General features: G+C 58.0%; 37 protein-coding genes. 7 read left to right on the top strand and 30 right to left on the bottom strand.

Annotation, left to right across the window (positions count from 1 at the left end; all coding sequences use genetic code 11):
* The first annotated feature begins 138 nt into the window (after nucleotides 1–138).
* Nucleotides 139–1,362, top strand: coding sequence for a peptidase U32 family protein (locus tag H8709_RS10180; RefSeq protein WP_262398272.1), 1,224 nt, complete (start codon nucleotides 139–141; stop codon nucleotides 1,360–1,362).
* Between the two features lie 53 nt (nucleotides 1,363–1,415).
* Here the strand turns inward: H8709_RS10180 and H8709_RS10175 are convergent, their stop codons facing one another.
* From H8709_RS10175 to H8709_RS10160, 4 genes are all read right to left on the bottom strand, one after another.
* Nucleotides 1,416–1,808 carry a hypothetical protein gene (locus H8709_RS10175; RefSeq protein ID WP_262398271.1) on the bottom strand — a complete coding sequence of 131 codons (393 nt, stop codon included), beginning with the start codon at nucleotides 1,806–1,808 and terminating at the stop codon, nucleotides 1,416–1,418.
* 25 nt (nucleotides 1,809–1,833) lie between these two features.
* On the bottom strand, nucleotides 1,834–3,246 hold the full coding sequence (locus tag H8709_RS10170) for an MATE family efflux transporter (protein WP_262398270.1): 1,413 nt from the start codon (nucleotides 3,244–3,246) through the stop codon (nucleotides 1,834–1,836).
* A gap of 101 nt (nucleotides 3,247–3,347) precedes the next feature.
* Complete coding sequence (gene ftsH, locus H8709_RS10165) at nucleotides 3,348–5,165, bottom strand: ATP-dependent zinc metalloprotease FtsH (protein WP_262398269.1); 1,818 nt, start codon at nucleotides 5,163–5,165, stop codon at nucleotides 3,348–3,350.
* A 63-nt stretch (nucleotides 5,166–5,228) separates the two neighbouring features.
* A complete protein-coding gene (locus H8709_RS10160) occupies nucleotides 5,229–5,672 on the bottom strand; it encodes a MarR family winged helix-turn-helix transcriptional regulator (RefSeq protein WP_262398268.1) in 444 nt (147 codons plus the stop codon).
* Between the two features lie 339 nt (nucleotides 5,673–6,011).
* On the opposite strand from H8709_RS10160, the gene H8709_RS10155 reads away from it, so the two are divergent.
* Entirely contained in the window at nucleotides 6,012–7,403 is a 1,392-nt protein-coding gene (locus tag H8709_RS10155) for an MATE family efflux transporter (protein ID WP_262398267.1), read from the top strand.
* A gap of 51 nt (nucleotides 7,404–7,454) precedes the next feature.
* Here the strand turns inward: H8709_RS10155 and H8709_RS10150 are convergent, their stop codons facing one another.
* The gene (locus H8709_RS10150) at nucleotides 7,455–8,402 is read right to left on the bottom strand and encodes a 2-hydroxyacid dehydrogenase (RefSeq protein ID WP_262398266.1); all 948 of its coding nucleotides are present in this window, start codon (nucleotides 8,400–8,402) and stop codon (nucleotides 7,455–7,457) included.
* Nucleotides 8,403–8,612: 210 nt separating this feature from the next.
* Here H8709_RS10150 and H8709_RS10145 point away from each other — a divergent pair, with 210 nt between their 5' ends.
* Entirely contained in the window at nucleotides 8,613–9,029 is a 417-nt protein-coding gene (locus tag H8709_RS10145; RefSeq protein ID WP_262398265.1) for a DUF2871 domain-containing protein, read from the top strand.
* A gap of 245 nt (nucleotides 9,030–9,274) precedes the next feature.
* On the opposite strand, the gene H8709_RS10140 is transcribed toward H8709_RS10145, so the two are convergent.
* From H8709_RS10140 to H8709_RS10130, 3 genes are all read right to left on the bottom strand, one after another.
* The gene (locus tag H8709_RS10140) at nucleotides 9,275–10,525 is read right to left on the bottom strand and encodes a cation:proton antiporter (protein ID WP_262398264.1); all 1,251 of its coding nucleotides are present in this window, start codon (nucleotides 10,523–10,525) and stop codon (nucleotides 9,275–9,277) included.
* A 219-nt stretch (nucleotides 10,526–10,744) separates the two neighbouring features.
* Nucleotides 10,745–11,296, bottom strand: coding sequence for a ferritin-like domain-containing protein (locus tag H8709_RS10135; protein ID WP_262398263.1), 552 nt, complete (start codon nucleotides 11,294–11,296; stop codon nucleotides 10,745–10,747).
* Between the two features lie 256 nt (nucleotides 11,297–11,552).
* The gene (locus H8709_RS10130; protein ID WP_262398262.1) at nucleotides 11,553–12,140 is read right to left on the bottom strand and encodes a TetR/AcrR family transcriptional regulator; all 588 of its coding nucleotides are present in this window, start codon (nucleotides 12,138–12,140) and stop codon (nucleotides 11,553–11,555) included.
* A gap of 275 nt (nucleotides 12,141–12,415) precedes the next feature.
* Between H8709_RS10130 and H8709_RS10125 the strand changes: the two genes are divergently transcribed.
* From H8709_RS10125 to H8709_RS10115, 3 genes are all read left to right on the top strand, one after another.
* Entirely contained in the window at nucleotides 12,416–14,515 is a 2,100-nt protein-coding gene (locus H8709_RS10125; protein WP_262398261.1) for an efflux RND transporter permease subunit, read from the top strand.
* Between the two features lie 20 nt (nucleotides 14,516–14,535).
* On the top strand, nucleotides 14,536–16,512 hold the full coding sequence (locus H8709_RS10120) for a hypothetical protein (protein ID WP_262398260.1): 1,977 nt from the start codon (nucleotides 14,536–14,538) through the stop codon (nucleotides 16,510–16,512).
* Between the two features lie 350 nt (nucleotides 16,513–16,862).
* Nucleotides 16,863–17,045, top strand: coding sequence for a hypothetical protein (locus H8709_RS10115; RefSeq protein WP_262398259.1), 183 nt, complete (start codon nucleotides 16,863–16,865; stop codon nucleotides 17,043–17,045).
* 115 nt (nucleotides 17,046–17,160) lie between these two features.
* Here the strand turns inward: H8709_RS10115 and H8709_RS10110 are convergent, their stop codons facing one another.
* The gene (locus tag H8709_RS10110) at nucleotides 17,161–17,697 is read right to left on the bottom strand and encodes an HD domain-containing protein (protein WP_262398258.1); all 537 of its coding nucleotides are present in this window, start codon (nucleotides 17,695–17,697) and stop codon (nucleotides 17,161–17,163) included.
* A 306-nt stretch (nucleotides 17,698–18,003) separates the two neighbouring features.
* Between H8709_RS10110 and H8709_RS10105 the strand changes: the two genes are divergently transcribed.
* A complete protein-coding gene (locus H8709_RS10105) occupies nucleotides 18,004–19,326 on the top strand; it encodes a hemolysin family protein (protein ID WP_262398257.1) in 1,323 nt (440 codons plus the stop codon).
* 97 nt (nucleotides 19,327–19,423) lie between these two features.
* On the opposite strand, the gene H8709_RS10100 is transcribed toward H8709_RS10105, so the two are convergent.
* The 21 genes from H8709_RS10100 to H8709_RS10000 form a co-directional block, all read right to left on the bottom strand.
* On the bottom strand, nucleotides 19,424–19,750 hold the full coding sequence (locus H8709_RS10100; protein ID WP_262398256.1) for an AzlD domain-containing protein: 327 nt from the start codon (nucleotides 19,748–19,750) through the stop codon (nucleotides 19,424–19,426).
* The gene (locus H8709_RS10095) at nucleotides 19,750–20,463 is read right to left on the bottom strand and encodes an AzlC family ABC transporter permease (protein WP_262398255.1); all 714 of its coding nucleotides are present in this window, start codon (nucleotides 20,461–20,463) and stop codon (nucleotides 19,750–19,752) included. Before H8709_RS10095 ends, H8709_RS10100 begins: the two co-directional genes overlap by 1 nt.
* Before the next feature lie 93 nt (nucleotides 20,464–20,556).
* The gene (mutY, locus tag H8709_RS10090; RefSeq protein ID WP_262398254.1) at nucleotides 20,557–21,654 is read right to left on the bottom strand and encodes an A/G-specific adenine glycosylase; all 1,098 of its coding nucleotides are present in this window, start codon (nucleotides 21,652–21,654) and stop codon (nucleotides 20,557–20,559) included.
* An 11-nt stretch (nucleotides 21,655–21,665) separates the two neighbouring features.
* Nucleotides 21,666–22,226 (bottom strand): NUDIX hydrolase, encoded by a 561-nt coding sequence (locus H8709_RS10085; protein WP_262398253.1) that lies wholly within the window; start codon nucleotides 22,224–22,226, stop codon nucleotides 21,666–21,668.
* Nucleotides 22,213–25,200: an EAL domain-containing protein gene (locus H8709_RS10080; protein ID WP_262398252.1), complete on the bottom strand. Its 2,988-nt coding sequence runs from the start codon at nucleotides 25,198–25,200 to the stop codon at nucleotides 22,213–22,215. Before H8709_RS10080 ends, H8709_RS10085 begins: the two co-directional genes overlap by 14 nt.
* Nucleotides 25,201–25,275: 75 nt before the next feature.
* Nucleotides 25,276–26,703 carry an extracellular solute-binding protein gene (locus H8709_RS10075; RefSeq protein WP_262398251.1) on the bottom strand — a complete coding sequence of 476 codons (1,428 nt, stop codon included), beginning with the start codon at nucleotides 26,701–26,703 and terminating at the stop codon, nucleotides 25,276–25,278.
* A 267-nt stretch (nucleotides 26,704–26,970) separates the two neighbouring features.
* Complete coding sequence (locus H8709_RS10070) at nucleotides 26,971–27,636, bottom strand: DUF6320 domain-containing protein (protein WP_262398250.1); 666 nt, start codon at nucleotides 27,634–27,636, stop codon at nucleotides 26,971–26,973.
* Complete coding sequence (locus H8709_RS10065; RefSeq protein WP_262398249.1) at nucleotides 27,633–28,925, bottom strand: hypothetical protein; 1,293 nt, start codon at nucleotides 28,923–28,925, stop codon at nucleotides 27,633–27,635. The genes H8709_RS10070 and H8709_RS10065 overlap by 4 nt, the downstream gene beginning before the upstream one ends.
* A complete protein-coding gene (locus H8709_RS10060; protein ID WP_262398248.1) occupies nucleotides 28,922–29,854 on the bottom strand; it encodes an alpha/beta hydrolase in 933 nt (310 codons plus the stop codon). Before H8709_RS10060 ends, H8709_RS10065 begins: the two co-directional genes overlap by 4 nt.
* A 570-nt stretch (nucleotides 29,855–30,424) precedes the next feature.
* Nucleotides 30,425–31,660 carry a phenylacetate--CoA ligase family protein gene (locus H8709_RS10055; RefSeq protein WP_262398247.1) on the bottom strand — a complete coding sequence of 412 codons (1,236 nt, stop codon included), beginning with the start codon at nucleotides 31,658–31,660 and terminating at the stop codon, nucleotides 30,425–30,427.
* Nucleotides 31,661–31,664: 4 nt separating this feature from the next.
* On the bottom strand, nucleotides 31,665–32,255 hold the full coding sequence (locus H8709_RS10050) for an indolepyruvate oxidoreductase subunit beta (protein ID WP_262398246.1): 591 nt from the start codon (nucleotides 32,253–32,255) through the stop codon (nucleotides 31,665–31,667).
* Entirely contained in the window at nucleotides 32,252–34,066 is a 1,815-nt protein-coding gene (gene iorA, locus H8709_RS10045; protein ID WP_262398245.1) for an indolepyruvate ferredoxin oxidoreductase subunit alpha, read from the bottom strand. The genes H8709_RS10050 and iorA overlap by 4 nt, the downstream gene beginning before the upstream one ends.
* Before the next feature lie 711 nt (nucleotides 34,067–34,777).
* Nucleotides 34,778–35,629: a DMT family transporter gene (locus H8709_RS10040; RefSeq protein WP_262398244.1), complete on the bottom strand. Its 852-nt coding sequence runs from the start codon at nucleotides 35,627–35,629 to the stop codon at nucleotides 34,778–34,780.
* A gap of 91 nt (nucleotides 35,630–35,720) precedes the next feature.
* On the bottom strand, nucleotides 35,721–36,626 hold the full coding sequence (locus tag H8709_RS10035; RefSeq protein ID WP_262398243.1) for a DMT family transporter: 906 nt from the start codon (nucleotides 36,624–36,626) through the stop codon (nucleotides 35,721–35,723).
* Nucleotides 36,627–36,840: 214 nt separating this feature from the next.
* The gene (locus H8709_RS10030; protein ID WP_262398242.1) at nucleotides 36,841–37,983 is read right to left on the bottom strand and encodes a bifunctional chorismate mutase/prephenate dehydratase; all 1,143 of its coding nucleotides are present in this window, start codon (nucleotides 37,981–37,983) and stop codon (nucleotides 36,841–36,843) included.
* A gap of 5 nt (nucleotides 37,984–37,988) precedes the next feature.
* Nucleotides 37,989–39,098: a chorismate synthase gene (aroC, locus tag H8709_RS10025; protein WP_262398241.1), complete on the bottom strand. Its 1,110-nt coding sequence runs from the start codon at nucleotides 39,096–39,098 to the stop codon at nucleotides 37,989–37,991.
* Nucleotides 39,082–40,350, bottom strand: a complete 1,269-nt coding sequence (aroA, locus tag H8709_RS10020) for a 3-phosphoshikimate 1-carboxyvinyltransferase (protein ID WP_262398240.1) — start codon at nucleotides 40,348–40,350, stop codon at nucleotides 39,082–39,084. The genes aroC and aroA overlap by 17 nt, the downstream gene beginning before the upstream one ends.
* A gap of 4 nt (nucleotides 40,351–40,354) precedes the next feature.
* Nucleotides 40,355–41,410, bottom strand: a complete 1,056-nt coding sequence (gene aroB, locus H8709_RS10015) for a 3-dehydroquinate synthase (RefSeq protein WP_262398239.1) — start codon at nucleotides 41,408–41,410, stop codon at nucleotides 40,355–40,357.
* Complete coding sequence (locus H8709_RS10010) at nucleotides 41,407–42,234, bottom strand: prephenate dehydrogenase (RefSeq protein ID WP_262398238.1); 828 nt, start codon at nucleotides 42,232–42,234, stop codon at nucleotides 41,407–41,409. The genes aroB and H8709_RS10010 overlap by 4 nt, the downstream gene beginning before the upstream one ends.
* 3 nt (nucleotides 42,235–42,237) lie before the next feature.
* Complete coding sequence (gene aroF / locus H8709_RS10005; protein WP_262398237.1) at nucleotides 42,238–43,251, bottom strand: 3-deoxy-7-phosphoheptulonate synthase; 1,014 nt, start codon at nucleotides 43,249–43,251, stop codon at nucleotides 42,238–42,240.
* 638 nt (nucleotides 43,252–43,889) lie between these two features.
* Nucleotides 43,890–44,570, bottom strand: a complete 681-nt coding sequence (locus tag H8709_RS10000; protein WP_262398236.1) for a transaldolase family protein — start codon at nucleotides 44,568–44,570, stop codon at nucleotides 43,890–43,892.
* Nucleotides 44,571–44,830 lie beyond the last annotated feature (260 nt).

Below are 44,830 nucleotides of genomic sequence, written 5' to 3'. Positions count from 1 at the left end.
CATAGAAGCCCAAGGAGTGAATGGTCAGCCAGTTGCTCCTCTCATTGTAGCTTAGGCACGAGATGGAAGGGAAACCGGACTGGCTGCCCGGCTTCCCTGTCCAAATTTATTGTAATAGGAGTGAAAAAACAAGTGGCAATGCTAAAGAAATATCCAGAGGTGCTCGCGCCGGCTGGGGATAGGGAGCGCCTCACCGCCGCAGTGACTTTCGGGGCGGACGCCGTCTATCTGGGCGGTAAGGAGTTCGGTATGCGGGCCACACCCCAGAATTTTGACCGGGACCAGATGAAGGAAGCGGTGGACTTTGCCCACCAAAGAGGGGTGCCGGTTTATGTCACCTGCAACACCCTGCCCTCCAATGAGGAAATCGAGCGCCTACCCGATTATCTGCGCTTTTTGCAGGCGTGCGGGGTGGACGCGGTCATTGTGGCGGACATCGGCGTCCTCATGCTCTGCAAGCGGGTCATTCCCGAGATGGAGATTCACATGTCCACCCAGACGGGAATTGTTAACTACCTAACAGCCACGGAGCTCTACCAAATGGGCGTCAAGCGAGTGGTGCTGGCCCGTGAGCTCTCCCTGGACGCCATCCGGGAAATCAGGGAGAAGACGCCCCCGGACCTGGAGATAGAGGCCTTTGTCCACGGCGCCATGTGCATGTCCTTTTCGGGGCGCTGCCTCCTTTCCAGCTATATGGCCCACCGGGACGCCAACCGGGGGGCGTGCGCCCAGCCCTGCCGCTGGGGCTATTATCTGATGGAGGAAAAGCGGCCCGGCGAGTATTACAAATTGGAGGAGGATGAGCGGGGCAGCTACATCCTCAACGCCAAGGACCTGTGCATGATCGAGCACATCGACAAGCTGGTGCAAGCGGGGGTCACGTCCCTCAAGATCGAGGGCCGGGCCAAATCCGCCTATTATGTGTCGGTGGTCACCAACGCTTACCGGCTGGCGGTGGACGCATATCTGCGGGATCCGGAGCACTTCCTGCTGGAGGACTGGCTTTATGAGGAAGTGACGAAGGTCAGCCACCGCCAGTACTCCACCGGCTTCTATTTCGGCCGCCCGGAGCAGGGACAGTTTTACGAAAACGGTGGCTATATCCGCCGGTATGACGTAGTCGGCGTGGTCCGCGCCTATGAGGCGGGAGTGCTCTATGGGGAGCAGCGCAACAAATTCTTAGATGGGGACGAACTGGAGGTGCTGCCTCCCCGTGGCCGCCCGGAGAGCGTCAAGGTACGGGATCTGCGGGATGGGGAAGGAACGCCCATCGAGGCGGCTCCCCACGCGGCCATGGCGTTTTCCTTTGCCTGTGAGACGCCGTTTCCGGCGGGCTCCATCCTCCGCAAGCGGATGGAATGAGCAAGTGAGCAAAAGAACGGGCCGGACATCCACTGGATGTCCGGCCCGTTCTTTTATGTCTTTTTGACAAAGGTGGTCCCGCATTTGGGACAGTGGATTTCAATTTTTCCCTTGCCCCGGGGGACCCGTAGGGTCTGCTTGCACTGGGGGCAGTGGAAAAAGCGGTGGGTTTTGTTGTCCTGGGCTCGGTGGAACCGGACGCTGCACCAGTGGCCGATGGGTCGCCAAAAACCGAGAAAGGCTTCATTTTCCCGCCAGCGTTTTTCATGGTTGCGGGAAAGCATCCGGTAAAAGCAGAGGATGAGGGGCAGATAAGCGAGCAGCACCAGGATGGGCCAGCGGAGGAGCTGTCCTAGGAAGGACAACAGCAGAAACAGGATCATCAGCGCCACCGAAAGCGCGTCGGTGCCGTGACGTCCGGCGAAAGAATTGCGCAGCCAGTTCATGGATAAGCCTCCTTCAAAGGGTTGGTTACTCCTCCCCCTGGATGAGCACTTCATGGCCTGAAACGGGGGAATGTGCCGGAGTAGGTTCGTTATTTTTGAGTATCTTTTTAAACTGGAAGGCGAAGAGCAGAATGGTGGTTGTGGTGGCCAGGATGTCCGATATCGGCTCGGCCAGGAAAACGGCGAAGACCTTGTCTTCCAAGAAAAGGGGCAGCAGATAGATCAGTGGGATCAGTAGGATGATCTTGCGAAGCACCGCTAAGAAGAGGGAAGACTTGGCCTGTCCTACGGCGATGAAGGTCTGCTGGCAGGCGATCTGCGCGCCCATGATGAAACCGGCGCCTAAATAAATGCGGATGGACCATTCTGTAAAGCGTAAGAGCTCCGGATCGTTATTGAACAGCCGAATAAAGATCTGGGGGAAGAACATCATGCTTAGCCAAAAGAGAGAAGTGAAGGCGACGCAGGCGATCATCAGCAAGCGGAAGGCCTTTTTGACCCGGTCGTTTTTCTTTGCGCCAAAGTTATAGCCTACAATGGGCTGGGCACCCTGGGTCAGCCCCATCAGCGGCATCATCAGCACCTGCATCAGGCTGCCCATGATGGTCATGGCGCCAACGGCCAGGTCGCCGCCGTAGCGCTGCAGGGAGGAGTTAAAGCAGATATTGAGCAGGCTCTCGGTGCTCTGCATGATGAAGGGGGAGACGCCCAGCGCCAGCACCGGCAGGAGGACGGACAACTTGACCCGCAGATTTTTCCGCCGGATTTTGAGCTTAGTGCTCTTACCAAAGAGAAAACACAGCACCCATGCGGCGGAAATGGCCTGGGAGATGATGGTGGCCAGCGCCGCGCCCTGGACGCCCATGTGGAAGACGAAGATGAAGATGGGGTCCAAGACGATGTTGATCACCGCGCCGATGAGGACGGTGAGCATGCTTTGTGTGGCAAAGCCCTGGGAGGAGATGAAGGTGTTAAGCCCCAGGGCCAGTTGGACGAAGAGGGTGCCGCAGACATAGATGTTCATGTAGTCGGTGGCGTAGCCGATGGTATCGCTGCTGGCGCCGAAAACCATGAGAAGGGGCTTCCCCGCCCAGAGCAAAGCCACCGTCAGCACCACTGAGATGGCGATGAGGGAGGTAAAACAGTTGCCCAAAGTCTGCTCGGCCTTATCGTATCGCTGTTGGCCCATGTAGATAGAAGCTCTCGGCGCGCCCCCCATGCCGATGAGGGAGGAGAAGGCGGAAATGAGCATGATGATGGGAAAGGTGACGCCGACGCCGGTGAGGGCCAGAGAGCCCACGCCGTTGCCGATGTAGATGCGGTCGACGATGTTATAAAGCATGTTGACGAGCTGGGCCACGATGGCGGGGACCGCCAGGCGTACAAGAAGTTTTCCGATGCTGTCGTTGCCAAGATCAGCGGGTTGCTGCGGTTTCATAAAAGTTCTCCATTCTCCGGCAGTAGTGAAAACGCTTTCCGCCGCCGGAAGCGGGAAAGCATAAGGCGCTATGTATTCCCAGGTATAGCGCCAAAGGTATACTAGCGGTGCAAAATCTCCATGAATTCCTCCCCGGTGATGGTTTCCTTTTCTAACAAATACCGGGCCAGCTCATGAAGTTTATCCTCATGTTCTTTGAGAATATTGGCCGCTTTTTCATGGGCTTTTTTGATGATGGCGAGCACCTCGTCGTCAATCTTCGCGGCGGTCTGGGAGGAACAGGCCAGGGAAGTGTCCCCGCCCAGATACTGGTTACTCACCGTCTCCAGGGCCATCATATCGAAGTCCTTGCTCATGCCAAGGCGGGTGACCATGGCCCGAGCCAGCTTGGTGGCCTGCTCAATGTCGTTGGAGGCGCCGGAAGTAAAGGTGCCGAAGATGAGCTCCTCCGCCGCCCGGCCGCCGGTGAAGGTAGCAATTTTGTTGAAGGCCTCCTCCTTGGAGAGGAGGGCGTGCTCGGTGTCTTCCACCTGCATGGTGTAGCCAAGGGCCCCCGAGGTGCGGGGCACGATGGTGATTTTATGCACCGGCGCGGAGTCGGTTTGCAGGGCGGCTACCAGGGCGTGGCCGATTTCGTGATAGGAGACAATCTCCTTCTCCCTGGCCGAGATGACCGCGTTTTTGCGCTGGTAGCCGGCGATGACCACCTCCACGCTCTCCTCCAAATCGCTCTGGCTCACGGCGTTTCGTCCGCATTTGACGGCCCGCAGGGCCGCCTCGTTGACGATGTTGGCAAGCTCCGCCCCCGACGCGCCCGAGGTGGCCCTAGCGATAGCGCTAAAGTCGATGGCATCCGCCACCTTCACCTTGGCCGCGTGGACCCGCAAAATGGCCTCCCTGCCCTGCAAATCGGGCAGCTCCACCGGAATGCGCCGGTCGAAGCGGCCGGGGCGCAGGAGGGCCTTGTCCAGCGTTTCGGGGCGGTTGGTGGCCGCCAGGATGACGACGCCCTTTTTACCATCGAAGCCGTCCATCTCGGTCAGGAGCTGGTTGAGGGTCTGCTCCCGCTCATCGTTGCCGCCCATGCCCACGGCGCTGTCCCGCTTCTTGCCGATGGTGTCGATCTCGTCGATGAAGACGATGCAGGGGGCCTTCTCCTGGGCCTGCTTAAACAGATCCCGGACTTTGGCGGCCCCCATGCCCACGAACATCTCCACAAATTCTGAGCCGGAAATGGAGAAGAAGGGCACTTTGGCCTCCCCGGCCACCGCCTGAGCCAAGAGGGTCTTGCCGGTTCCCGGAGGGCCCACCAATAGGGCGCCTTTGGGCATATTGGCGCCGATGGCGGTATATTTCTGGGGATTGTGGAGAAAGTCCACAATTTCGGTGAGGGCTTCCTTTGCCTCCTCCTGGCCGGCCACATCGGCAAAGGTCTTGCCAGTTTGGGCCTCCACATAAATTTTGGCGTTACTCTTGCCAAAGGTCATGGCATTCTGGCCGCCCATCTTTTTCTGCATGGAGCGCATGAAGAGGGCCCCGATGCCAAAGAGGACGAAGGTGGGCAGAATCCAGGTCAGGAGAAAGGTGAGGAGGGGAGAGCTTTCGGTGGGAATCACCTTGCCGAAGCTGACGCCCGCATCGTAGAGGCGCTGGGTGAGCGCCGGATCGTCCATGACGCCGGTGACATAGTAGGCGTCCTTGCCCTCCCCATTCACGCCAATGAAGGCGATTTGTTTATCGGTGACCTCCGCCTTTTTCACCTCGTGGTTTTCCACCTGTTTAAGAAAGGTGCCGTAATCCACTTCGGTCACTTGGGGAGTAAGGAGGGGGAAGACAAAGGCGTTGAGAAACACAAGCACTAAGATGGCGATACAACAGTAGTAAATCAGTGGCTTTTTCGGGGTTTTCTTTTCCTGCATACTCATATCCTCCCTGAGAGCGTGCCGATATGGGCGCGGCAAACCCTCGTGGTTTTTCTCTTACTAGTTCTCACTGAGCTTTTGCAGCAGGGCGTCCAGATTTTCAAGCCCCGCCACGATGGATTTCATGGTTTCTTCCGATTGGCTGTCCATGGTGGGGGAAAAACGGGCGCGCAGGCTGTCCTCCACTTCCTGGACGGCGGCGATACCCCGCGCGGTCAGCCGCAGGTTGACCACCCGCTCGTCGGAAAGGTCCCGCACCCGTTCGAGAAGGCCGTCCTGTTCCAGACGTTTGCACATGGAGGAGGCGTTGGCGCTGGCGACGCACAGCGCCCGCCCCAAACTGCCCACGCTGTGTCCGCCGTGCTCTTTGATTTCTAACAGCGCGCGGAATTGGAGCAGGGTGAGGCCCTGGGCTACGCTTGCGGGGAGGAAGGAGTCGTTGAGATGTTCGTTGATGCTGCGCAAAAGATCCCACACGGTATTTTTAAAGACCAGGACATCCAAAACAGGACACCCCCTATCTCAATTATTTATAACGTATATATATTATAGCGGATAATAGTTTCAGTCAATGGATATTTTATGAACATTGCCGCCCCTTGACCGAGGGGAAAAACGGACGTAAAATAAGAAAAGAACGAGGAAGAAACAAAGAGGCGTCTTTTTACCCCGCACAAAAAAGCCGGATAGCGGCTCTTTTTTTGCGTTTTGTTTCCGAAAGATCCCCGCTAGGAGGGGCACCGGCTGGGACATCCTGCCGCCTTGTCTGCGGGACGAATCGTCCCGCAGAGTAGTCCGGCATGAGAGCCCGGATGAGAAGAAAAAAGAAAGGAAGGGAATACTGTGCGGCTTTTTCGCGTCGACAAGATGCTGGGAGGACAGGAACCTTTGGGTCCCCTGCCCACCGACCGGGAGGCGGTTTTGTCCACCATCCAAATCGCTTGGCCCTCCACCCTGGAATCCTTTCTGGTGGCGCTGGTGGGGCTCATCGACACGGTGATGGTCAGCAGCCTCGGGCACTACGCCATCGCGGCGGTGGGCCTCACCACCCAGCCCAAATTTATCGGGCTAGCAGTCTTCCTCTCGCTGAATGTGGCGGTGTCCGCCATCGTGGCCCGCAGGCGGGGGGAGGAGGACCGGCGCAGCGCCAACCAGGTGCTGATGCAGTCGCTGCTTTTGACCGTGATGCTCACTGTGGTGGTCAGCGCCGTCTGTGTAATCTTTGCCGACCCCATCATCCGCTTTGCCGGATCCCAGCCCGATACCCACCGGGACGCGGTGATCTATTTTCAGATCATCATGGGAGGCATGGCGTTTAATACGGTCTCCATGGTGATTAACGCCGCCCAGCGGGGCGCCGGTAACACCAAAATCGCCATGCGCACCAATATCGTCTCCAACCTGGTCAATATCCTCTTTAACTATCTGCTCATCGGCGGGAACTTGGGCTTCCCTAAGCTGGGTGTCATGGGCGCCGCCATCGCCACGGTGTTGGGCACCATCTGCGCCCTCATCATGAGCGTGCGCTCCATCCTCTTTAGCGAGCAGTTTATCTGCATCAAGGTGGTCCACGGCGTCCGGTTTGACAAGACCACCCTCAAGGCCATCGCCAACATCGGCTCCAGCACCTTGGCCGAGCAGACATTCCTGCGCATCGGCTTTCTCATCTACGCCATCATTGTGGCAAAGCTGGGCACGGTGGCCTTCGCCGCCCACCAGATCGGTATGAACCTGCTCACCGTCTCCTTCTCCTTCGGGGACGGGCTGTCGGTGGCGGCCATCGCCCTGGTGGGGCGCAACCTGGGCGCCAAGCGGCCGGATTTAGCCCGGCTCTACGGCAAGGTGTGCCAGCGTATCGGACTGCTCTTTTCCTGCGGCCTGGCGGCGGTCTTCCTCTCGGTGGGGCGGTATATCTTCCGGCTCTTCACCAGCGAGGAAGAGATTCTCGGCTATGGGACCATGATCATGGCTTTACTCACCGTGGTCGTCTTCCTGCAAATTTCCCAGGTGGTCTACTCCGGATGCCTCCGGGGCGCGGGGGATACCCGGTATACGGCCCTCGTCTCCCTCATCAGCGTGGCCATCATCCGGCCGGGGGGCGGTTGGCTCTTCTGTTACCCCCTCCAATTGGGCCTCTTCGGCGCTTGGCTGGGGCTGGCCGTGGACCAGTTCATGCGCTTCTTCCTGACCTGGACACGCTTTAAAAGCGGGCGGTGGACGCGCTACAAAATTTAAGGACGCAAAGAAAGCGGCGCGGAAGATTCCGCGCCGCTTTGGCCGTATCCTTTAGAGGACGATATTCTGCTGATGGCCGTCGAGCCACCGGGTGATGTTCTCAAAGACGATCTTGGCCCGGGCCGCCATGGATTCCTGGGAGGCAAAGGCCACATGGGGCGTCACCAGGGTGTTTTTGCTGTGGAGCAGCGGATGGTCGACGGGGAGGGGCGACTCGTTTTCAAAGACGTCGATGCCCGCTCCGGCGATGATACCGGCATTGAGGGCGTCGGCCAGGGCTTGGGAATCTACCACAGGGCCCCGGGCCACATTGATGAGGAGGGCCGAAGGTTTCATCAGGGCCAGCCGCTCTCGGCTGATCATATGGCGGGAGCTGTCATTGATGGGACAGTGAAGGGAGACGATGTCCGACTGGGTTAAGAGCTCTTCCAGCGATACATAGGTGAGGATGCCTTCGGCGGCCTCCTTGGGCCGGGGGGCGTAGCCGATGACCTTGCAGCCGAAAGCTTTGCACAATTGGGCGGTGCGCAGCCCGATGGCGCCGGTTCCGATGATGCCCACCGTCTTGCCCGCGAGCTCGCAGCCCACGAGCCCCTCCTTGGTCATCCCCGCCCGGCAGCGCTCCTCCACCTGGGGCACATGGCGCAGAAGAGAGAGCATCATGCACAGGGTCAGTTCCGCCACCGCTTGGGTGGAGTACCCGGCGGCATTGCTCACCGCCACCCCCTTTTCCTTGGCGGCGGCCAGATCCACATGGTCCACGCCGGTGAAGGCGATGTCGATGAATTTGAGGCTTTCGCAGGCGCGGATGACTTCCCCCGAAAGCGGCATGTTGGCCACCATAATGATATCCGCGTCCTTGGCCCGCTCGATCTGCACAGCGGGGTCGGTGTCCTTGGGATAGGCGGTGAAGGTGTGGCCCGCGTCTAAGAGGGGCTGGGCGCACGCGTCCAAAACTTGCTGGGAAACGCCCAGCGGTTCGAGCAATACAATCTTCATGCTACTACTTCCTTTGTGTCAAAATGTTCTATGCGGCCCGCCGTTGCCGCGGGCGGTGGGCGTCGCGAAAATGCGCGGCTTTCCTAGCTTTAGTGTAGCACAGGGGAAGAAAAGTGGCAACGGATTTTATAAAAAACACCAAAACGGTAGACATTTTAGGCGCACTGCGGTACAATGGAAGCAAGAAAATGGCTTTGGGGAGGTTTGGCGATGAAAAAGCTTATCAATACCGCGTTTATCTACGCCATCGCGGCGATGGCGGGCGGCGTCTTTTATCGGGAATTTACGAAACTGAATGGCTTTACCGGGAAGACCACCCTGTCGGTGGTCCATACCCACCTGTTTTTGCTGGGGATGCTCTTCTTTTTGGTGGTGCTGCTCCTAAGCAAGCAGTTTTCCCTGACGACCCACCGCAGTTTCAATAAGTTTTTCTGGCTCTACAATGTTGGGGTCGTAATCACCACCGGCGCGTTCGTGTGGCGGGGCGTGACCCAGACCCTGTCCATCTCCCTATCGAGCGGCATGGACGCGGCGATCTCGGGGGTGGCGGGCATCGGCCACATCCTGACAGGGGCGGGCATGATCTGGTTTTTCCTCATACTAAGGAAACGGGCGCTCAAAAAGTAGCGAGTGCCGGTACATCAAAACAGCCCGCGGACCCTAATGGGTCCGCGGGCTGTTTTTCGGACACTCCTGCGCGGGTCGCGACCGCTGAAAGCGGACGTCCGCGCTTTCGGGCTTTTGGATTTCCATGCGTTCCCGTTTCTTTGAGCGCACAGTGGAAAAGACCAATGCGCGAGGCTGCCCGCGCATTTCACGCGTTCGAAACACAAAAAACAGCCGCTTTCGCGGCTGTTTTTTTGGCGGTGAAGTTATTTTCCCGGGGTCTCGTTTTGGAGCAGCTCATAGCTTTTGAGCGGGGAATCGGGTGGCTCGTCCCCGGGGGAGGGGACGTCGTGGCGGAAGGCCAGCTTTAACAGGATGGGGGCGGCAATGGTGGTGATGACCACCATGATGATGATGGGCCCGAAGAAGACCGAGCTCATCAGCCCCAGCGCCGCGCCCTTGGTGGCTACGATCAGCGCCACCTCGCCGCGGGAGACCATGCCGGTGCCGATCTGGACCGATTCCTGGGTGGAGAAGCGGCAGAGTTTGGCGCCCAAGCCGCAACCCACGATCTTGGTCAGGATGGCAATGACCACCAGTAGCACCGAGAAGAGGATGATGGAGGGGGTCATGTCGGGCAGGACCACCTTGATGCCGATGCTGGCAAAAAAGATGGGGGAAAGCAAGGTGTAAGAGAGGGTTTCAAACCGGGCGGCGATGTAGGGGGTGCGCTCGGTGTTGGAGATGATGAGCCCCGCGATGAAAGCGCCGGTGATGTCCGCCACGCCAAAGAAGCGCTCGGCGCCGTAGGAAAGGAGCAGGCAGAACACAAAAGAGAGGATGACGAATCGGCGCATATCCTTGTGATACTTGGCCTGGAACTTGTTAAACAGCAGGTAGATAAAGTAGCCGGAACCGCCGGCAATGACAAAGAAGAGGACGATTTTGAGCAGTACGATGCCGATGTTGACCGAGGTGTCGGCAAGGCTGGTGATGACCGTCAGCGCCACGATGCCCAGGATGTCGTCGATGATGGCGGCGCCTAGGATGGTGTTGCCCGAGCGGGTGTTGAGCTTGCCCATCTCTTTGAGGGTTTCCACCGTGATACTCACCGAGGTGGCGGTGAGGATGACGCCGATAAAGACGTTTTGGAGCACAATGGAGGCGGTGGCGTCGGAGATACCCTCGTGGTTAAAGAAGTAGGCCACGGCAAAGCCGCCGATGAGGGGCACGATGACGCCGATGAGGGCCACAACAAAGGAGGCTTTGCCGGTGCGTTTGAGTTCCCGGATATCCGTCTCCAAACCGGCGGTGAACATGAGGATGATGACGCCCACCTCGGAGAGCTTGGTAATGAAATCCGTTTCGGTGAGCAATCCCAGACAGGCCGGGCCGAGGACCAGGCCGGCCACCAGAGCGCCCACCACCTGCGGCATCTTGAATTTTTTAGTAAGCAGTCCGAAAAGCTTGGTGCTCAGCAGTATGAGGGCCAGATCGAGCAGAAAGTCGTAGCTCATATGGTTTGTCCCCTTCCTATTTAAATATGTACTGGTAAAAAATGCGAATGGACTTATTATAGGATCTTTTGCAGCACTTGGCAATGGATAAACTCCACTAATTTCGCCCAAAGTTGATGAAATACTTGTGTAGGATGGGGAAGAAATCGATTCGTTTCCTTTTGTAAACAACGAATATAAAAAAGACAAAGGCAATTGCCTTTGTCTTTTTTATATCGCCTATCCGCTGTACTCTTCAAGCAGGGAGCGGAAGATTTTCAAATGAATGAGCTCATCTTGGATGATACGTCGGATGATGGTGGAAACATAGGGGTCTAGGATAGCGGCGGCCTGCCGGGTATAGAGGTCAATGGCGGCCTGTTCCAGCGCAATGTCGTCCTGGATGGCCTGGGTAAAGCGCTTGCGGTAGGTGACCATGGCGCCGTTCCAGACGATGCGCCGGTTCTGCCGGGTGCTCTGATAGACCGGGTCGCCGCCGAGAAGCACGATGAGCTGGCCAAGAATGTCCAAGTGGCGCATTTCCACCATAGCGATGCGGTCCAGAGTGTGGGCGGCCTCCCCGTAAGTCCCATGCAGCACCCAACTGTGATAGACATACTGGGTGATAGAGGTCATTTCACTTTTTGCCGATGCCATATCCACGCTGAGCATCTGAGCATAGCGCCGGTTGGGCTTTTCCACCCGGATAGGTGGATAGGGCTCGGGGGCCGATACCGGCTCTACCGGACGCGGTGCCTCCACCGGCATGTTTTTCTGATTCTTTTCATCCATAGATAAACGCCTCCCGCATTGTTTCCATCGGCTCCCCATGGCCGCCGCAAAACAGGGCCGGGAGCAAATGATGGGCGCCAGCCGCGAAAAAGGCGCGCCCTTTCTTTCCAGTATATGCGGCCGCCACGGACATTTAGTAGAAAAATTGGTAACGACCGGCGGGAGGGATGTCGGCTATCACCCGCAAAAAAGCAAGCGGGACAGCTTTCACTGTCCCGCTTGCAGACGCATAGGCGGCCATGGGGGAATGGAGGGCCTATGCAGGTTCTTTCCGGAGGATTTTCCGGATGATGTCGTAGAGGAAGGGCTTCATATTTTCGATGGTATCGGGTTGGTTCATGATGATGGAGGTGTAGGATATGGAACCGCACAGCTCGATGATCACAAACAATAGCTTATAAATCTCGTCTTGGGAGTGCCCTTCCAGGTATGGGTGGGAAAAACAGCTGGCAAGGATGTCGTTGAGGACGGAAAATTGTTCGTCATCCAGCTTCTCCCGGATGAGGGGCCAGGAGAAGTTGCGCTCCACCATCTGTAATACCAGCTTGTTCTTGGTGAAGTAGTTGATGATGAAGTCCGCGATCAGGATGATGTTTTCCACAAAGTCGCCGGTGTCGTTGGCCATCATGTTGTCGTAGGCGTCTTTAAGTACCCGGCAGCTGATGTGGAGCACAATGTGCTGCATAATATCCGATTTATCCCGGAAATAGAGATAAAAGGTTCCCTTCGCAACCTTGGCATTTTTGACAATTTCGTCGATGGAGGTCTTTTGAAAGCCCTTGTGAAGAAACAACTCATAGGCGGATTCTACAAGGCTCTGTTTTTTCTCCTGTTTTTGCTGCATCATATCAAACGCCATGCAAGTCATCTCCTTTGCCCCAAACGTTGGGTTACCCTTATTATAAGGCGGAAATGACTAATAGTCAATACACAAAAAACCAGGAAATCTACGACTGACTTTTGGTCAATTCATATATTGACGAACAGTCATTCCAGTGTTATTATACAAATGACCAATGGTCAATGGCGATTTGCCACTGACCGGCATTGCAGAAAACGCTGCAGCCTTTCATCAAATCAGGGCCGGGGGGAATTGGCCCAACTAGGAGATGAAGTATTTTGGAAAGAATCGCACGATTCATTGTCCGGCACAGGGTGGCGGTCATCATTGTGGCGGTGCTGCTGCTCATCCCGTCGGTACTGGGGTACATCGCCACCTACGTCAACTACGACATCCTCAGCTACCTGCCGCCGGAACTGGAATCCATGATGGGCCAGAAGTATTTGGAAAATGACTTTAATTTGGCCAGCATGGGGCTCATCACAGTGGAGAACATGCCGACGAGCGAGCTGTTAAAGCTCAAGGAGGACATCTTGCAGGTGCCGGGCGTCAGCGATGTGCTCTGGCAGGACGACGTCCTGGACCCGTCCATACCGCCGGAAATCCTGCCCGAGGAGATCAGCTCCATCTACTACAAGGAGAACGCGACCCTCATGATGGTCAAGTTTAAGGATGCGGCCGCCGCGGCCAGCACCATCGACGCTGTCCACCAAATCGAAGGCATCCTCCGCAAGGACTGCTTTATCGGCGGGCTGTCGGCCATTGTATCCGACACCAAATACCTAGTCGACAGCGAAATGCCGCTCTATGTCCTGACCGCCGTCATCCTCTCCGTCCTCATCCTGACGCTGGGGATGGAATCTTACCTGGTGCCCTTTATCTTTCTCTTGGGCATCGTCTTTCCCATCGTTTACAATCTGGGAAGCAACATCTTTTTGGGACAGATTTCCTACATCACCAAAGCGCTGGCCGCGGTGCTCCAATTGGGTGTCACCATGGACTTTTCCATCTTCCTGCTCCACCGCTATGACGAGGAGCTGGCAAATGGGCTCAAAAGCGACGACGCCATGGTAAACGCCATCCAAAAGACCTTCGCATCCATCACCGGAAGCAGTCTGACCACCATCGCCGGGTTCTTGGCCATGTGCACCATGAGCCTGAGCTTGGGCGTGGATATCGGCATCGTCATGGCCAAGGGCGTGCTGCTGGGGGTTCTCTCCACCATCATCATCCTGCCCGCCCTGATCCTCTTCTTCGATAAGCCCATCCACAAATATAAGCACAAGGTGCTCATCCCCAAGCTCCACAAGGCCACCCAGTTCATCATCCGCCACTACAAGGCCACGCTGGCGCTGTTCCTCGTGCTGTTTGTGCCCTTCACCATCGCCCAGTCCAAAGCGGATGTCTACTATAACCTGGTGGACACACTCCCCAAGGACATGACCGCCGTGATGGGGACCAACGAACTCAAGGAGCAGTTTAACATGACCACCACCCACTTTGTCATGGTAAGCGACCAGCTCTCTTCCAGCAAGACCCGGGAAATGATCGGCGAAATCGAGAAGCTGCCCGGTATCGAAAGCGTGGTGGGCTACGAAAAGTTCCTGGGCGCCGGCATCCCGGAAGAATTTATCCCCGACGACGTCAAGGAGATCTTCGAGGCTGGCGGCAAGAAAATGATTCTCGTCAATTCCAGCTTTAAATCGGCCTCCGCCGAGCAAAACGATCAGCTCGACCAGATGGAAACCATCGTCAAAAGCTACGATTCCGGCGGCCTTATCACCGGCGAGGGCGCCATGACCAAGGACCTCATCAAGGTGGCGGATGAAGACTTTAAAAACGTCAACATCACCTCCATCCTAGCGGTGTTCCTGATTATCGCCATCGTCTTCCGGTCGGGTTCCATCCCGGTACTGCTGGTGGCGGCTATCGAGTTTGCCATCATGATCAACATGGGCCTGCCCTACTTCACCGGCACCACCATCCCCTTTGTGGCGAGCATCGTCATCGGTACCATTCAGCTCGGCGCCACGGTGGACTACGCCATCCTCATGACCACCCGGTTCAGGGAGGAGCGGAAAAACGGCTTACCCACCCTGGAAGCGGTCAAGGTGTCAGTGGAAAACTGCTCCCAATCCATCATCACCAGCGGACTTACCTTCTTCGGGGCCAACGTGGGGGTGGCGGTCATCTCCAAGATCGCCCTCATCAAGAGCCTGTGCGAGATGATTTCCCGCGGCGCCCTCATCAGTATGCTGGTCATCCTCTTTGTGCTGCCCTCCATCCTGATTGTTTGCTCCAAGATCATTGAGAAGACGACCTATCAGTGGCTGGGCCCCAAGAAAAAGGCAGAAAAACAGCCCGTTTCCGTACAATAACCAGAAAAGGAGAAACCACGATGAAAAAGATGTTGACCCGGTTGGGGGCCGGGATAATCGCCCTCTCGCTGGCATTTTCGCAGACCGCTTTCGCACTTACGTCTCCCGAGGAAGAGGAGCCTGTCACCAAGGATGAGAGCGTGTTCGTCATCCTCAACAGCGACGGCAGCGTGAACAAGCAGATCGTCAGCAACTGGCTCCACAGCGACGACGGAGTAAAGAATGTCGAGGACAAAAGCGTGGTCCAGGGCATTGAGAATATCAAGAGCGACACGAAGCCTCAGATCAAGGACAACAAGGTCAAGTGGAACAGCGACGAAAAAGACATCTACTACCGGGGCACCACCGACCAAAAGCTGCCGGTGTCCGCCTCCATCCGCTACCTCCTGGACGGCAAGGAGATCACGGCCAAGGACCTGGCCGGCAAGAGCGGGCAGGTGGAAATCCGCATCAGTCTCAAGAATAACTATGCCGAACAGCGGCAGATCGACGGGGAAGTCCGCACGGTAGCGCCGCTCTTCGCCTGCGCCGTAGTGGTGGATTTGCCGGCCGACAACTTTACCAACATCAAGGCCGAGGACGGCATTGTCCTCTCCGAGTCGGTCAATCAGATGGTAGCCTTTGTGGGGCTGCCGGGACTCAAGGAGAGCTTTAAAGGGATGCTCGACGACGAGTTTTCCGAACTCAAGGACAAGATGAAGGATGAATTCGTCATCACCGCCCAGGCGGAGAATTTCGAACTGCCCCCCATCATGGTGGGAGCCGCCAAGATCGACAGCGACCTGTTAGACAGTGAGGATCTGGACGGCGACTTGGATGAACTGAAAGATGGGCTCCATGACTTAGAAGACGCCGCCCAGGAAATTCTGGACGGCACGGTGAAGCTGGCCGACGCCTGCGTGGAGTTCGACGATAAAATGGGTGAGTTTCAGGATAAATACGTGGAGTTCGACGACGGTATCAACGACGCCTTGGACGGTAGCCAGAAGCTCCACGACGGGGCTGGGAAGCTCAAGGACGGCGCCAAGGAGCTTTATGACGGTACATCGGAACTGAGCGCCAAGGTGGCGGGTCTCACCGGGAAGATCACCCCGGAGAAAATCCAGGCCATCGGCAAGCTGGCACAGCTTCTGCCCAGCATCAGCATCAGCCAGGAGGACTTACAGACCATCCAGTCCCTCCCCACCGTGATTTCCTCCATCCCCGGCCAGATGGCCGACGGCATTCTGGAAACCCTAAAAAACTACACCGCGTCCGGGGAGGGGGAGGACGGGGAGTCAAATCCCCAGATGCTGAGTCCCGCCCAGTACGCGCTGGTGGAGCAGGTCGTGAGCGGCGCCAAACAGCAGACCCAGGCGAGCATTGAGAGCCAGCTCTCCACCGTTATGCCCAAGATCGAGAACATGCTCGGCGCTTATCAGCAGTTCCAGGGCCTGCTCGCCCAGCTCGGCGATCCCCAGGAGCTCATCGCATTGCTCGAGAACATGCCGGATGCGCTCGGCCAGCTGCAGACGGGCGTTGCCAAGCTAAACGATGGCGCTAAACAGCTCAAGGACGGCACCCAGGAACTCTATGACGGCAGCAGCGACTTGCTCGCGGGCATGCAGAAGCTCGATGAAGCCTCCGATGAGATCACCGACGCCATCAGCCAGTTTAAAGATGCCACGACGGAACTCAAAGATAAGACCCAGGAGCTCTCCGACGGGGTCAAGAAGTTTAAGGAAGAGGGCATCGACGAGCTCTACGACAAGATTATGGATTTGACCGATACCATCGGCAAGGCCATGGATATCAGCGACCAGGTGGCGGACGTGACCGACAGCTTTGGCTCTTATACGGGTGCGCCGGAAGGGGCCAAGACGGATGTGAAATTCCTCATGCGCACCCCCCAGATCAAGGCCGACACCAAAGAGGATGAGAGCCAGCCCCAGAACACCGAAGTGCAAAAGGAGAGCTTCTGGGACCGCATCAAAAACCTATTTAGTTTCGGCAAATAAGAAAATGGAAAAGACCGGCCGCATGCATGCGGCCGGTCTTTTTGCAGCGTATATGGCGTGAGGGACCGTAGACAGCCGTCTAAGAAAGGCCATGGCGCAAGACCTGGCAGGGGCGTGGGGTTTGGCGCGCCGCGGGCTCCCGCCTGGCGCAGAAAAAGCACGGCGCAAAAGCGGCCCGCTTTGTGGTATACTATCATTAGTTGGTGTTTTTTGGCGCGGGGGCGAAGTGCGGAGTCAGGACGCTCCGGCGCATGAAGTGGATGTTTGTTTTTCACATTGAGGGGCGAAGCGCCAAGCGCGGAAGTCCCCGCGCATCAGTGGCATCCATAAAAAGGGGAGGCGGGGAAAACGTGAGCAAGTGTAAGGACTGCGTCTATTTCTATGCCGACGACCGGGGGAGCGCCTACCGCCGGCCGCCCTGCTATTTCTGCCGGCGCAAGGGCGTCTTTTTTAGCCGCAACTACCGTGTCGGGGAGGGCACCCGCATCGGGAGAGAGGACGACGCCTGTGAGCATTTCCGTCTCAAGAAATGACACCGCCCAGCGGCGGCCGGGCTTTCGTCATGGGGGTTTCCCGGTGACGGCGGTGGGTTCAGCGGATGTTAAAAGCCTCCGGAGTTTTCTCCGGAGGCTTCGCTATTTTGATTTTTTAGGCCTCTGTGGGTTCGGGGTCTGTTTCTTTGGGCTCCGGCGGGAAGAGATCGTCCAGGAGACGCTTTCCGGTCTTTGTCCGGAAGTATTTGGAACGGACAGTGGCGATCTGCTCGGGGGTCATCTGCTCCTCGTCGCAGTTGACTAAGAAGTCGGCCTCCACCAGAATCTGATAATCCATCCCCTCAATGGCCGAATAGGTGTGATGATGGCCGATAAGGTAGCACACCCGGTGAATCAGGGAATCGGAAGCGCCCAGCTTTTTGAGCATTTCCTTGGCAATGGGCGGGCCCTCCAGCTCCTGATAGTGTCCGGCGCTGGAATCATATTTCTCCTTGGACACATTGATGCCGATATCGTGGAGCACGGCGGCGGTCTCCAAAATGAGCATGTTTTTCTTGTCGAGCCCCTCGAGAATCCCAATGGTCCGTGCATAGGAGAATACCTTGAGAAAGTGATTGATGTGTTTGGGTGAGCCCTTGTCATAGTCCGCCATCTGTTTGATGATGGTCGCAATAAAAACAGAACGTTTCATGGAAACATCCTCCCATATTCTGGTTGTCATAACCATTCCTTCTGCCCGGGACCTCCGGACAATCTTTTACTGATCTTTCATTACTTCCATTATAGCGGTTTCATGATGCAGGCGCAAGGGGAATTTCTTCGTCCGGACGCGCGCGGATGCAATCGGGCCTAAAAAAGAAGAAGCGGCTGCCGCCTTCCAGCGCCAGGGGCAAAAGAGGGCAAAACTTCACCCATTTGCCCTCAGCCCGCCTTTGACGTCTCATTCAAAACCGGTTATAGTATAAAACAAAATATAGATGATAAGAGGAGATGACTTATGGAACCCGACGGCAGTTTGTGGCTTTACATCCTATTGCTCGTCATTCTCATTGGTGTCAACGCGTTTTTTGCCATGGGGGAGATTGCGATTATTTCCCTCAACGACAATAAGCTCAAAAAGCAGGCGGGAGAAGGCAATAAAAAAGCGGGGATTTTGTTGAGGCTCACTGCAGAGCCCTCCCGGTTTCTGGCCGCCATCCAGGTGGGTGTGACCCTCTCGGGGTTTTTGGCCTCGGCAGTGGCGGCGGATACCTTCGCTGAATATATCGTCTACGCTTTTCGCAACGTACCGGTGTCTCCGGCCGTGGTACAGATGGTCTCTTTGATCGCCATCACCATACTGCTTTCCTATATCACCCTAATCTTCGGAGAACTGGTCCCCAAGCGCCTGGCGATGGCCAACAGCGAGAAGATCTCCTTTGCCATCGCCCGTCCTCTGGCGGTCATTTACAAGGTGGAGGGGCCCTTTGTTGCCCTTCTCTCCGCTTCCACCAATGGAGTGCTTCGGCTTTTGGGTATCGACCCCCACAAAAAGCCGGAGGAGGCCACGGAGGAGGAAATCCGGATGATGGTGGACGCGGGCCAGGAAAACGGCACCATCGAGGAGAGCGAGAAAGAGATGATCGACAACGTCTTCGAGTTTGACGACCGTACGGCGGGCGACATCATGACTCACCGCACCGAGATGACAGCGGTGGAAGTCCACAGCGCCTTTGCCGAGGTGGCGCAGGCGGCTACCTCGTCGGGTCACTCCCGCCTCCCGGTTTATGAGGAGGACTTGGACAGCATCGTGGGCATTGTCTACCTGAAGGACCTGTTCGGGCGCATCGGCAGCGGCGAGCCCTTCCTGTTAGAAAAGTTGATGCGTAAGCCCCTCTTTGTGCCCGAAACCATTAGCTGTGCCGCCCTCTTCGGACAGCTCAAAGCGGGCCGGGTCCAGATCGCCGTGGTGGTGGATGAATATGGCGGCACGGCGGGCATCGTCACTATGGAGGACGTGGTGGAAGCGGTGATGGGCCGCATCGACGACGAGTTTGACGGGGAGGATGAGGAAATCACCCAAGTTGGTGAGGGCGTCTTCCTCATCGACGGCACCGCCGATATGGAACAGGTGGAGCGCCTCTTCGGAATCAAGATCGACGACGAGAACGATTATGACACCATCGGCGGCTATATCACCGGGCGTCTGGGGCGGATTCCCGGCGAGGCGGAGCACCCCACCGTCTCGGTGGGCGGCGTCGAGTTCACGGTGCTCGGCATGACCGACCGCCGGGTGGATCGCGTCCAGGCGCGGCGCATCCCCGTGTCAGTTTCATCATAACCAGAAAACCGCTGGGAAACTTTCGTTTCCCAGCGGTTTTTTCTTGATACGGCATATCGAGCCTTATGCACTAGCCCGCGCTTTGCATCAGGCTTTTTTATTGGCCCAGGCAGAATCTGAGGATGAGCTCCGCCACAAAGACGGTGCCGCAGGCCGACATGGCCACGGTCAGAAGCCCCTTTTCCTTCATGGCAAGCGCCACGGCCACTGCGAGCCCAGCAATGGCCGACCAGACGGAGCTGGTGGAGGAGAGGATGGCCGGAAAGGTCATGGCGCCCAGGACGGCGTAGGGGACATAGAAGAGAAAGGATTTGACAAACCGGCTCTCGATCTTTTTCTGGAAGATGGCCAGGGGCAGCATGCGGATGAGATAGGTGACCCCGGCCATGACCAACACATAGCACAAAAACTTGGGAATATCCATCATTCGGCCTCCTCAATGGGGAAGAATTTTGCTCCGAAAGCGGCGGCGAGAATGGTGCAGATGATGATAACAAAGCCGCTGGACACGCTCCGCAGCAGCGGCGCCCAGGCAAACAGGCAGCTCAGCCCCACCGAGAAGAGAAGCACAATCCGCACTGATTTGAGATGCTTGGCGGGGGGGATGATGATGGCGATGAACATGCCGTAGATGGCGATGCCAAGCGCGGAACGGATGGAGGCGGGCAGGATGGTGCTGGCCGCGGCGCCGATGAGGGTGCCCAGCGCCCAACCGAAATAGGGGGCGGTGATGAGCCCCGCCATATAGCGCTTTCCCACCGCCCCCTTTTGTCCCGAGGAGACGGCGAAAATTTCGTCGGTGTTGCCAAAGGCGATGAGGCACCGCTCAAAGGTGTTGACCGACTTGTCCAGCTTTTGGGAGAGGGAGAGGGACATGAGCGCATAGCGCAGATTGATGATGAGCTGGGTCAAGGCCATCTCTACCATGGGCGCGCCGGATACGATGAGGGAGAGACCGGCGAACTGTCCGGCGGAGGTGAGGTTGGTCATGGAGATCAGTACGGCCCCCCAGACGGGAAGACCCAGGGACACCGCCATCATGCCGAAGGTGAAGGAGACGGACAGATACCCCAGCGCGATGGGGACCCCGTCTCGAAAGCCTTTGGTGTAACTGTTGACAATTGGTGTTTGCTCCATATATCCATGCCCTTTCCTATTTGATGTACCCGCCGCAAAACGGTTGGAGAAGCGCCCCCACAGTTTCCGACAAAAACAGCAGCTCTTATTTTATCACAAAGAGGTCAGCTTCGGCAACTGTTTTGCAAAGGCCGAAAAGGCCCCCGGCAGGGCGTATCCTTCCCGCAGTTCGGAGAGGGTCACCCAGACCCAGCCCTCGGGCAGGGGGGAGCTTTCGCAATAGACGGCGTATCCCCGCATCTCCCAGATGCGGTGGGTGAAGACGTGGCGGGCGTCGGGCATTTGGGAGATGCGGACCACATTGATGCCACAATCCCCGAGGCACTCTTGGAGCGCCTCAGGGGATAGATGCCCCTCCCAGTTGGGAAGCTCCCAGAGCCCGGCCAGCAGTCCGGTGTCCGGGCGCTTGCGCAGTGCCACCTTCCCCTCCGCGAGGAGGAGGACCACCGTCTTTTCCTCCGCTTTGGGCGGCTTTTTGGCCGCTTTGACGGGCAGCTCCTCCGCCACCGATTGGCGGTGTCCCTCGCAGATGGCGGCGAGCGGACAGCTTTCGCACCGGGGCGCGGCACCCGGCAGGCAGACCATGGCCCCCAGTTCCATCAGGGCTTGATTAAAGTCCCCCACCCGGTCCTTGGGGAGGATGGCGGCGAGGGCTTGGGCCATGGCCTTTTTGACCGCCTCCTTGGAGATGTCTTCCCGGCTGCACAGCACCCTGGAAGCAACCCGGAGCACATTCCCGTCCACGGCGGGCACGGGGAGGCCGAAGGCGATGGAGGCGATGGCTCCGGCGGTGTAGACGCCGATGCCCGGCAGGGAACACAGCGCCTCAAAGTCGGCGGGCAGCTGCCCGCTATAGCGCTCCACCACCTGGATGGCCGCTTTTTTGAGGTTGCGCACCCGGTTATAGTAGCCCAGCCCCTCCCACAGTTTGAGAATCTGTTCTTCGGAAGCGCCCGCCAGGCTTTCGATGGTGGGCAGAGCAGAAAGAAAGCGGTCAAAGTAAGGTTTGACCGCTTCCACACGCGTTTGTTGGAGCATGATTTCCGAAACCCAAACGTGGTAGGGCACCGGATTCGAGCGCCAGGGGAGGACCCGGGCGCTTTTGTCGTACCAGGCGAGCAGGGGCGCCGGCACCAGGGTCAGACGCTCCTGCCACTCGGGAATTTGGCTTGCGAGATTGTTTTTATTCATGGAGAACCTTCCTATCGGTAACGTTTGGCGCGGGCAATGAGCTTTTCATAGATGGGATACATCCATGCTTCCCCCGAGGCCTCTCGAATGTCCGCCAGGTTAAACCACTGAGCCCCCGAGTTTTCACTGGGGAGCGCCCGGGGCGGCACCTCCTCCTTCGCTATCAACACAAAGGAGGGGCACAGGTGCAGATGGGCGCTGACATATGTTCCATTCTTTCTATGCCCATAGACGGGCAGGATGTCCAGCGCCGCGATGGCCGGGGAGAGAAGCTTCACCGGCACCCCGGTTTCCTCTTCGGCCTCCCGCACCGCCACCGCGCCAAGGTCCGGATCGCCGTCGGCATGGCCGCCGGTCCAACACCAAGCGCCGTAAAGGTTGTGGCGGACCAGGAGCACCCGGCTGCCATCGGGGTTAAAAATAAGTCCAGACGGCGTCAAGTGGGCGGTGAGAGACCGTCGGGTCAGAATGCCTAAGGGATCGGCGTGGGCAAGGGAGAGGATCAGTTCCAAATCCCGCTCCTCCTGTTCACAGCCGGGACGGAAGGCTTCCAGTAGGTCAATGTGTTTCATGGGAAGCCTCCTCTAGGGCGTCCTTTCCGCTCGCTTCCAGAATCTCCTGGCGGACCGACGGGTCGATGTCGCAGGGGTCCATCGAGGGGTGCCCGATATAGAAGCCCTGAAGGTAATCCACGCCGTTTGCAATCAGGCAGTCCATTTCGCCCCTCGTTTCCACACCCTCCGCGATGGTTTTGATGGAGCGCTCTTTGGTGTAGGAAATGAGGTTTTGTAGAATTTTCCGCCGGTTGTCGTCGGTATCGATGCCGCGGATGATGGACATATCGATCTTCACATAATCCGGGCGGAGGCTCAGAAGGGTTGCGTCCCCGTTATAGCCGGTGCCGAAGTCATCCAGCGCTAAGGAACCGTTCCAGCGCCGCAGACAGACCTCTTTCTTGACGGTAAACTCCTCGCTGAGCTTTTCATCCTCGGTCAGTTCCACCACCATCCGGTCCAGATATTTCCCGTACATCCGCTCGAAGCTGTCCATATCCTGGTCGGTCAAAGCCTGATTGGGGATGGAATTGATAAAGATTTTGCAGCCGCTGTCGGCGGGGATTTTGTTGGCAAAGTTCTCCATGCTCTTAAACCAGGTCAGGTGCTCGATTTGATAGAGCTTGGACTGGGACCGGGCCAGCCGCAGAATATCCAGCGGGGACTGGAGGGTTGACAGCTTGGAACGCATGAGGGCCTCGTAGGCGAAGACCCGCCCGGTGTGGGTGTCCACAATGGGCTGGAAGTGATAGTCCACCAACTCCTCGTCGATGAGCCGGTTGAGTTCCTCCCGGCTGTGGAGCAGATAGGAATCCTTGTTATAACTGCCGATGTCAAAGTCGGTAAATTCGCCTTTGGTGGTGTTTTTGACCTTGTACATGGCAAAGTCAGCGTATTTGACCAGAGTTTCGTAATCGGTGGAATCGTCGGGATACCAGGCCACGCCCGCCGACGCACGGATACGGAAGGAGTGGTTGTCGGGGAGGGGGAATTCCGTTTTGCGGATGGTATCCTTCATTTCCTCGATGATTTTGCGGATTTCCTCCCTGGTGTCGTAACCGTAGATGAAGATGTGGAACTCATCCCCCGACATGCGGGAGAGCAGCACTTGATAGGGGGAGAAAAGTTTGAGGACGCTGGCGGTGCAACGGATATATTCGTCGCCGAAGTCATGGCCGTAATTGTCGTTGATGTACTTGAGGTTATCCAGGTCCATCATGATGAGCGCCGCGTTTTTGAGCATCTCCGGCTTGCGGAAGCTTTGCACCATCATCCGATGGAAAGCCCGCCGGTTGAGGAGATTGGTCAGCAGATCGTAGTCCCGCTCATATTCCAACTTTTTCTTTTCCAGTATTTCCTGGGTGATGTCCACGAGAACCCCCAGCACATGTTTACCCTCATAGTAGAGCTTTAGCCGCACATACCGGGGCTTGCCCAACTGTTTGGTCAGATTATAAATGGTGGTATTCTGATCCTCACGTTCAAGCTGGGTCCCTTCCAGCGCGTGGCAGAGCATCTCTTCAAAGAGATCGGGGGAGATATAGCCGCTTTGCTGCCCCATTTCCTCGCTGCCCAGGATGCGGAAGACGCCGGAAGCATAGAAAACTTGGTCGGAATCATCCAGATACTCAAAGGCGGCGATGGGATAGTTGGCCATCTCCAGGATTTGGGAGAGCTTGGAGGAAGACTCGGCCACACTGTGGCTGAGCTGTTCCACAGCGTCGGTCAGCTCGTCGATTTCCGCGATGCCGATTTTCTCCAGAGCCACGGGGTTCATGGGGTTGGAGGCCTTGACCTTTTTGACCAGGGAAGTGATGGGCTTGGAGAGACGGGAGGTGATGAGGGAGATGCCCACCAAACCGATGAGCAGGGAGAGGACAAGGATGACGATGAGCGTCGTGGTCAGCTGGTAGGAGAAGGAAAACAGCTCCTGCCGCTCAATGATGCCCATGAGGGCCCACTGCTCCTGTTCAAAGGGGGTATTGGTGTTATAAATATTAAAGTACTGGACGCATCCATATGCTTTTGGCCGCCCTTGGAGCACGTTTTCCAGCAGATATGTATTCTTCCCCTCCACCTTACCCAGGCTGGTTTGGCCGCTGTCGCCGAGCAACTGCTTGTAGAGAGAACCGCTGGTGATCACGTTTTTAAAATCAGAACTGCCCTCCATGGCCACGCCGATGGCGTAGGCGCCGTTTTTTGCCGAAGTGATCTCATCATAGGGCAGTAGGGTGTGCAGGTAGTCGGTGGTGATTTCCACCCCCATGACGCCATAGGGGACGCCATCGGCGGAAATGAGGGGCACCGAATAGGTAATGATGCTCACATCGTCTTCGCTGAGCTTAAACGGAGGACACCAATAGCCCAAATCCTCAAAATCGCTGTCCGGATACTGGACGGCGGCCAAGAAAGGCTTGTAATAGTAGTCCCATGCCTCTTTTTCTTCGGGGGAGAAGGTAAAGGTAGGGGTCCAGTTGGTATCCATAGGGATGCCGATATGGCGGGTGATACTGATGGGCGCAAATTCCCATAGCAGGTCGGAGTTGTCGTTGGGGTTGGTGACAGGGTCTAAGTCTCGCAGATAGATTCCGGCTTTGTGGACTTCCTTTGTGGAAGCGGTCAAATCGTCCTGGCCGTGAAAAATCAAGAAGGCGCCGGTGACAGAGTTTTTCCGCAGCAGATAGACCATTTTGTTGGTGACGGATTTGAGAATTTCGTCGGTCAAATCCGCGTTGGGGTTGATGTCGGAGTAGCTCTTGCCGCTGGTGTCGAGAATATCGGCGACGGTGCTCTGGACCGATTCCACATCGCTGGAAATGTTGGACCAGCGCTGAATCATCTCGTTTTCTAGATAGTTTTTGCGGTTGATGACCCGCTCGTTGAGAATGTCGATGGCGTTATTGCCCAGCTGTTGGAGGACGCCTCCCGACATGATGGCAGCACAAAAGATACCGGCCTGAATGAGCATGACAATCATGATAGGCACCAGCATCTTTTTAAGGATTGAATTTTTCTTTCGCGTCCTCTTTTGCATAACCGACTCTAGAACCCCTTCCGTTGGGAACCGTTATTTGATAGCGCCTTCCAGCGCCTTCTGAAACTCGGCAAACCAGGCGTCAAAGTTGGCGTCGGTGTCAAACTGGGCGACCGCTTCGTCGTGGCTCATGCCCTGTTCCATTAGCGCCTTGATCTGATCAAGATCAGCATTGGCCTTGTCCTGCAGGGAGTTTTCCAGTACATTGCGAGCCTCGGTGCCGCCGGCAAAGGCCTTGTTGGTGTACATTTCATGGGTGGTAACCGTGTCGATGGCCACCTGCAGCGTCTCCTGCATGATATCGGTCATCTCCACGTCGCTTTTTTCAATCATTGCCATATCGTTGGCATCCACCTTGACCGGTAGATATCCGGTGCCCACCGAGAAGTCGATGTTTCTTTGGGACTCGGTGAACCATTTGAGGAAGAGGGTGGCGGCATATTCTTTGCGCTCATCGGATTTGGTGACCACCAGTCCCGCGCCCTGCTGTACGGCATAGGGCTCGCCACCCTCGAAGACGGGCGCCGGCAAGGTCATGACCTCGATGGGATAGCTCTCCGTATCGCTGACGGTGACCTCCTGTGGGAAGTAGATGGCGCCGGTGGTGGAGCCGACCAGAGCGATAATTTGACCAGTTTTCGCGTCATCGGAACGGAATTTTCCATAGGCACCGAAATAGCCGTTTACATAGGGGACATAGTAGTTGTCCCACAGCTTCCGGATCACCTTTTTATCCACGTTGAGGGAAACCTCTCCATTGTTCACTGAAAAAATCTCTACCCCCAGCTCCTTGCAGCCGATGATAAAATAGTTGGCCATGGCGTCCCGGCCAAAGAAGGCCTTGGTGCCGCCGCTCCATTCATAGTAGGCTTTGGCGGTTTGAACCACGCCCTCCATGGTGGAGAGGTCCTCCACCTTGGCGCCGGTAGCCGAGGCAAAATTGTCCCAGTCGGTTTTATTGAGCATCATAACCTCGGTGGATTTGGCCGTGGGGAAGATCTTGAGATTTTGGTCCTTGTCAAAACGTCCCTCTTCCAGATAGGAGGGAAGGTAGGTTTTCAGCTCTTCCTCGGTGAGATAAGCATCCAACGGGGCCACCAGGCCCAACTGATCCACCTGATAGGCGGTGTCGGAATAGCCGGCGAAGATGTCGGGCATTTCACTGGAGCCCACCTTTTTGTTGGCGGAATCGAGGACTTTTTGGATGAGTTCGTTGATGCTGCCATAGTTAAAGGCCTCGACGACGATGCCTTGTTCAGCGCCTACTGTCTCGTTAAACTCCGAGACCAGCGCGTCGAAAGCCACCTTCTGGGGGCCGTTGTAGTAGTGCCAAATCTCCAGAGACACCGGGTCTTTGGGACTGAGCTTATATTTATTTGCGCCGCCCGACTGGCAGCCGGTGAGAAACAGTAGAACCAAAGCCATTACCAAAGCAAGTTTCCGCAGAACAGAGAATTTCATAAAAATTCCTCCCGTCGTCATCGGCTTTCTCCATGTGCTGCCTTCGCACGGCTATGCAGGGAACCCCCCTGTGCGTTAAATGGAACTAGTGGCGGTGTAATGGCAGGATGAAGAGATCCATATTGACTTATTATATCTCAATTTTGCTGAGGCTTCCATCGTTTTTACCAAATTTCCCATGTTTCTAGCCATTTCAACAGAAATATGCGAAAACCGGGACGATTCCAAAGGAATGTCCCGGTAAAAAAACGAAAAAAGGGGCTATTTTTACAAGTGAAGCCGGCGCTTGAGCTCGGTGAGCATGTTGTGCCCTTCAAAGATGAGCAGCGCTGCCAGGGAAATGACGCTTCCCGCCGCGCAGATAATGGAGGGATAGGGCACGCCCACCAGCCCAGTCCAGACAAAGATGACTGGAAGGATGCCGAAAAAGGCGTCGAGGACGAAATAGATCATCTGATCGACGATGGGCAGATGCATCACCCGGGCAATGGCTGCCATGGCAATCATGGCGGCGACACAGACAATGGGAAAGACATAATCTAACGACCAGCCGTGCCACCCGGTCCCCAGATCCCAAAGGATAGCCAGAATGCTGATGATGACCACCTGATAGAGGATATTCTTGGAGATGTTGCTGCGCTTGTGCAGGGCGATGGCGAAGCTCACCCAAAAGCACAGGATGCCCGCGGCCACAAAGAGAGACCAGTAGCCGCTGTGGGGAATCAGGAGATTGACCGTGACCGAGATGACCACCGCCACAATGGAGCCGAAGATGAGCAATTGGAAAAAGAGGCTGTTTTGACGGAAGAGGGTGGGAACGGCGGGAAAGACCGGCACGTTTTCACTTCCCAAATCCCGCAGCTGGTTTTGACAAAGAGGGCAGTGGGTTTGGACCCCCTCCACCTGGAGCTTGCATTTATCGCAGTACTTCATCCCTTCACCTCCCCGCTGTCGTCCGGATCCACTTCGTTTGCCGCAATAGTCACCGGGATGCCCATCCCAGTGAGGGTGCGGAAGAATCGGCGCTGTACGTCGGTACTGACAAAGGCGGAGGAAAAGCTCATGGTCAGGTTTTCCTCAAAGGAGCAGACACAAATCTGCAAGATATCGGTGCTGGCAAAGACGTCGAAAAGCCGGATATAGGGGGTAAGTTCCCGAGGCATGGTGACCCGGCCGATATTGGAGAGGGAGGCGGTGATCTCCTTGGCCGCAAAGTCGTCGGCGATACGCAGCACCACGTCTTTGAGGGCCAAGGGCACCAGACGCACCAGAAAATTGTGTTCAATGGCGGCTAGCATGTTGATGCGCTCGCTCAGCTTTTCGTGGGTGAGCATCTGGGCAAAGCCGCGCTCGAGATGCTCCACCACGTCGGCAAATTCACCGCTGCCGCTGCGAAAGTCGTAGCCGACGTTAATGACGCTGAAGAAATTCCGGGCCGACTGGGAGTCGAAGTATTTGCGGAGGTTGACAGGCACCGTCAGGACGGCCGGGCGCTTTTTGTCCCGGACCGCCATCTCCTCCCCGATGGCGCAAAGAAGGACCGCTCCCAGAAAGACGGTCAGGGTAGCGTGATTTTCGTGGGCTTTGCGGAGGACGTCCTTAACCGGGGCCACCCCTTCGATGATGCGCAACCGGTTTTCCGAGAGCCGGGGTCCCCGCAGCTGGTGGGCCCATTGGGTCCGGTGGCGCTCCTGCCGTCCCTCCCGGTTATAGTATTTGGCGAAACTGTCCGCCGACTGCTGGGAGGCCGAGGCGTCGTAGTCCATGGCGGGCACGGCGGCGCCCAGGGTGTCCCCGTGTTTATGGATGAGATAATGGTAGACGAGCACCCGCAAAAATTCCATGGCACCCGTGCCGTCGGAGAGGGCGTGAAATACCTCCAAGGAGATGCGGTTGCGATAATAGGTCACTTCAAAGAGAAGGCCCTTCCGGTTGGCGTCATAGAGGGGGCCCAAAGGCGGCTTTGCCTCCAGCTTGACCAGCGGCTTTTGAGAACAGGGCTCCAGATAATACCAAAAGAGCCCCCGGGTCATCATGGACTGGTAGAGGGGAAAGTGGGTCATGGTTTCGTCCAGCGCTTGTTGCAGGACGATGGGGTCCACCAGTTCATAGAGCTCACAGGCAAAGCGGAACACTTTGGTGTCCCGCTTGGTAGTGGTGGAAGGGAAAATTTTGGCCGCGTTATCCAGGCGGCTCCAAGTGTTGGACTTTCGTTGCTTCACTTTTTCGGCACCTCGCTTAAAAAGCGGTTGATATATTCGTAGACCTGCCGCACCTGGGGAAATGCGGGGGGCAGGGAGAAAAAGCCGTGGAGAGCGTCTTCAATGCGGTGGAGCTCCACCCGGTTGCCGTTTTCCCACAGCCGCTGGCCATAGGTTTCCCCCTCGTCACGCAGCGGGTCATATTCCGCCGTGATGATGAGGGTGCGGGGCTGGCGGGAGAAGTCCTCGGCCATCAGCGGCGCGAAGTAGGGGTTCTGCCGGTCGTCGGGGGAGCTTTGGTAAAGCTCCACATAGTCGCAGATGCGCTTGGCGGTGAGAAGATAGTCATTCCCGTTTTCATGCACCGAGAGGAAAGGGGAGGTCTCGCTGTGGTCGTAGTAGGTGGCCGGGTAGATGAGAATCTGCCGCTGGGGAAAGAATTCTCCCCGGTCCCGTGCCATTAGGGAGACGGCCGCCGCCAGGTTGGCACCGGCACTGTCCCCAATGAGGGTGATTTGGTCGGCACGGGTGCAGAGCAGCCCCTCATTTAAAAACAGCTCCCTGGCCACCTGGTAGCAGTCGTGAAGCCCACAGGGGAACTTGTGTTCCGGAGCCAGACGGTAGTTGACCGAAACCACGGTGTGGCCGGTGATTCTGGCCATGTTGGCGCAGACCTTGTTGTAGCTGTCGATGTTGCCGATGACCCAGCCGCCGCCGTGGAAGAAGAGGAGGATGGGATGGTCCAGGTCGTCCTCGGGGGAGAAAATCCGCACCGGTATGGCGTGATCGTCCAGCATCACCTTGTGGTCCCAGGATTTGTACAGGGGCTTTAACACGTGATAGTGGGTTAGATTCTCCACCTGCCGGGCGATCTTATAGTTCTTTTTCAGGTTGATGTCCGGATAGGACAGGGCCTTGAGCGCGGCCAGCATCACCTTGTTGATGGCCATAGGGGCATCCTCCTCCCTGGCGGCACTATGAAAAGCGCCGCGGTTGGCCGCCGCGATGGGCGGCGGGCAGACGGAGTTCCCCATCCTGCCCGTAAAAGGAGCATGGACGGAAAAGGGTGGGAAACATGCAAAGTATTAGAAATATTGTAGCATTATTCCCTTCCCGCCGCAACCGGGAGGGGGAGGAAAGATAAAAGTTCACAAAGGCGGGGATTCGTCTTTTTTTAGCCCCTTCGGGATAAAAAATGTTGGAATCGAGCGGATAGCGGTCTTCTGCGTACAGCTTCTGTCCCCCTTTGTGCTTTCCTCGATGGGCTCGGGGAGAAAAAAGCCAAGGACGATTTTGGTCCGCTTTGTGTCTGGTGCGTCGCTTCCCCCCGCTGGCCCCCGCCCTCCGAAGCGTTCACATTGGGGGTGTACGCAAAAAGCCGGTAAGACGGTTTCGGTCCTCCCGATTCCGGCGCGGCGGGCTCCGCCCGTGGGCTCGGATCATGTCCTGTAAAGCGCCGACGCGGATAATGGCGCAAAAAAAGGAGCCGGAAAATCCGGCTCCTCTCAGACAAAGGAAAATTAATATCGGTTATCAAAGATGCGGGTGGACTTTTTCTCACTGCGGGGAAGGTCGCCGATTTCCACCGGCTTGCAGGCGATGGAGATGCCGATTTTTTCCTTGAAGCGGAACTTGATGCCCCGTTCCAGCTCCCCCTTGTCCACGCCGGGATTCGTTTCCACAAACAAGGTCAGGATGTCCCGGCCGCCCAGGTGGTCGATCATCACCTGATACTCGCTGGAAGCGCCCTCCACCGTGCCCAGCAGCTCGTCGATCTGGCTGGGGAAGATGTTGACGCCCTTGACCTTGATCATGTCGTCGGTGCGCCCGATGAGGGTGTCGATGCGGGGATAGGAGAGTCCGCAGGGGCAGTCGCCGGAGAGGAAGCGGGTCAGGTCGTGGGTGCGGTACCGGATGAGGGGGGCCCCCTCCTTGCGCAGGGTGGTGATCACTAATTCACCGATCTCCCCGTCGGGGACGATCTCACCGGTTTTAGGGTCGACGATCTCGCAATAGATGTAGTCGTTCCAGTAGTGCATGCCGCACTCGTAGTCACAGCTCATGCCGATGCCAGGGCCGTAGACCTCGGTCAGACCATAGATGTCGTAGAGCTGCACACCCAGCTCCGCCGCGATGCGCTTGCGCATCTTTTCGCCCCAGCGCTCCGAGCCGATAATGCCCTTTTTCAGATGAATTTGGTCGGTGATGCCCCGCTTGGCGATTTCCTCTGCCAACAGCAGCGCGTAGGAGGAGGTGGCGCATAGGACGGTGGCTTTGAGGTCCTGCATCATCCGCAACTGCTTGTCGGTGTTGCCGGGGCCCATGGGGATGACCATGCATCCGAGGAGCTCCGCGCCGGTCTGAAAGCCGATGCCCGCCGTCCACAGTCCGTAGCCCGGGGTGATCTGGACCCGGTCGAGGGGGGTGAGGCCCGCCGTTTCATAGCAGCGCTTAAACATAATGGCCCAGTCCTCGATGTCCCGGCGGGTATAGGGGATGATGACCGGGGTGCCGGTGGTGCCGGAGGAGGAGTGGATGCGGACAATCTCGCTATCCGGGACCGCCTGGAGTCCCAGGGGATAGGCCTCTCTGAGGTCGCCCTTCCAGGAGAAGGGGAGTCTCTCAAAGTCCTCCTGGGATTGGATGGCCTCGATGTCGATGCCCTCGAATTTTTTTTGATAAAAGCCGCCGGGGATGGAGGTGAGCTTTCGCAGCTGCTGCTTAATCAGTTCGAATTGCGCTTCTTTCATTCTCATGGCTTTATTCTCCTAAAACGGCCTTGGCGCCGAGACGCAGGGCCTCTAAATTCATAGGGAGGAACTTTTCCGGCAGCCGCTTTCTCAGGGCCCCTTCCATTTCCTCCAGGGTGAGGCCCAGCGCGCCGGTGGCCGCCGCGGCTCCTAAGAGGGCCACGTTGAGCACTTTGGCGCTGCCGCACTTTTCACAGATGGCGGCCGTGTCCACTATAACGGCGTGCCCGGCGTGGTCTTGAAGGAAGGAAAGCATCTCCTGGGCGGAGTAATCGTTGCCGCCCAGGGCCGCCGTGACGGGTTTGACCTCCTTGGCGCTGACCACCACGGTGCCGCCCTCCTTAAGATAGGGCAGGCAGCGGACGGCCTCGGCCGGTTCAAAGCCCAGGATTAAATCCGCGCCTCCCAAGGGAATCATGGGGGAGTGGATGTCCTCGCCGATGCGGACGTGGCTAACCACACAGCCGCCCCGCTGGGCCATGCCGATGGTTTCGGCGGTGCGGGCAAAGAGGCCCTTTTGCATGGCCGACAGGGCGATCAGTTTGGAAGCGAGGACGGTTCCTTGACCGCCCACGCCGGACAACATGGCGCTGATGTTCATCTTGCCTCACCTCCCATTTTTTCGATGGCGCCGCAGGGACAGACCTGGGCGCAGATGGAACAACCATAGCAAAGGCTGGGCTCGATGGCCGCCTTCCCCTCCTGCCAGACCACGGCGGGGCACCCCAGCTCCCGGATGCACTTTTTGCACCCGATGCACTTTTCTTTGTCCACCACAAACCCGGCAGCGGGCTTTGTCACCGCGATGCAGGGGGAACGGAAGATGACCGCGGAGACGCCCTTGACGCCGGCGGCCTCCCTGACGGCGTTTTCCGCTTCCTTCAGGTTCAGAGGGTCGGCGGTGAGGACCCGGCTGACCCCAATGGCGGTGAGGACCTTCTCGATGCTGATCTTGTCGCTGATATTGCCCATCATGGTCCGGCCGGTGCCGGGGTGGGGCTGTTGTCCGGTCATGGCGGTGGTGGAGTTATCCAGCACGATGAGCACGATGTCGGTCTGGTTGTAAACGGCGTTGACCACCCCGGTCATGCCCGAGGCAAAGAAGGTAGAGTCGCCGATAAAAGCGAAGTTGACCGCGTCCGGTTCGATGCGGTGGAGCCCCTGGGCGATGGTCACGTCGGCGCCCATGCAAAGGCAGGTGTCCACCATGTGAAGCGGCGCGGCGTTGCCCAGGGTATAGCAGCCGATGTCCCCCGAGAAGACTGCCTTGCGGCCCTTCATGGCCTGCTTGACGGCGTAGAAGGAAGCCCGGTGAGGGCATCCGGCGCACAGGACCGGCGGCCGCACCGGCAGGGAGGGGAGCTCCAGGACGGTGCCCTCCGGCTGGGGCAAATCCAAAAAGCCAATGAGGGCCCGGCGGACCGATTCCACCGAGTTTTCCCCGGCGTTTTGGTTGTCGCCGGTGAGTTTGCCGCGGATATGTACATTCAGGTGGTGCTTACCGCACAGATAGACGAGCTCCCGCTCGATGACGGGATCCAGTTCCTCGATCACCAGCACCTCGTCCAGCCCGTCGAGAAACTCGAGCGCCAGGGCTTCCGGGAAGGGGTGGGGCGTCCCCACTTTGAGCAGGCGCACGCCGGTGTCCCCCAGTGCCTCCCGGGTGTATTCGTAGCTGACGCCGCCCGAGGCAACTCCCAGGCGAAGGCGTTCCTCCTCCACTTTCCCGGTTACTTCGATGCGGTTATAGGGGCTCTGGGAGAGGGCCTCCCCCATCCGGGGCAGGGCGGCCTCAATTTCCCCATGCCGCTGTAAGGAGAGCCGGGGGAAGATGACCCACCTTGGGTCCTTGACAAAGCCTTCCGGCTCTTTTTTCTCCAGGGGCGCCTTCTCCTCGATGGTGGCGCAGCCGTGGCATACGCGGGTGGTGGGGCGCAAGAAGACCGGCGTGCCGTATTCCTCCGAGAGGGCAAAAGCATTTTCCACCATGTCGTAGGCCTCCTCCGGGGAACTGGGGTCAAAGACCGGCACCTTGGCGAAGCGGGCGAAGTGGCGGGTGTCTTGCTCGGTTTGGGAGGAGATGGGGCCGGGGTCGTCGGCGACCACGATGACCATCCCCCCCTTGACGCCGATGTAGGCAAGACTCATCAGCGGGTCGGAGGCCACGTTGAGGCCCACCTGCTTCATGGTCACCATTGCCCGGGCCCCCGCGTAGGCGGCCCCCGCCGCGGCCTCGAGGGCGGCCTTTTCGTTGACGGACCATTCTACATAAATATCGCCAGGATTGTGCTTGGCGATGGTTTCGAGTATTTCAGTTGACGGCGTTCCGGGATAACCGGATACAAAGCGCACCCCCGCGGCGATGGCCGCAAGGCCGATGGCTTCGTTGCCCATTAGGAACTGCTTGTTCAAGTGGCATCCTCCCATTCCAAAAGTGATCTATGTGCTATTATACACGGATTTTTCTTCCCTTTCAAATAAAAAAAGCTGCCGATGCCGGGCACGCCGCTTCGGTTGGCAGGGCGTCTAAAAAAGCCGCCGGACACCGGCGGCTTTTTTCGCGCATGAGGGACGGAGCGCAAAAGCGCGGATGTCCCCGCGTATCATGCCCGACAGTGGAGCTGTCGAGCAAGCCGCCGGACACCGGCGGCTTTTTTCGCGCATGAGGGACGGAGCGCAGGGGCGCGGATGTCCCCGCGTATCATGCCCGACAGCAGAGCCGTCGGGCAAAGCCGCCGGACACCGGCGGCTTTTTTCGCGCATGAGGGACGGAGCGCAGGGGCGCGGATGTCCCCGTGTATCATGCCCGACAGTGGAGCTTTCGCGCATGAGGGACGGAGCGCAGGGGCGCGGATGTCCCCGTGTATCATGCCCGACAGTGGAGCTGTCGAGCAAGCCGCCGGACACCGGCGGCTTTTTTCGCGCATGGGGGACGGAGCGCAGGGGCGCGGATGTCCCTGCGTATCATGCCCGACAGTGGAGCTGTCGAGCAAGCCGCCGGACACCGGCGGCTTTTTTCGCGCATGAGGGACGGAGCGCAGGGGCGCGGATGTCCCTGCGTATCATGCCCGACAATGGAGCTGTCGGGCAAAGCCGCCGGACACCGGCGGCTTTTTGTAGCGGCTACTCCTGCGCCGCTTTCTGAGCGGCCCGGGCGTTGGAGATGCTGTAAAGGGAGATAACTAGCATGACCAGAATGGCGCCTGCCAGCGCGTATTTTCCCGGCGCTTCCCCCACAAAGAGGAAGACCCAGATGGGGGTGAGGATGGGCTCGATCATGGTGGCCACCGAGGCGTTGAGGGCGCTGCACCGCTGGATGGCCAGACCGTAGAGGATATAGGGGACGCCTAGATGAACACTGCCCATCATGACGACCGCCACTGCGCCCAGAGCGGTGATATGGGGCGGATAGAGAAAATAGAAGGGGATGCCGATGAGGGCCGAAAAGACACAACCCCAAAAGACGATGTGGAGGGGATTTTGCTTAGTGCGGTTATTGTAGAGAAAGGAGATGCCGAAAAGAATGCCCCCGCAGATACCCAGGACATTGCCCAGTAGACTCCCCGCCGCCACCTTGTCGATAAAAAAGAGGGTGACGCCCAGGATGGAGAAGATGACCACCAGCACATCCTTGCCCCGGACCTTTTGATGGAAAAAGATGGCGGAGATGATCAGCACATAGACCGGGCTCATGTACTGGAGGATGATGGCGTTGGCCGCCGTCGTCAGACTCAGGGCGGCGACGGTGACGGTCATGACCGAAGCCATGATGAGGCCGCCGAGAATAGTTCCCTTGTTGACGGCGATTTTGTCTTTTTTGATCTTAAAATAAATAAATAGGGTGAGGGCCGCGAAGACGCACCGGGAGGAATTGATGATGATGGGATGAAAGTCCACCAGCTTAATCCAGGTGCCCGCGAAGCTCCACATGGCGGCGCAGACGACCAGCAAAATGGTGGCCTGGCCCTGGCCCATTTGGCGTTTTTGTGGGGTTTGAAGTGTTGTGGTCAATAGGATTCCCAGCCTTTCTGTTGATAAATGGAATAACAAACGGATGCATGCGCCGCTACCCGGCGTTCTCGGGCGCCGGAGCCTTCGCTTTCTGAGCGGCCCGGGCATTGGAAATGCTGTAAAGGGAGATGGTTAGCAGCACCAAAACAGCGCCATACAGGGCGAATTGACCCGGCTTTTCTTTGACTAGCAGCAGGGCCCAGACGGGGGTGAGGATGGGCTCCACCATGGTGGCGATGGAAGCGGTCAGGGCGCTGCATCGCTGGATAGACATGCTGTACAGGATATAGGGGATGCCCAGATTGACGACGCCCATGGCCACGATGGCCGTTCCGCTAGCCGGGGTGAAGTGGGGCGGATAGACAAAGTAAAACGGAATTCCCACTAGGGCGGAGAAGATGCAGGCAAAGAAAATGATGTGCAGCGGGTTTTGGGTGGTGTGGTTATTGTAGAGGAAGGAGAGGGCGAAGAGCATACCCAAAAAGACCGCCAGAATATTGCCCCAAAGATTGCCCGCCTCCACCTTGTCGATGAAGAACAGCGCCACACCCAAAATGGAGAAGACGACCACCAAAATGTCCTTAAGGCGGGCTTTCTGCTTAAAGAAGAGGACCGAAACGATGAGGACATAGATGGGGCTGACGTACTGAAGGATGATGGCGTTGGCCGCCGTGGTCATCCGAAACGCACAGGCCGAGACGACCATCATGGAGGTCATGATCAGCCCGCCAATGATAGTTTCCTTGTTGACGGCGATCTTTTCCTTTTTGTATCGGGAGTAGAGGTAGAGGGTGAGGGCGGTGAAAATACAACGGGCGGAGTTGGTAACAATCGGATGAAAGTCCACCAGCTTAATCCAGGTGCCGTTAAAGCTCCACATGGCGGCGCAGATCACTAACAAAACGGTGGCCTTTCCGGGGCTGAGCTGTTTGTTTGGTGCGGTTTGAGAGAGAGTTGGCATAAATTCCCCTCCAGAACGAAGATATTGTAACGATTTTCTAAACTTTAGTATACCAGAATTCACAAAAAGAACCTATCCGGCAAATGCGCTAAAAAAAACAATGATTTTTCTGCGCGCAACTAGTTGCAGTTTTTACGCGGTTTGTTTTCGTCGCCGCCGGGCGCAAAAAAAGCCGCCGGAAAGAGTCCGGCGGCGGTAAAAACAGAGGGAATATTTAACGGCAGTGCTCGTGGAAGTTGCCCAAAAAGGAGAAATATTCCAGCTGCTGGTCCAGCTGGTGGAGGAGAGAGAGGACTTTGTCGTCCAGGATGGAGCCTTCAAAATCGAAGTAGAACCGAAACTCAAAGTCGCGGCCCGGGATGGGGCGGGATTCGAGCTTTGTCAGGTTGAGGCCCAGCACCGCAAAGCGGGTGATGACATGGTAGAGGGAACCCGCCCGGTGGGGGAGGACCAGGCTCAAGCTAATCTTGTCCGCGTCGGCAGTCCTGACAAAATCCTTGGTGATGATGATAAAACGGGTAAAGTTAAAGTCATTGTCCTGTACGTTTTCTTTGAGGATTTTTAGGCCGTAGAGCTCCGCCGTCTCCTTGGAGGAGATGGCGGCCAGGGTGCCGTCGGTCGATTTGGACACAAACTCCGCCGCCGCCGCCGTGTTGGAGAAAACCTCCGGCTCTAAGTGGGGGTGCTCGTCAAAGAGGCGGCGGCACTGGTTGATGCCCTGCTCATGGGAGTAGACCTTGGTAATCTTACCGATGTCCATGGAGTCCTTGGCCACCAGGCAGTGGTCGATGCGGAGCTTGAGAGCCGCGGCGATGGAAAAATCGTGGGCTTTCATCAGGTCGTAGACCTCCCCGACGCTGCCCGCCGAGGAGTTTTCAATGGGCAGGACCCCGAAGTCGATTTCCCCTTGGTCCACCGCGTCGAAGACGTCGGCGAAGTGACGGTAGAAGCGCAGGTCCGGCTGGGGGAACATGCGGCGGGCGGCGATGGAGGAATAGGCCCCCATCACCCCCTGGCAGCCCACCCGGGCCGCCGACGGGAGGACAAAGGGCTCCTTGGCCCGGTCCCGGTAGGAGAGGAGCTTGGAATCGGGGGGCAGGTTCTGGGAATACTGACTGCCCTTGCTCACGTCCATGAGGGTGGTGAAGAGCACCCGGCTGGCCCCGGCCAGTTCGGGCCCCGCCAGCTTGGCCGCCCGGTCGAGGACCTCCTCTTCTCGTCCCGCGTGGAGGACCGGGATACTGTGTTCCCGCTTATACCGGGCGACCCCGTCCACCAGGGCCATCCGCGTTTTGAAAAGCTCGACGATCTGTCCGTCCACCTCGTCGATCTGTTGGCGAAGCTGTGTTAAATCCATGGGAATTACCGCCTTTCTTCTTCCAGCGTGGGCCGGGGGGCCAGATAGGCGTCCAAGAGGCCGAGCGCCAGCGCCGCCTCCACGCAGGGCACCGCCCGGGGGACGACGCAGGGGTCGTGCCGCCCGGTGATGGCGATCTTTTCGTCTTTGCCGCCGACAAAGTCCACCGTGTCCTGCTCCGACGCGATGGAGGGGGTGGGCTTGACCGCCACCCGGAAAATGAGGGGCATGCCCGACGAGATGCCGCCCAGGATGCCGCCGTGGTTGTTGGTCTTGGTTTTGACCATGCCGTTTTCGTCCATATAAAAGGGGTCGTTGTGCTCCCTGCCGGTCATGCCCGCGCAGTCAAAGCCGCTGCCGAACTCGATGCCCTTGACGGCGGGGATGCCGAAGACGATGCGGGAAATGACGTTTTCCAGCCCGTCGAACATGGGGGATCCGAGGCCCGGCCGCACCCCCACGGCGCAGCACTCGATGGTGCCGCCCAGGGAATTTTTGTCCTTGCGCGCTTCTTCCACGGCTTCCAGCATCTTGAGCTTGACGGGGCTCACGGTGACGGGGAACTCGGCCCCGCTGACCGCGCGCAGCTCTTTGGCCGAAATATCCACCGGGTCAAAGGCGTTGTCCCACACCCCGCCCAGGGAGAGGATGTGAGCGCCCACCGTGACGCCGAGACCCTCCAGGGCCTGGAGAGCCACAGCGCCCGCGAAGCACAGCGGGGCCGTCAGCCGCCCGGAGAAGTGGCCACCGCCCCGGTAGTCGTTTTGGCCGTGGTAGCGCAGAAAGCCGGTGAAGTCGGCGTGGCCCGGGCGGGCCTTGGCGCGCATCTCCTCGTAATCCTTGGAGCGGGTGTCGGTGTTGGCGATGAGGGCGCACAGCGGGGTGCCGGTGGTGTGCCCTTCAAAGAGCCCCGAGACCACCTGAGGCACGTCAGCCTCCCTCCGGGCGGTGGAATAGGACGCGGCCTGGGGAGCCCGCCGAGCCATAAAGGCGAGGACCCTGTCCATGTCGATGGGAAGACCGGCGGGAAGATTGTCCATGACCACGCCGATTTGTGGGCTGTGGGACTCGCCAAAGATGGAGACTTTAATGTTCTGGTCAATCACGGATGACATGACAGTTTCCTCCTAATGCTTGATAATCTTCAAAAAAGGCGCCGTAGGATTTTTCCACCGCCTGGGCTCCCCGGATGATGACAGGGCCCTCACAGCGCAGGGCCGCCACCGCCATGGCCATGACGATGCGGTGGTCGTTGCAGCCGTCCACCTCGCCGCCCAAAAGCCGGGGCTTGCCGGTGATCTTTAACCGGTCGGACCCTTCCTCCACCTGAGCGCCCAAGCGGCGCAGACAATCGGAGACGGCGGAGAGCCGGTCGCTCTCCTTGAGGCGAAGGCGTCCGGCGTTATAGATGGTGGTCTCACCCTCGCAGAAGGCGGCGGTGACAGCCAAAACGGGGACCAGGTCGGGAATCTGAGACGCGTCGATGTCGATTCCCCGCAGCGGCCCCGATTGGACCCGCACGCCGTCCGTTTCCCACGTTACCTTCGCGCCCATCCGCTCTAAAAGGGGGAAAATGTCCCGATCCCCCTGGAGGGAGGCGGGATCAAGGCCCGTGGTGAGCACGGCGCCGCCCAAAGCGGCCCCGCAGGCGAAGAAGGCCGCGTTTGAATAGTCCCCCTCCACCGCACAGTCCCGGGGCTCATAGCGCTGATTTCCCCGGACGGCATATCCCTGGGACGTCTCAGTGACCTTGATGCCGAAGTCCCCGAGGGCCTTGACGGTCAGGTCGATGTAGGGCTTTGATTCCAGCGGGGTGGTGATCTCGACGACGCTGTCACCCTCCAGGAGGGGCAGGGCAAAGAGAAGCCCGGAAATATACTGGGAGCTCACATTGCCGGGGAGACGGAAATGTCCCGGTTTCAGGTATCCTGACATGGAAAGGGGGAGGGAGTCTCCGGAGAAGAAGACGCCGTGCTGGGAGAGGGCGTCGGTGAGGACGCCGATGGGACGGCTGGGGAGCCGCCCGCGGCCGGTGAAGGTGACGCTTTCTCCCAGCGCCGCCGCCACCGGGATGAGAAAGCGCAGGGTGGAGCCGGACTCATTGCAGTCGATGACGGGCAGTTCTCCGCCCCGAGAGGACGGCGGCGTAAAAGCCCCGGCCCGAACGGCCCCGCCGTCCCTGGTGAGCGAAAAGCCCATGGCGGAGAGAGCGTCCACGGTGGCGGAGATATCCGCCGAGAAGCGAAGGCCCGAGACGGTCCCGCCACCGGCCAAAGCCGCGCAGATCAGACTGCGGTGCCCCATACTCTTGGAGGGGACGGCCGAAGCCGTCCCGCGCAGGGTGGAGGCGCTTACCATAACATCCATCTTGTCACCCCTCGTTTCCCATAAATTCCTGGAGCCCCGCTAAAGACATTTTCCGCACCGCCGCGTGGCCGATGTCCTCAAGGATAATGAGGTTGAGGGTGTCCCCATCCATCTTCTTGTCGCTGCCGCACAGGGCACACAGCGAACCTGTCTCCAGCGGCACCGACACGGGCAGGCCGTGGCTTTGGATGGTGGAGCGGATGGCCTCGGCGTCGGAAATGGAGAGCAGGCCGTTTTTTGCGCAGGCGTCGGAAATGAGGACCATGCCCACCGCCACCGCCCGTCCGTGGGTGATGCCGGTAAAGTGGTAGGACTTTTCGATGGCGTGGCCCAGAGTGTGGCCGAAGTTTAAGATCATCCGCAGCCCCGTGTCAAATTCGTCCTCTTCCACCACTTGCTTTTTGATCTCGATGCAGCGGTAAACCACGTCGAAGAGATGCTCTTCCAACAGATGATTACGGAAGACGTCGAAGAGGTCGGCGTCGTAGATGAGGCCATATTTGATGGCCTCCGCCGTGCCGTCGGCAAAGATGTCCGGGGACAGGGTGGAGAGGGTGGCGATGTCGCACAGTACGAGGCTCGGCTGCCAGAAAGCGCCCACCAGGTTCTTGCCGCCGGGGATGTCCACGCCGGTTTTGCCGCCCACCGACGAGTCGATCTGGGCCAGAAAGGTGGTGGGAATCTGGACGAATTTGACCCCCCGCAGGTAGCAGGCGGCGGCAAAGCCGGTCAAGTCCCCCACCACGCCCCCGCCCAGCGCCACCAGCACGTCGGTGCGGGTAAAGCCCTCTTTGACGAGAAAGTCAAAGAGCTCGGAGACGGTGGACAAATTTTTCTGGGGCTCGCCGTGGGGGAAGACAAAAGTGACGACGGAAAATCCCGCGCCCTCCAAAGAGGAGACGACATTTTCCCCATAGAGGGGGAAGACCACGTCGTCCGAGACGACGCAGACCCGCTTGGGGGAAAGGACCTGTTTCAGATAATAGCCCGCGTCTGTTAACAGATTGCGGCCGATGAGGATGTCGTAGCCCCTCGACGCGCTGACATGGATTTTTTTCATTGGTCACATTCCTCCTTGATGATTCTGCCCTCTCTCAGCAGGTCGCGCAGGGCGTCCCGGTCCTCCCGGGCCAAGGCATCCCGGTACTGGGCGAGGTTTTGCAGCAGGGTGTCGAGCTCCGAGAGGAGGCTTTCCCGGTTGAGGAGGAACAAATCGCTCCACATCTCTTCGTTGAGCTTGGCCACCCGGGAGAGGTCCTTGTAGCTACCCGCCGAAAAGCCGTTATGCTTTGAGCAGCTGGGACTTTTGACATAGGCGTTGGAAATGACGTGGGGAAGCTGGGAGGTGAAGGCGATGATGCGGTCGTGGTCCGCCGGGGTGGTAACCACAAAATCGGTAAAGCCGATGGAGCGCACCAGGCTTTCCAGCGTGTCCACCGCGTATTGCGGTGCGTCCACGGGGGTGCAGATGTAGCTGGCGCCCACAAACAGGCTTTCCAAGGAGCCGTGGTAGCCGCAGACCTCCCGGCCCGCCATGGGATGGGAAGGAAGGTAAATGAACGGCAGTTCCATTTGGCTAAGAGCGTTTACCACATAGCCCTTGATGCCGCAGATGTCCGCCACAATGGAGCCTTTTTGGAAATGGGAGAGGTTTTCTTTGACAAAGGCCACCGTCTGGACGGGGAAGAGGCACAGGAAGGTGACCGCGCACTGGGAGAGAAAGGCGGGGTCCTCGTGGACCTCATCCACCGCGCCGTCGTGGAGCGCCGATTCCCGCACGGCGGGGTCCCTGTCGAGGCCCAGTACGGTGTGGGAGGTGTAGCGTTTGAGTGCCTTGGCAAAGGACGCGCCCATCAGGCCAAGGCCCACAATTCCGATTTTCATGTCCTACCCCATCTTTCTGCCGGTGTAGCCCACGAGCTGGGTCAGCGGCTGCATGATGGCGTCGAACTGGTCGGGGGTCAGGGACTGAGGACCGTCGGAGAGGGCCTTGGCGGGGTTATTGTGGACCTCGATGATCAGGCCGTCCGCGCCGCAGACCACCGCCGCCTTGGAGAGGGGCTCCACGAGCCAGGTGATGCCAGTGGCGTGGCTGGGATCCACCACCACGGGGAGGTGGGACTTCTTTTTGAGGATGGGGACGGCGGAGATGTCCAGGGTGTTGCGGGTGAAGGTCTCGAATGTGCGGATGCCCCGCTCGCAGAGGATGACGTTGGGGTTGCCGCCGGCCATGATGTATTCGGCGCTCATGAGAAGCTCCTCTAGGGTGTTGGCCAGGCCCCGTTTGAGGAGGATGGGCTTTTTCGATTTGCCCAGCTCCTTGAGCAGCTCGAAGTTCTGCATATTTCTGGCCCCCACCTGGATGACGTCCACATCCTCGAACAGGTCCAGATGGGCGATGCTCATGATCTCGGTGACGATGGGCATGCCGGTGATTTTTTTGGCTTCCAGCAAGTATTCGATGCCCTCGGCCTTGAGGCCCTGGAAGGCATAGGGGGAAGTCCTGGGTTTGAATGCGCCGCCCCGGAGCATGGTGGCGCCCGCCGCCTTGACGCGCTTTGCCACTTCCAGAATCTGCTCCTCACTCTCCACCGAGCAGGGCCCGGAAATCACGTGGAAGCGCTCGCCGCCTAGTTTGAGCGCGCCGATGTCGATGACGGAGTCGTCGGGATGAAATTTCCGGTTGGCGTTTTTATAGGGCTCCTGGACCCGGGTGACGTTTTCGACGATGTCCACCGCCCGGATGGAATCGATGTCGATCTTGGAAGTGTCGCCGACGAGTCCCAGAATGGTGGTGTGGGAGCCCTTGATGATGCTGGCCCTTACGCCCATCAGTTCCAGCCAGCCTAAGAGCTGGTCCACCTTTTTTTCTTCCGCGTGTTCTTTGAGAATGACTACCATGACATTACCCCCGTTATTTTTGTTTGAGCCGGCATACAAAAAGGCCGGTGCTTTCGTTACCAAAAGCACCGGCCTGTCTCATCCGATTGAATGACCCGGGATGCTATCCCGCGCATACAGCATTTGGCAACTTCATTTTTCCCAACGCAAAAAAGCCTGCGCTAAAGTAAAAGCCCAAGCTAAAAAAGAAAAAGTATTCTTTTGTCATTGCATTGACAGAAGAAGCCATGTTGTTTACCTCAAACATTCTGTGTGAAATACTATGTGTATGAGTTTAAACTGATCCCTAGGTTTTGTCAAGAAAATCGGAGGAATTTATCCGCGCCTGCCGCGAATTGTTGCATTATGGCCAAAAGTTTTCCGGGATATAAAAGATTTTACCGCCACATTGGAGAAGCGCCTCTCCGCCGCAAACGGAGGGACGCTTCTGATCAAACGGCAATACTATCCGCTAGGCCGCATGACGGTTTCCCCGCCTCTGTCCGTGTCGGGCGCGGACAATTGCCGGGGCTTAGACGCGGGACTTCCCGGCCCGTGGGGGTTAAAGCTCCCCGTGTGGCTATTTGAGCAGGTCGGAGACGCTCTTGCGCTGTCGACACCCTTGCGGTCCGTTTGTACGCGTCCAAGGGGACTCTCAGCTATTTGAGCAGGTCGGAGACGCTCTGGGCGCCAAATTTCGCCTTCCAGTCGGCGGCGAAGTTGCCCACGGCCAGATCGGTGTGGGGGTGGAAGAGGAGCTTGTGCATGATGGACGCGGTGACGGTGACGGTGTGCGCGCCGGCAAGCGCCACGCCCAGCACCTGGCTCACGCTGTCAAATCCGGCGGCCAGCATCTTGGTCGGGTAGCCGAAGTTTTCAAACAGGGTGAGAATTTCCGAGACGACGCCAGGGCCGTCGCACTGCATGTTGTCGATGGAGTTGACATAGGGCGCCACGTAGTCGGCTCCCGCCTTGGCGGCCAATAGCGCTTGCATGGGGGTAAAGATGGAGGTGGCGGTTACCCGGATGCCCGCCTTTTTGCACAGAGTCATGGCGCGGATGCCCTCGGGGGTGACGGGAATCTTAATATGAAAGCCCTTGCCCACGAATTTGTCCAAGGCTTTGGCCTGGGCGAGCATGCCCTCGCTCTCGGCGGCGGTGACCTGGACGTGGATTTCCATCTTGCCACCGGAAATTTCCATCAGACGGCGGAGGGTGGCGGGGACGTCGGAGCTATCCCGGGAGAGGATGGTGGGGTTGGTGGTGAATCCGTCGATGGGATAATACTGGATGATCTCTTCGATCTCGGCGAGATTGGCGGTATCGAGCAAAATTTTCATGGGAGCACCTCGCGTTTCCTTTGGATTTGCCCCCATCTTACCACACCCGAGGAGCGGAAGCAATGAAAGGACGGTGGGAACCATATTTTTGTGGGAAGCGACGAAATTGAGACGGTTTTCTTGGCGGCACAGACCTTTTTTTCGCCGCACCGCCGCCTGTGGGGGAGGGACGGGCCTTTCCTCCTTTTTCGGGTGAGCGGGGGAGACACCGCTCAGTGAACGGCGGCAGACGCCGGTTGTTTTATCCGCCTTGGCCGGGG

Origin of the sequence: Zongyangia hominis (assembly GCF_014385095.1) — a bacterium.
Taxonomy (GTDB): domain Bacteria; phylum Bacillota; class Clostridia; order Oscillospirales; family Ruminococcaceae; genus Zongyangia; species Zongyangia hominis.
The sequence above is the reverse complement of the archived record's forward strand: the minus strand, read 5'-3'. Positions and strand labels throughout refer to the sequence as shown.

What these genes read in the sequence shown, in the direction of transcription:
- H8709_RS10180 (WP_262398272.1), top strand. Translation starts at nt 139, where the DNA reads ATGCTAAAGAAATATCCAGAGGTGCTCGCGCCGGCTGGGGATAGGGAG.
- H8709_RS10175 (WP_262398271.1), bottom strand. Translation starts at nt 1,808, where the DNA reads ATGAACTGGCTGCGCAATTCTTTCGCCGGACGTCACGGCACCGACGCG.
- H8709_RS10170 (WP_262398270.1), bottom strand. Translation starts at nt 3,246, where the DNA reads ATGAAACCGCAGCAACCCGCTGATCTTGGCAACGACAGCATCGGAAAA.
- ftsH (WP_262398269.1), bottom strand. Translation starts at nt 5,165, where the DNA reads ATGCAGGAAAAGAAAACCCCGAAAAAGCCACTGATTTACTACTGTTGT.
- H8709_RS10150 (WP_262398266.1), bottom strand. Translation starts at nt 8,402, where the DNA reads ATGAAGATTGTATTGCTCGAACCGCTGGGCGTTTCCCAGCAAGTTTTG.
- H8709_RS10145 (WP_262398265.1), top strand. Translation starts at nt 8,613, where the DNA reads ATGAAAAAGCTTATCAATACCGCGTTTATCTACGCCATCGCGGCGATG.
- H8709_RS10140 (WP_262398264.1), bottom strand. Translation starts at nt 10,525, where the DNA reads ATGAGCTACGACTTTCTGCTCGATCTGGCCCTCATACTGCTGAGCACC.
- H8709_RS10135 (WP_262398263.1), bottom strand. Translation starts at nt 11,296, where the DNA reads ATGGATGAAAAGAATCAGAAAAACATGCCGGTGGAGGCACCGCGTCCG.
- H8709_RS10130 (WP_262398262.1), bottom strand. Translation starts at nt 12,140, where the DNA reads ATGCAGCAAAAACAGGAGAAAAAACAGAGCCTTGTAGAATCCGCCTAT.
- H8709_RS10120 (WP_262398260.1), top strand. Translation starts at nt 14,536, where the DNA reads ATGAAAAAGATGTTGACCCGGTTGGGGGCCGGGATAATCGCCCTCTCG.
- H8709_RS10110 (WP_262398258.1), bottom strand. Translation starts at nt 17,697, where the DNA reads ATGAAACGTTCTGTTTTTATTGCGACCATCATCAAACAGATGGCGGAC.
- H8709_RS10105 (WP_262398257.1), top strand. Translation starts at nt 18,004, where the DNA reads ATGGAACCCGACGGCAGTTTGTGGCTTTACATCCTATTGCTCGTCATT.
- H8709_RS10100 (WP_262398256.1), bottom strand. Translation starts at nt 19,750, where the DNA reads ATGGATATTCCCAAGTTTTTGTGCTATGTGTTGGTCATGGCCGGGGTC.
- H8709_RS10095 (WP_262398255.1), bottom strand. Translation starts at nt 20,463, where the DNA reads ATGGAGCAAACACCAATTGTCAACAGTTACACCAAAGGCTTTCGAGAC.
- mutY (WP_262398254.1), bottom strand. Translation starts at nt 21,654, where the DNA reads ATGAATAAAAACAATCTCGCAAGCCAAATTCCCGAGTGGCAGGAGCGT.
- H8709_RS10085 (WP_262398253.1), bottom strand. Translation starts at nt 22,226, where the DNA reads ATGAAACACATTGACCTACTGGAAGCCTTCCGTCCCGGCTGTGAACAG.
- H8709_RS10080 (WP_262398252.1), bottom strand. Translation starts at nt 25,200, where the DNA reads ATGCTGGTGCCTATCATGATTGTCATGCTCATTCAGGCCGGTATCTTT.
- H8709_RS10075 (WP_262398251.1), bottom strand. Translation starts at nt 26,703, where the DNA reads ATGAAATTCTCTGTTCTGCGGAAACTTGCTTTGGTAATGGCTTTGGTT.
- H8709_RS10070 (WP_262398250.1), bottom strand. Translation starts at nt 27,636, where the DNA reads ATGAAGTACTGCGATAAATGCAAGCTCCAGGTGGAGGGGGTCCAAACC.
- H8709_RS10060 (WP_262398248.1), bottom strand. Translation starts at nt 29,854, where the DNA reads ATGGCCATCAACAAGGTGATGCTGGCCGCGCTCAAGGCCCTGTCCTAT.
- H8709_RS10055 (WP_262398247.1), bottom strand. Translation starts at nt 31,660, where the DNA reads ATGAGAATGAAAGAAGCGCAATTCGAACTGATTAAGCAGCAGCTGCGA.
- H8709_RS10050 (WP_262398246.1), bottom strand. Translation starts at nt 32,255, where the DNA reads ATGAACATCAGCGCCATGTTGTCCGGCGTGGGCGGTCAAGGAACCGTC.
- H8709_RS10040 (WP_262398244.1), bottom strand. Translation starts at nt 35,629, where the DNA reads ATGGGCCAGGGCCAGGCCACCATTTTGCTGGTCGTCTGCGCCGCCATG.
- H8709_RS10035 (WP_262398243.1), bottom strand. Translation starts at nt 36,626, where the DNA reads ATGCCAACTCTCTCTCAAACCGCACCAAACAAACAGCTCAGCCCCGGA.
- H8709_RS10030 (WP_262398242.1), bottom strand. Translation starts at nt 37,983, where the DNA reads ATGGATTTAACACAGCTTCGCCAACAGATCGACGAGGTGGACGGACAG.
- aroC (WP_262398241.1), bottom strand. Translation starts at nt 39,098, where the DNA reads ATGTCATCCGTGATTGACCAGAACATTAAAGTCTCCATCTTTGGCGAG.
- aroA (WP_262398240.1), bottom strand. Translation starts at nt 40,350, where the DNA reads ATGGATGTTATGGTAAGCGCCTCCACCCTGCGCGGGACGGCTTCGGCC.
- aroB (WP_262398239.1), bottom strand. Translation starts at nt 41,410, where the DNA reads ATGAAAAAAATCCATGTCAGCGCGTCGAGGGGCTACGACATCCTCATC.
- H8709_RS10010 (WP_262398238.1), bottom strand. Translation starts at nt 42,234, where the DNA reads ATGAAAATCGGAATTGTGGGCCTTGGCCTGATGGGCGCGTCCTTTGCC.
- aroF (WP_262398237.1), bottom strand. Translation starts at nt 43,251, where the DNA reads ATGGTAGTCATTCTCAAAGAACACGCGGAAGAAAAAAAGGTGGACCAG.
- H8709_RS10000 (WP_262398236.1), bottom strand. Translation starts at nt 44,570, where the DNA reads ATGAAAATTTTGCTCGATACCGCCAATCTCGCCGAGATCGAAGAGATC.